The following is a 52,438-nucleotide window of genomic DNA, read 5'->3' as shown; positions in this document are numbered from 1 at the left end:
GCGGGCTACGACCTGTTCTGGTTCACGCTCCTGTCCTTTCTCACCCGGGGGGCGCGGTTCTACATCCTGGCCGGGCTGGTGAGCCGCTACGGGATCGGCATCCGCACGGTGCTCGACCGGCACCTGAACGCGGTGGCCGCCGCCGTCGTGGCGGTCGGCGTGGCCGGGTTCGTGGGCTTCCGCTACCTGTTCTGAGGGCGGTCATGACGGCGATCGCGTCCAGGCTCACGGCGCCCCGCCCGGCGGCGCTCGTCCTCCTCGTCGCTGCGGCGGCGACGGTCGGGGGCGCGCTGGTCTTCCAGCACGGCTTCGGCTACGTGCCCTGCAAGCTCTGTCTCACCGAGCGCCAGCCCTACTATCTCGCGCTTCCCCTCGCGGCGGCGGCGGCGCTGCTGCCGGCGCGCTTCGCGCGCTGGGTTCTGGCGGGGCTCGCCCTCCTGTTCCTGGCGAGCGCCGGGCTCGGCGCCTACCATGCCGGGGCGGAATGGGGCTTCTGGCCCGGTCCGAGCGATTGCGGCGGCGGGGCCGGCCCGGCCCCCTCCGACGTCAAGGACTTCCTCAAGAGCCTCGACACGATCCGGGTGGTGAGCTGCACCGATGCCGCGTGGCGCTTCCTCGGCCTGTCGCTCGCCGGCTGGAACGCGCTGATCTCGCTCGCGCTCGCCGGCCTCGCGGGGGCCGCAGCCTTCCGCGCCGGCCGGGCCTGACCCTTCTCATGCCAACGGCCCAGGCTTTCTGACGCAGCAGGTGCTGTTGGTATCAGTTCCGGTCGTCCGGCAGCGGCGGCAGGGGCTGGATCGCGATCCCCTCGTCCAGGAGAGCATGGGCTTCCGCCACGCTCGCCTCACCGTGGATCGCGCGCTGCTCGATCTCGCCGTAATGCATTCGGCGGGCCTCCTCCGCGAAGCGGGGGCCGACATGGTCCGAGGTGCGAGCGACATGCTCGTGCAGCGCCTTGATCATGGCGCGCAGCTCGCGCTCGGGCTCGGACGTCAGCCGGACCGGCTCCGGCCCGGAGGCGGGGGGCTCCGCAGGGGCCGGGGGGGCGGAGCGGTTGCTGCGCCGGCCGAGGGCAGGCGCCATGAGCTGCTTGGCGACCTTCGGGCTCGCGCAGACCGGACAGGCGACGAGGCCGCGCGCGACCTGATCGTCGAACGATTCGCTCGACGGGAACCAGCTCTCGAATGCGTGGCCGGCCTCGCAGGTGAGGGCGTAGCGGATCATGACCGGAATATCGGGATGGCGGGCCGCGCCTGCGAGGGGGCGATCCCCGAAAACGCAGGCTTCCGGGTGCCTCTTAGCCGAAACTCCGCCGGGTCAGGCGCGGCGCGCCGTCGCGGTCTCCACCGTGAAGGGCTTGGCGTGGCGCAGGGCCGGAATGCGGGCGCGCGCGTCGGCCACGAGCCCGAGGTCGATCTCGGCGAGGATCACGCCCGGCTCGGCGCCGTCCGCTTCCGCCAGGATCCGCCCCCAGGGATCGACGATGAGCGAGTGGCCGTAGGTCTCGCGGCCGTCCTCATGGCGCCCGCCCTGCGCCGCCGAGATCATGAACGAGCCGGTCTCGATCGCGCGGGCGCGCTGGAGCACGTGCCAATGCGCCTCGCCGGTCTGGCGCGTGAAGGCGGCCGGGGCGGTGAGAATCTCGGCCCCGGCCTCGGCGAGCGCCCGGTAGAGAGCCGGGAAGCGCAGATCGTAGCAGATGGCGATGCCGAGCCGCGCCCAGGGCAGATCGGCGACGACCGCGCAGGCCCCGCCCGTATAGGTCGCCGATTCGCGCCAGCTCTCGCCGTTCGGCAGGTCGACGTCGTAGAGATGAAGCTTGTCGTAGGCGGCGAGGATCTCGCCCTCCGGCCCGATCAGGAAGGCGCGGTTCGCCACCTTGTCCCCGTGGCGGACGGCGAGCGAGCCGACATGGACCACGATGCCGTGCGCGCGGGCGGCCTCGCGCAGGGCGGCGAGCGTGATGTCCTCCTCCGGCACCGTGATCTTGGCGAACAGGCTCTCGCGGCTGCGCTCGAGGAGCGAGGTCATCTCCGGGGTCTGGACGTAGTGCGCGCCCCGCGCCGCCGCCTCGCGCAGGCCGGCCACGGCCGCGTCGCGGTTCTGCGCCGGGTCGCGGCCCGAGCGCATCTGGACGCAGGCGGCGACGAAGCGGGGTGCGGTCATGGGCGGCTCTCTCGTGCGGCACTTTCAGAGCCGGGCGGCTCTCGCGCGGGGCGGCAGCCTAGAGGATGTCCGATGGGAGTGGAAATCGGTCCGGCACGGCGGAGGGCGCTTCGGCCGGCCGTTCCGCTCCGGATCCCGGATCCTCGCGGGGTCCCCGGACCCTCGCGTCAGCCCGCCAGCAGCGGATCGAGCCTGCCCGCGCGGTCGAGGGCGTAGAGGTCGTCGCACCCGCCCACATGGGTGCTGCCGATGAAGATCTGCGGCACGCTGGTGCGCCCGCCCGCCTTCCCGATCATCTCGCGCCGCGCGCCGGCCTTCACCTCAATGTCGATTTCCGTGAAGGCGGCGCCCTTCTCGCGCAGAAGGGACTTCGCCGCCGTGCAATAGGGGCACCAGCTCGTGGTGTAGATCGTGACGGGCTGCATCCGGCGGCTCTCGCGGGGGTCTCGCACCGGCCGGATATAGAGAACTCGCCCCGAAACGATAAGCCGGCCCGATCAGGCCGCCATCAGTTTCTCGACCTCGTTGACGAGTTCGCGCAGATGGAAGGGCTTCGAGAGGACCTTGGCGTCCTTCGGGGCCTTGGAATCGGGGTTCAGCGCCACGGCCGCAAAGCCGGTGATGAACATGACCTTGATGTCCGGGTCGAGTTCGGTGGCGCGGCGGGCGAGTTCGATGCCGTCCATCTCGGGCATCACGATGTCGGTGAGCAGGAGCTCGAACGGCTCCTCCCGCAGCCGGTTGTAGGCCGAGAGTCCGTTGTCGAACGAGGCCACGTCGTAGCCCGCATTCTGCAGGGCCTTGGCGAGGAAGCGACGCATGTCGTTGTCGTCTTCCGCGAGGAGGATCTTCATCGAGCGGTGTCCCGGCTGTCGATTCGACGCGTTCTTTCCATAAAGCGAGGGCTTGGTAAACAAGGGGTTGATGCGCCGGCCGGGCTGCCGCCGGCGACGGCCAGGACTACGAACCGGACGGCCCCGTGGACGAGATGAAGACCGTGCTGGCGGGGATCGTGGTGTTCCACCCCGACCAGGGCCACCTGCTGCGCCTCGTCGGCGCCGTCGCGCCGGACGTGCGGGCGTTGGCCGTCGTGGCCAATTCGCCGCTTCCGGAGGAGGCCGAGGCGGCTTTGCGCCGCGCGGCGGGCGCGACCCCGCTCACCATCCTGCGGCCCGCCGTGAACGAGGGGGTGGGCGCGGCCTACAACCGCCTGCTCGCCGCGGCCGAGGCCGGCGGCGACGGCTTCCTGTTCCTGCTCGACCAGGACAGCCTGCCAGAGCCCGGGGCCGTCCGCGCCCTCGCGGCCCGGCATGCGCGGCTCGCCGCGGCGGGCGAGAGCCCCGCCATCGTGGCGGCCGAGCCGGTCGGGCCGGAGGGCCGCCCCCTCGGCGCCAGACCCGATCCCGATCCGCGCTGGCCGGACGCGCCGGTCCGGCGCGTCGGTTTCGCCTTCTCGTCGGGCTCGCTCGTCGCCTGCGCGGCCGCGCGGGCGATCGGCCCCTTCCGGGCCGACTTCTTCATCGACGCGATCGACGTCGAGTGGGGCATGCGCGCGGCGTATCGCGGCTACGCGATCTTCGTGGCGCCCGACATCCGCATGGCGCACGCGCTCGGCCGCGGCGTCATCCGGCTGCCCTTCGGCCTCGCCCTCACGGACCAGCCGCCGCGGCGCCTCTACACCTTCATCCGCAACCAGCTCGCCATGCTGCGCCTCGCCCATGTGCCGCGGGCGCACAAGGCCAGGACCGTGCTGCTGCTGCCGGCCCGGATCGGGATCTATCTCGCCCGCAACCGCTTCTCCCCGGAGGTGCGCCGCGCGATCGGATGCGGTCTCCTCGACGGCGCAAGGGCGCGGCTCGGCCCGCCGGAGCGCGTTTTCCGGCCCCGCGCATCGTGACGCCCTTCCGTTATGCGCACCAGTGGACAGGCCGGGACCTGAGCGTCACATTGGCCCGATGAGGTTGTGTCCCCCTTCCCTCCCCGTCGCGCAAGCCCGGGCGGCCGGATGAGCGGCCCGGGTCCCGAGAGCCTCTTCACGCCGCCCTTCGTCGTCGACGAGCCGGAGCGGCAGAGCCTGCCCTACGTGTTCAACACCGGGCATTCGGGAGCGGTCTATCCGGCGTCCTTCCTGGCGGCCTCGCGGCTCGACGCGGTGTCCCTGCGCCGCTCCGAGGATGCCTTTGTGGACCGCCTGTTCGCGCCGGTGGTCGGGCTCGGCGCGCCGCTGATGCGGGCCTGCTTCCCGCGGGCCTATCTCGACGTGAACCGCGAGCCCTACGAGCTCGACCCGCGCATGTTCGACGGGCGCCTGCCGCCCTTCGCCAACATCCGCTCGATGCGCGTCGCGGGCGGCCTCGGCACGGTGCCGCGCGTGGTGGCGGACGGCCAGGAGATCTATCGCGGCCGCCTGCCGGTGGAGGAGGCGACGGCGCGGATCGAGGGGCTCTACAAGCCCTATCACCGCACCCTGCAGGCGCTGCTCGCGCGCACCGTCACCGTCTTCGGATACGTCGTCCTGATCGACTGCCACTCGATGCCCTCGACGAGCCTCGGGCGGGAGGAGGCGCCGCGGGTCGACATGGTGCTGGGCGACCGCTTCGGCACCGCCTGCGCGCATGACCTCACCGCCTGCGTCGAGGCCGCCCTGCGCGAGGAAGGCTTCCGGGTGGTGCGCAACAAGCCCTATGCGGGTGGCTTCATCACCGAGCATTACGGCGAGCCCTCCTTCGGCCGCCACGCCCTCCAGATCGAGATCAACCGCGGCCTCTACATGGACGAGCGCACGCTGACGCCGATGCCCGGCTTCGAGGCCCTGGTGGCGAGCCTCGCCACGGTCTTCGGCGCCGTCGCGTCCCTGCCCCTCGATCTCGCGCCCCCTCGGATCGCCGCCGAGTGACCGGCCCGCAGCCGGGCGTGTGCGGCGCACAATTTTTCGGCTAGAGCATTGTCCGATGAACCGGCATCCGCCTCGCCGCAAGATGCTTGAGAGGAAACGACGCCATGACCGATCTCCGCCTGCGCCGCAGTGTGCTCTACATGCCGGGCTCCAACCAACGTGCCCTGGAGAAGGCGAAGACCCTGCCGGCGGACGCGCTGATCCTTGATCTCGAGGACGCGGTGGGGCCGGATTCGAAGGAACTCGCCCGCGAGCAGGTCTGCGCCGCCGTGCGCAGCCGCGCCTATGGCGACCGCGAGCTGATCATCCGGGTCAACGCCCCGCAGACCCCCTGGGGCGAGGCGGATCTCAAGGCCGCGATCGAGGCCGGGCCCGACGCGATCCTGATGCCCAAGGTCTCCTCCTCCGCCGTCCTGGAGAACATCGCCGATCGCCTGGAGGCCCTGGACGCCCCGGCGCATATCCGGGTCTGGGCGATGATCGAGACGCCCGCCGCCATCCTCAACATCCAGGCCATCGCGGCGGCGCGGCGCAATCCGGGGACGCGGCTCGCCTGCTTCGTGCTCGGCACCAACGATCTCGCCAAGGATACCTGGACGCAGATCGTCCCGGGCCGCGCCCCGATGATGCCCTGGCTGATGATGGCGCTCGCCGCCGCTCGCGCCGAGGGACTGACGATCCTGGATGGCGTGTTCAACGATTTCGCGGATGTCGAGGGCTTGCGCGAGGAATGCCATCAGGCCCGCATCCTCGGCTTCGACGGCAAGACGCTGATCCACCCGAATCAGGTCGAGCCCGCCAACGCCGCCTTCGCGCCGACGGAGGCCGAGGTCGAGATCGCCCGCAACGTGATCGCGGCCTTCGAGCGCCCCGAGAATGCCAAACGCGGCGCCATCCAGATCAGCGGCCGGATGTATGAGCGCCAGCACATCGGGATGGCCCGCCGGGCCGTCGCCTGGGCCGAGGCCATCGCGGCCAGGGGCCGCTGACGCCGCTGCTGGGCATGGGCCGCGATGCGGCTGCATCGCGGCCCATGCCGTGCGGGTCCCCGGCCTCACTTGCCCGTGCTGCGCATCGGCCGGAAAGTGTCGGGGCTCAGAGCCTGTTTGAGCAGTTTATTCCACCCTCGCCCTCATCTTGAGGTGCTTGCGAAGCAAGCCTCGAAGGAGGGTTCCAGTTTTCTCATCGGGTTCTGGAGTTCTCCTTCGAGGCTGCCGCAAGCGGCAGCACCTCAGGACGAGGGCGAGGGAGAACAAGCTATATGAAATATAAAGCCATCATAAGCTTGCCCTCGGCACCCAAACAGGCCCTCAATCGAACCTGCCTGCGTGGCAGCTTCCACGACCGTCTTCCGAACAGGAAAGGGCGGCCTCGTCTCCTGCTGGACATCCTCTAACGGGCGGGCTTCTTGGCCGGCTCGGGCGTCGGGATGCTGCCCGTCTGCGCGACCTTGTCGCGTGCCTGATCCAGGCGCTTGGTGATCGCGGCGAGTTCGCGCTGGGTCGCGGCGAGCTGGGCCTTGGCCTTCTCGCGGGTCGCCGTCACCTGGGCGATCTCGTCGCGCGTGGCGCCGATCTTGCCCTGCATCTCGCGCAGCTCGGCTTCCACGTCGCGGAACTGCTTCTGCCAAGCCTGGAGCGCGTCGCGCTCCCCCTCGGCCTGAGCCAGACGGGCTTCGAGGCTGTGCTGGCCCGCCGCGGTGACGCCGAAGGCGCTCCACCCGAACAGGGCGAAGCCTCCGAGGGCCATGACGACCAGGCTGGCGGGGGATGGGCGGAAACGCAGAACGGACATCGGATCCTCACCAGGCGTGAGGCTCGGACCGAGAGGCCGGAGCCCGGGACGTCCCGATCGGCAGGTCGGAGACATCATCAGGAATGACTAGGTTTCCTTAACAGGCTCTTGCGGGTGGCCAGTTCAGCGCATGATCCGCTCATCATGAACGCGGCCGGATGAACTGTCCGATTCGTTCTCCGGAACGACCGCCACTCACGCTCGGGGGGGCGGCTTCGACGCAATCAATACGGCGTGCCGTGGCTCCGCCGCGCCCTCAGGGCCTCGGCGTACCATGTGAGCTCGTCGAAGAAGCGGCCGGCGGAGGTGTCCAGCCAGGGCTGGAGCGGCGCCCCGTCCGGATCGAGGGCCTTGTGCACCTCCGGGATCGGGAGGAGCGAGGGGATGCTCGGCATGCCGAGTTCGCCGAGCATGGCCCGCAGCTGCATCGCCGCCCGCACGCCGCCATAGCGCCCGGCCGAGTAGCAGACGATTCCCGAGGGCCGCCAGAAATACTCCTCCAGGAAATGGTCGAGCGTGTTGGAGAGCGCCGGCGGGATGCTGTGATTGTACTCCGCCGAGACGATCACGAAGGCGTCGGCGCGCCGATAGGTGGCGGCGAGCGATTCCAGGACCTCGGGCGCCTCGCCGGCCGGATATTCCTTGTACATCCGGTCGAGGAGCGGCAGGGCGAGGGCGGCCGGGTCGACGAGCGGCGCCTCGTGGCCGCGGGCTTCGAGGGCCTTCACCACGTAGCGGGCGGCCCGCGCGCCGTTCCGCTCGTGGCGGACGGAGCCGAGGATGACGGGGACGACGAGGGCCATGGCGTGCTCCTGGGAAGGCGATCTCGCCCCGGAAAGCTAGAGCGCACCCCGCCGAAGTGTCCCACGGTTCTGCGAATGATGCGGAATCAAGGAGCCTCACATCATCCCGAGGAGGCGCGGCAGCCAGAGCGACAGGGCCGGCACGTAGGTCACGATCACCAGGAAGACCAGCATGGTGAGGAGCCAGGGCCAGACCGCGATGGTGAGTTCCGTGATGCCCATCTTGGTGATGCCCGACGCCACGTAGAGGTTGAGCCCCACCGGCGGGTGGCACATGCCGACCTCCATGTTGACCACGATCAGGATGCCGAAATGCACCGGGTCGATGCCGAGCTTGGCGGCGATCGGGAACAGGATCGGCGCCATGATCAGCACGATGGAGGACGGCTCCATCACGTTGCCGGCAACAAGCAGCAGCACGTTGACGATGAGCAGGAAGACGACCCAGCCGAGACCCGCCTGCGTGATCCAGCTCGCCATCGCCTGCGGGATCTGCTCGCTCGTCATCAGGAACGAGAACAGCACCGCGTTGGTGATGATGTAGAGCAGCATCGCGCTCATGTTGGCGGAATCGAGCAGCACCCGCGGCACGTCGCGCCAGGTTAGGTCACGGTAGACGAAGACCGCGATCACGAAGGCGTAGACGGCGCTCACCGCCGCCGCCTCGGTGGGCGTGAAGGCGCCGGTGTAGATGCCGCCGAGCACGAGCACGATCAGCAGCAGCCCCCACATGGACTTGCGGAATGCCACCCAGCGCTGGCGCCAGGAGGCGCGCGGCATGCGCGGGTAATCGTATTTGCGGGCGCGGTACCAGGTGGTGAAGCCGAGCAGCGAGGCCAGCATCAGCCCCGGCACCACGCCGGCCACGAACAGGGTCGAGATCGAGGCCGAGGACACCCGGTTGCCGTCGGGCCCGAACACGACGGCGCCGCTCGTCGCCACCGCGTACATCACCATCACGATCGAGGGTGGGATCAGGATGCCGAGCGCCCCCGAGGTGGTGATCACGCCCGCCCCGAACCGCTTCGGGAAGCCCTGCGCCACCATGGCGGGCAGGATGATCGAGCCGATCGCCACCACGGTGGCGGGGCTCGACCCGGAGATCGCCGCGAAGAGCGCGCAGGCCATCACGCCGGCAAGGCCGAGGCCCCCGTGCCAGTGACCGACCATCGAGGTCGCGAAGGCAATCATCCGCCGGGCGACGCCGCCATGGGTGAGGAAATTGCCCGACAGGATGAAGAACGGGATCGCCATGATCTCGAAGTTCTCGATCCCGGTGAACAGCTTCAGCGCCACCGCCTCGATCGGGACGCTCGTCATCACGAACAGGAAGGTGAGCACCGACAGGCCGAGCGCGATCGAGATCGGCATGCCGGTGAGCATCAGGGCGATGAGCAGCCCGAAGATGACGGCGCCGTTCATCGCGCGCGCTCCTCGGCCGCGAGGTCGCGGGCGGCCTGCGGGCTCTCGACCACGCCCTCCACGTGGCCGGGATCGTGGTGGGGCAGTTCGCCCGTGTGCGCGAAGCTCCAGGCGACCTGGAGGAAGCGGAAGCACATCAGGTAGGAGCCGAGCGGGATGGCGAGGTAGACGATCCAGCTCGGGATCTCGAGGTCCGGCGAAGTCTGGTCGGTGTCGACGAGGCCGAGCACGAACTTCGCGCCCATCGTGCCGATGATCGCCGTGAACAGCGCCCCGCAGAGCAGGCCGAACAGGATGACCTTGTTGCGGATCGCCGGGTCGAGCCGGTTGACCAGCACATCGACCCCGACATGGATGCCGGTGCGCACGCCATAGGCCGCCCCGAACTTCGCCATCCACACGAACATGTAGATGCAGAGCTCCTGCGCCCAGGACAGGTGGATCGCCGAGGTGATGGGGAAGAGGAGATCGATCCCCGAGGCGTAGCGGTGGACGACGGCGACGAAGATCAGGAGCGTTGCCGCGGCCATCAGGCTCGCGATCAGGACCTCCTCCAGGCGGTCGAGGACGCGCAGCAGGATCATGGGACGTGACGACCTCGCGGAGAGCCGGGTTCTAAGTCGCGGGATCCCCCTCTCCCGGACGGGAGAGGGAGGGTCTTCTTCCGGTGATCCGGGGCTTGAGGCCCGGGCCGCCTACTGCGTGCGTGCCTCGCGCTGGAACTCGTCGATCACGTCCTTGCCGACCCGCTTCGACATCTCGACGGTGACCGGCTCCAGGGCCTTGTGCCACGCCGCCTTCTCGTCGGGGGTGAGTTCGATGAAGGTGATCTTGCCCGATTTCTTCATCTCCTCGAGGGCATCGGCGTTGTCCTTGCCCGCCATCTCGTTGGCGTAGGTCGTCGCCTCGGCCATCGCCTTCTCGAGCTGGCCGCGCACTTCCGCGGGCAGGCCGTTCCAGAATTTCTTGTTCGTGATTACCGCATAGCCGATGTAGCCGTGGTCGGAGAGGGTCGCGAACTTCTGCACCTCGTGGTGCTTCTGGGTGAACATGTTCGAGGGGGTGTTCTCGGAGCCGTCGACGACGCCCGTCTGCATGCCCTGGTAGACTTCCGAGAAGGCCATCACCTGCGGGATCGCGCCGAGCGCCCGGAACTGGGCCTCCAGCACCTTCGAGGACTGGATGCGCATCTTGAGGCCGCGGAAATCCGCCGGCTGGCGCAGCGGCCTGTTGGCGCTCATGATCTTGAAGCCGTTGTCCCAGTAGGCGAGGCCGGTGATGCCCTTGGATTCGAGCTTCTCGAACAGGCGTTTGCCGAGCGGCCCCTCGGTGACGCGGCGCAGCGCGGCCTTGTCGGGCAGGATATAGGGCAGGTCGAAGACCTCGAACTCCTTCGCGCCGAGCGGCCCGAACTTCGCCAGCGAGGGCGCCAGCATCTGCACGGCGCCGAGCTGCAGCGCCTCGACCTCTTCCTTGTCCTTGAAGAGCTGCGAATTGGGATAGACTTCGACCTTGACCTTCCCGGCCGTGTACTTCTCGGCGAGCTCCTTGAACTTGTCCGCGCCGCGGCCCTTGGGCGTGTCCGGCGCGGTGACGTGGCTGAACTTGATGACGATGGGGCTCTGCGCAAGCGCGGGGCCACCGAGGAGGAGAAGTGTGGCGGCGGCGCAAAGGGCGCGGCGGGAGAGCGGCCCGGGACGGCCGGCGGAACGGGACATGGCGCTTCCTCGCGGTTCGGCCAGGTTCGGCCTGGTTCTGGCGGCCGACCCTGGCAGGCGGGCCGGCGGGGCGCAATGCGACGATCGCTTAATACCAACGGCCCAAGATGCTGCCGCGCATGCTCACGCATCGGACCGTTGAGCCGTCTCGAATTTTCGACATCAAACCAGAGGCTTGGCGACAATTCGAGAGCGGAACCAACGGTCACATGAAAATGACCGTTGGTAATAAGGCGGCATCAGCCGGACGCCTCCATGCAGAGATCGCCGCCCGCCGCCGCGGTGAAGCCGGAAAAGCCCTCCTGGTCGCGGCGGCCCGCGATCGTGAAGGTTTGGCCCGCAATCAGCGGCGACAGGCCCCGATAGCGGAAGCGGGCCGGCACGCGCCCCAGGAGCCGGGCCGCGAGATTGAGGAGCAGGCTCGCCTGCAGGGGCCCGTGCACGACAAGGCCCGCATAGCCCTCGACCTGCGTCGCGTAGGGAAAATCGTAGTGGAAGCGGTGGCCGTTGAAGGTCATGGCCGAGTAGCGGAAGAGCAGCACCGGCGTGGCCTCGATCCGCCAGGCGAGGTCGGGGGCCGGATCCTCCGGTGCGCGGGGCACCGCTGCGCTGGGGGCGCCGGGCCGGCTCGCCTCGCGGTAGACGATGTCCTGCCGCTCGCGGATCGCGATGCCGCGCGGCGTCTCGTAATCGTGCCGCACCGTGACGAAGCAAAGGGCGCCGGTGCGGCCCTCCTTGACGGCGACATCCGAGACGGTCTCGCGGCGCACCACGCGGTCGCCGAGGCGCAGCGGTTGCAGGGTCTCGATCTCGCCCCCCGCCCACATCCGGCGCGGCAGCGGCACCGGGGGCAGGAAGCCGCCCTTCGCCGCGTGCCCGTCCGGCCCGAGCGAACCGGCGGCCGGCGTCTCGGGGGCGAGGCACCAGTGCAGCGCGAGCGGCGCCTCCCCGTCCCCCACTTCCGCGAGGTGGGGCGCGAAGGTCGCCCGGTACTCCGCCACGAGGCGGGGCGTGACGAGATCCTCCACCTCGCGCGTGCGGCCGATCCAGCCGCGCAGGTGGTCGATGTCGAGTCCGGGCATCAGTGGGACCTCGGCCAAGCCGAGCACGTGCTCGGCGGGGAAGGACAGGATTGGGTTCGCGGAGATCGGCGCCACTTGGCAGAGCCGCGTCTCCCGGAACTTTCGCCCGACGTCGTATTCCCCGGCGAAGCCGACGCCGCCATGGGTCTGGATGCAGGCATTGGCGGCTTCGAACGACGCGTCGGCCGCCAGCTTCGTGGCCATGTTCGCCTCCGGGCCCGGATTGGCACCGGTCTCATAGAGCCGCAGGGCCTCCCGTACCATGAGTCCCGCGGCGCGCATATGCGCGTAGGCGGTGGCGTCGCCGACGCACTCGGCCGCGATCAGGATGCGCTCGGCATTCATGCCCGAGAGAATGTCGCGGAAGCCCCATCCCTCCTCGCCGAGTCAGCGGAATGCGACCCGGGAAAGGGTGAGCGGGTGACGGGAGGACGGGCGAGACGATCCTCGATCATCTCCGGCCGCGTCAGGCGGACATCCTCGTCTGGGTTGCCGCGGTCTCACTCGACATCTGCTTGCTGGCTTCGCCATGCGGATCTCGGCTTCGCTCAAGCCGGTGCGGAGCAGAGCTCCGCGCCGCGCGGGCCAGCACGCTCTCGGCCGGGCCAGGAGATCATGTGCCTTCATCTCCGTGTGGGCGTGGCCGCTGCCGTAGCCGGTGATGTCGAGGGTGATCGGCCGCGGATGGCGGGCGCGCAGCTCCTCCCCGCGCGGGCGCCGCCTCACTCGCAGAAGGCGAGATCCCCCGTCGGCAACGCGGCGCAGCCCGCGCCCGCCCCGGAAGCCGGGCGCGCGCTCATCGGCGCGACGCGGGTGGCGCCCGGCATCGTGGGGCGCCCCACGGCGGTGGAGAAGCCGATCGCCAGGGCGATCAGGGCCACGCTCGCGAGCCAGCCCAGGCGGAAGACGAGCATCATGTGCGACATCGCTGCACCTCGGCCGCGGGCGGGAGCGCCCGGGCGCCCCGCCGCATCGTCATCCTGTCGATCGCCATCGGATCGTCCTTTCCTTTGGGCCGGTGCTGCCAGCGGTCCACCCCGACGCAATGGACCGGCCTCGGCGGCCGGGCCCAGGCTCCGGACCGCCGAAAGCGCGAAGCTCCGGTGTTCGCGCCCCCATCAAATGAGAAGAGCGCCGTTTGATCTTCCGGGCGATGTATTTCCGGGGCGCGGCAGCGCCCCGATCCGGTATTCGGAGGCATTGTTATGCAAAATGATCTGATTCGACATCCTCCGAATGGAGGAGAGGCGTGACCGAAGGGTGGGCCGGCGAGAGCATGCCGGGTCGCTCGCATCCGCTCGGCCGGTAAGATCCGCCTGGACCCGCGCCCGGCCCGGTGCTTAACTCGCGCGCAAGTGCCCGTTCAAAGGGCCGTACAGGCCGGAGGAGGCGTCACGTGGCTGGGCAGACCCGGTGCATCGCGATCGTCGGACCGTTCCAGAGCGGCAAGACCGCCCTGCTCGAAGCCATCCTGCACCGAACGGGCGCGATCGACCGCCCGGGCCGCGCAGCGTCCGGCAACCGTGTCGGTGATACCTCGGCGGAGGCGCGGGCTCACGGCATGAGCGTGGAGCCGGCCGTCGCGAGCGTGAGCTTCCTCGGCGACACCTTCACCTTCATCGACTGCCCCGGCTCGGTCGAGTTCGCGCACGACATGCGGGCGGTGCTGCCGGTCTGCGATGCGGCAATCGTCGTCTGCGAGGCGGACGAGCGCAAGCGGCCGGCCCTCGAACTCGTGCTGCGCGACCTCGAGGCGGCCGGCATTCCGCGGCTCCTCTTCATCAACAAGGCGGATGCCGCACCGGGCTCGCTGCGGGAGGCGCTCGCCCTGCTCCAGCCCGCCTCCAGCGTGCCGCTCCTGCTGCGTCAGATCCCGCTCTGGCAGGGCGAGACCGCGGTCGGCTTCATCGATCTCGCCCTGGAGCGGGCCTTCATCTATCGCGAACAGGCGCCGAGCGAGGTGATCGCCCTGCCGGAGGGCGAGTGGCCCCGCGAGAAGGCCGAGCGCTTCACCATGCTAGAGCGCCTCGCCGACCACGATGATGCGCTGATGGAGGACCTGATCTCCGAGGTGGAGCCCGCGCGCGACCGCGTCTTTGCCGATCTCACCCGGGAGCTGCGCGAGGGGCAGGTGGTCTCGGTGCTGTTCGGCGCGGCGGAGCACGGCAACGGCGTGACGCGGCTCCTCAAGGCGCTGCGGCACGAGGCGCCGGGGCTCGCCGAGACGCGGGCCCGGCTCGGCGTCGATGCGGAGGGCTCAGGCCTGGCGCAGGTGGTCAAGACCCTGCACGCGGGATTCGGCGGCAAGCTCTCGGTCGCCCGGGTGCTGCGCGGGGTGCTGCGCGAGGGCGACGGCGTGACGGGCAGCAGCGGAAATTCGGCGCGCATCGCCGGCCTGACCGCGCTCACCGGCGCCTCCGGCACCCGGGTGCCAGAGGCGCGCGAGGGCGAGGTGGCGGGGCTCGCCAAGCTCGACCCGATCGCGACCGCCGAGACGCTGCAGGTGGGGAGCGAGGCACCGCCCGCCCTGGTAACGCTCGCCCGGCCCGAGCCGGTCCATGCCGTGTCCCTGCGCATCCGCGACCGCAAGGATGACGTGCGGCTCGCGGGCGCCCTCGCCAAGGTGCTGGAGGAGGATCCGGCGCTCGCCCTCGAACAGCATGCCGATCTCGGCGAGATGCGGCTCGCCGGCCAGGGGGAGATGCACCTGCGGGTGGCGGTGGAGCGGCTCACCTCCCGGTTCGGCATCGGGGTCGATCTCGACCGCGCGAAGGTCGGCTATCGCGAGACCATCCGGGGCTCCGCCACGGCACGGGGACGCCACAAGAAGCAGACGGGCGGGCACGGCCAGTTCGCCGATGTGGCGATCGCGGTCCGGCCGCTGCCCCGCGGCGAGGGGTTCCTGTTCGAGGACGAGGTGGTGGGCGGGGCGGTGCCGCGCCAGTTCATCGGCTCGGTCGAGGCCGGCGCCCGGGCCTACCTGGCTCGCGGGCCCCTCGGTTTCCCGGTAGTCGACATCGCCGTGACCCTGAAGGACGGGGCCGCCCATGCGGTGGATTCCTCCGACGCCGCCTTCCAGGCCGCGACGCGGATCGTGATGGACGAGGCCCTGCCCAAGGCCGGGCCGGTGCTGCTGGAGCCGATCCTCGCCGTCACCCTGGCGGTGCCGAGCACGGCGACCGCACGGGCGACCGGCCTCGTCACGGCGCGGCGCGGCCAGATCCTCGGCTTCGACGCCCGGCCGGGCTGGCCGGGCTGGGATCAGGTCGAGGCGCTGATCCCGGAGGCGGAGATGAACGGCCTGATCGTCGAGCTGCGCTCGGCCACGGCCGGGGTCGGCAGCTACACGGCGCGCTTCGACCACATGGCCGAGCTGACCGGACGGCCCGCCGATGCGGTCCTCGCAGCCCAGCCGGTGCGCAAGGCCGGCTGACCGGGCCCCCTGCGATCCACAGGCGTCCACCGCGATCGCGCGATTGCGGTGGATCGGGACGACCGGGCGTTAAGGCCCCCTCCTCCACTCTCCGGCTCCGGACGAGGAGGAGATCATGCGGACCGGTCTTCTGATGCTGGGAGCGGTGGCGGCCACCTGCCTGCTCGCCGTGCCGGAGGCGCAGGCCAGGGGGCGGCGCATCGGGCTCGGCATCTTTTACTCGAGCGCGCATCCGCGCTCCGCCCCCGAGGCCAAGCCCGTTCCTGCCTCGCCTCCCCCGCTCCGCACGGCCTCGGCCGAGGATGGACCGGTGCCGGCGACGACCGGCACGACGGCGCCGCCCCCGGCGCCCGCCAAGCCGGTCCGGCCGTGGTGCGCGGGCGGGCGCGTGTTCGGGAGCGGCAGCGGCTTTTGCGAGATCAACTGATACGGTTTCCGGTTGATCTGTTCGGAAACGAGAGGACGCGCAGGGATCCTCTCTCCCGCACGGGAGAGAGGATCCCTGCGCGTCCTCGTCTCGGAAGGAATCAACCGGAAACCGTATCAGTTCACGACCGGCCCGGCTGACCTTGACGGATGAACCCGGCCGCAAGGGCGCCCCGTCCGATGGCAGCCACCCCGCTCCTCATGCTGAGGTGCTCCGAAAGAGCCTCGAAGCACCCCGGACCGGTGCTCCCATCCACCAGAGCCTCGGACCACCGTTCCGGCGTGCTTCGAGGCCCGCTGACGCGGCCACCTCAGCATGAGGAGCGGGGCGGCTTCCACGCAGGTCAGGTTCTATTTAGAAGGCGCGGCGTCGCAGGGCGAGGCGGGCGAGATCGCTCCAGCAGGCCAGCGCTGCCGCGAGGCTGCGGCGGACCTCCGCAACCTGTAGTCGCGCCACATCGGCTGGGGTCCGGGCCTCGCACAGGGCGCTCCAGAAGGACAGGGCCGCCTCCGTCTCGTCGCGCATGAAGGCGAGGACGCGCGTGTTCATCTCGGCGAGGCCGGCCAGACCCGGCTCCGTCTCGTCCGGTGCCGGTGCCGGCTCCCTCGCCTGATCCGATGCCTGATCCGATTGCGGCTGCGCCTCGGGGGCTGCTGCGGCAGGCGCTGCTTCGGGGATCATGTCCTGGGGCATGGCCGCCGGAATCCGGGTCTCATCCGTCGCAGGCGCGGATGCGGCGTCGAGCCGTGCCGCCGCGGCGTCCGGCGCCGGGACGGCCGAGTCGGCCAGAACCGCAGGCGCTTCCGCCGGCGAGACCATCACGGCCTCCGGCTCTCCGTCAGCGGCGGGCACAGCAGGCGCGGTCTCGTCTTCGAGGCGTGCCATCGGGGCGGCCGTGCCGGGGAGGGGCGAAGGCCCCTCCTGCGCCGGGGTGGAGCGCGCGGCCTCGGAGCCCTGCCCGCTCCGGCTGGATCGGGCACGGCTCTTGGGCTCTTGCCGTGTCGCGCTCTCCGGCGCCGAACCGGCATCCGCTTCGGCGGAGAGCGTCCTCGTGCGCGTCCGGCTGGACGGCTTCTTCGCGGATCGTCTCCTTCGTTCGGTCGTCATGGCTGACCTCACGCCCGCGCAGCGTCTCATCGTCGGCGGCAGGCCGGACGCGTCGGGGCGGCACTACGGCGCCGCCCGGCGGAGCCGCAGCCTCGTCCGTTACGCCTTGTCGGAGCCGGCCTTGTCGGGGCCGGCCTTGGCGGCGTCCTCGGTCAGGGTGGTGAACTCCTTCGCCTGCGTCTGGAGCGCGGCGATCTGATTGCGCATGTACTCGCCCTGGAGGTCCATCGCCTCCTTGAGGTTGCGCGACTTCACGAGCTTCTCGGCCAAGTCGAAGGTCGCCGCGAGGTGCTGCTCCGTGTAGTCGAAGCCCTTCGTCACGGCGGTGCCGGCCTTGGTCTGGGCCGTTTCCGTGGAGGACTGGACCGTTTCGGCGAGTTTGCGGGCGGTGCCGAGCAGATTGCCGAGGGCCGTCTTGGCCTGCTGGAGGCCCTTCTCGGCGGTCTCCCGCATCTCGTTCGGGATCTCGAAGCCCTTGTTGGTCATGGTCGTTTCCCCGAGAGGTCCTGTCCGCGCCGTCCGGCAAGTTGTGCGACGCAGCAGAATTATGTTGCAGTGCAGCGCGGGTGTCAACCGGCCGGCGCCGGAAGCCGGGCTGGTCGCGCTGCGGACGAGGCCCGCCGGGAGCCGTCCGGTTGGCGACGCTAGAGCATTTTCCGGCGAAGGGGAAACCGGTCCCGCGACGGCAACGAGCCGGGACCGGAGATCCGGATCAGTCTCCGCGTCGGTCGGACCGGATGCCGATCTCGTGGTCGTGCAATCCGTGATCGCTCTGCGAGGCCTGAGCTACGCGCCCCGGCCGCGCCCCTGGCGGGGAGATGGTCCCGTCGGCCGGCAGGATGGCCCCCGCCTTGGTGATCTCTTGCATCTGGCTTTGCGGCGTGAGCATCGCGTAGGCGGTCAACCCCACGTCGATGGCGAGCAGCAGGACGATTGCTGCGAGCAGACCGGCGATGACCGCCTGTCCGCGGGTATCGAAGAGCGGCGCTGCCGGGCGCGCCGGCGGCGCGATCTCCGGCGGGTGCGGGAGCGGGAAGACCGGCGGATCCGGCGGGGGTGCGTCGTTGCGGAATTCGAAGACCGGCCGGTAACCCCCGACCGGAACGTGGATGCGGACCGGCCAGGCGACGCCATCCTGGCCCTGGGCCTCCTCGAGGGCCCGACGCAGGCGGCCGGCCTCCACCCGCACGCTCGGATCGTTGGTCGGGTCGAAGCTCGTCGAGCGGCTGAGCGCCCGCGTGGCGATCGTATAGGCCTTGATCGCCTCGCCACGCCCGGCCAGCTCCTCCTCGACGACGAAGGTCAGGAAGGCGGCGAGCTTGGGAGAGCGCCGGAACGTTTGGGTCTGAAGGCAGCGCGCCAGAGCACGGCGGATCGCCGCCTCGCTCGCGCTGACCGTGCTGACCGTGTTCACCGCCTCGGCATTGATCATTCCGCTTCACCGGTTCGGTGCACCCCTCGAGCGGCGTAATTATTTATTCGATGATGCGGCGCGTCTAGACCTAACGTCGGAGCCAGGGGGCCTGCGCACGCCTTTCGTCTTAAGACTCTGCTAACCCTATCGGCTGAAGCTGGAGGTCCCGAACCCCTGGAGGTGGCCCATGGCTCAGAATCAGGTCCGGCCTATGCCCAAGGCCTTCGCGCATTATCCGATTCCGATCGAACTGCTGGCGGCGTTGCACCGCGCGAGCGAGTCGGATGTCGATGCGCTGGTCGCTCGGGTTCCGGAGACCGGTCGGGCGCGGCTCGCCGCCTACTGCACCGACAAGGATCACCTCCACCAGCTCGGCCTGCGCATTGCCGGGACTTGCGACGAAGCGGCGCTCGTGCGGGTGGTGGGCCCGGATGCGGGGGCAAGCCTCTACGCCCAGTCGCGGCCCCAGCAGGCCCTGCCGGCCTGACGAGGGATGATTCGCCGCGTCCGGCTTCCGCGCGGCCCCGATTTTCCCGATGTCAAGTCCTCGGCGGGTTCCCCCATGGAGCCTGCCGGCGCCTGGGCCGTTGTTCCGGTTCGAGAGGCCGGAGTGCGGTGCTCCGGCCGAGCCAAGGGTGACCCATGTCGGCCCGAACCCCCGAAGAAGCCCGTGCCCAGATCAGCTTTGCCCTGACGGCGAAGCGCGAATCGTTGCGCGCCGCCCTGCATGCGGCCGAATCCGCCCCCGACGATGCGGCGGCGCGGCGGGAGATGGATCGCCTGCGGGACGATATCGAGCGGCTGGAAATGCAGCTGCGCGGCGTCGGGCCCTGACGCAACACGCGGCGCAATCCTCCCGAAACAGCCGGGCTCTACACGGGCAGCGACGCGACGGAGGGGTCGATGCGCTACCTGTTCGAGGATCTCGCCTTCCTGCTGAAGCTCACGCTGGTCGCGAGCTGCGGCCTGTGGCTCGTCGGCGCCCGGGCGGCCGATGCCCCGTCGGTGCGGGGGAGCGCGCCTGCCGTCACGGCGTCGAGCCCCGCTCCAGCCCGCTGAGGGCCGCGAGCGCCCTGTCGCATGCCGCCTCCGGCAACTGCGAGGCGAGGGCCACCGCGTCGTTGAAGGCGGGCAGGAAGCGGTCCTGCCACTGGGCTTGCCCGACCGCGCGGCGCATGCGCTCGGACGCCGCCTGAGCGGCGCGCCGGGTGTCCGCCTCCGGGGCGCCGCAGGCCATCGCCCGCCCGACGATGCCGCCCTGCCGTTCGCCCTCGACATGCGGCAGGACCAGGGCCCGCTCCTCGCCCGCAGCCGATCCCGCCACGACGAGGACCCCGAAGAGCGCGCTCGCGGTCCTCACGGGCGCGGCCATCCCTTCAGATAGCCCTTCAGTCGCAAGTACTCGGCGAGGATGGTGCAGATCGCCTGACCGCGGCTCAGCTGCTCCACGGCCGCGAACTCGGTCAGCGCAGCCGCGACCTCGTCCGGGATATGGAACGCCTCTTCCTGGGTCATCTCGTCGGTCTGTTCAGGATCGGCCATCGCGTGTCTCCGCCTCAGCCTGCCGAACCGCGGCGCAGCCGACGTCGTTCCCGCGGATTCGCGCCGTGCTCCGGATGAGGTCGGGATGGTCGCGTCGGAGATCGCCTCGATGGGGCACTGGGCCGATGGCGCCGCCACCCCGGCTCAAGCGGGGCACCTTTTGATCGACGATTTCCAGCAGGATGGCAAGGTCCCGGGAATCGTCCGCGTCTTCGATTGACCCAGGGGGCAGTCGCGGAGCGCTGCGTCCGTGCGAAGGGTCTTTCCGCACGGCCATGACGGGCGTGGTGGCATCGTCGCCAAGGCGGTCACCTTGCTCGCACTCCGTCATGCCGACGGCCCGAGTTGCGGACGCATCGGGCCGTTGGTCTGAGTTCACCACCGGCTTTGTCGACCCTGACGGCTGAATGAGCGCTCCCGTCTGTGGCAGCCAACCCAGCCCTCATGCTGAGGGGCTCCTGATGATCGAAGATCGCCGGCGCCTCGGCATGAGGAGCGAGCGGCTTCCACGCACCTCAGTTTCTGTTTGTCGCGCCACACCTTCGCGGTGGGTCGGGCGCGATGCGCATCGGCATGGCCGCGCCCCTGCCGGTGCGCGCCCGTCTGCATCCATTATTTTTTGCTTGATCTCCAGGGTAAAGGAACTGTTTTGAGTACAGGATGGGATTCCGCTGAAGCGGCGCCGCACGGGGATTGCGCGCCCGGCATGCTTTCGGGAAGAGTGCCAACCCCCGTTCGGGCCGCTCTCGCGCGGCTCCGGCCGGCTCCGCCGTCCCCTCCTCGTCAGGTCCGCGCGATGTGCGAATTGCTCGGCATGAGCGCGAATGTGCCCACCGATATCCGCTTCAGCTTCGCCGGGCTTGCCCGCCGCGGCGGCGAGACCGGGCCGCACGGGGACGGCTGGGGCATCGCCTTCTACGAGGGGCGGGGCTGCCGCAGCTTCCACGACCCGCAGGCGAGTGCCCGCTCCGAGATTGCGCGGCTGATCCGCCAGTACCCGATCAAGAGCCGCATCGTGGTGGCGCATGTGCGCCGGGCGAATCGGGGCCGGGTCTCCCTGGAGAACACGCACCCGTTCAGCCGCGAGCTGTGGGGCCGCACCTTCACCTTCGCCCATAACGGCCAGCTCAAGGGCGTGAAGCGCCTCCCCCTCGGGCGCTTCAAGCCGGTCGGCACCACGGACAGCGAGCATGCCTTCTGCTGGATGCTCGGGCGGCTCGAGGCGCGCTGGAAGACGCTGCCGCGCCCGACCGTGCTCGACGGGGCGGTGCGGGCGCTGTCGGCCGAACTGCACGCGCTCGGCGTGTTCAACATGCTGCTCACCGACAGCCGCACGCTCTACGCGCATTGCGGCAAGCGGCTCTGCTATCTCACGCGCCGGGCGCCGTTCGGCACCGCCACGCTGATCGACGAGGATTGGTGCGTGAACTTCTCCGAGGAGACCACGCCCGACGACATCGTCACGGTGGTGGCGACGCAGCCGCTCACCCGGGACGAGCGCTGGATCGACCTGACGCCCGGCACGGTGCTCGCCTTCCGCCTCGGGGTGCCGGACGGCGACGAGACGGGCGCGGCCGTCGGAGGCTGAGGGTGCGGTCGGGCTTTCCACGGCCGCGGCGCGACCCATCTCTTCGAGAGAAGTCCTCAGGATCTGTGCCATGATTCCGGTCCGGGAGGACATGCGGGAGCCCCCCGCCCCGTCGGCGAGCCAGATGCGGAAACCCATGACGCAGCAGGACCGAGCTCACGACCAGCCGACCGATCCTCGCCCCGGCCTGTCGGCCAGCATCCGCAGCCATCTCGGCAGCCAGTTGCGCGCCGCCTACGAGGCGCTCGGCGCCGAGGATCCGAGCGGCCGCTTCGCCGAGCTGATCGCGCGGCTCGAAGCGGCGCTGGCGGCGCAAGGAGAGGTGGTGCGGCCCGAGTTCCGCGACGGCTTGCTGCAGGCGGTGCCTTCCTTACGCGCCTTCGCCCTCTCGCTCACCAGCAACACCGCCCGGGCCGACGACCTCGTGCAGGACACCTTGCTCAAGGGCTGGCAGCACCGGGCGCGGTTCCAGCCCGGCACCAACCTGAATGCGTGGCTGTTCACCATCCTGCGCAACATCTTCTACTCGGATCACCGCAAGCGGGTGCGCGAGGTCGAGGACCAGGACGGCTCCTATGCGGCCCGCCTCGCCACCGCCCCGCACCAGGGCGACCGGCTCGACGTGGAGGATCTCCAGAGCGCCCTCGCCAAGCTGCCGCCGGACCAGCGCGAGGCGCTGGTGCTGGTGGGGGCCGAGGGCGTCTCCTACGAGGAGGCGGCGACGATCATGAACTGCAAGGTCGGCACGGTGAAGAGCCGCGTCAGCCGCGCCCGCAACCGCCTGGCCGAGCTCCTGGGCTACGACGAGGAGGATCTCGGCACCGACCGGCTGATCCAGTCGGCCATGCCGAAGGACGGCTGAGGGTTTTTCGAACCCTCCAGGGGTTTTTCGAACCATCCAGAGCCTTCGGATCGAAGAGGAAATCTCCCTCGATCGAGCCGATTCCGTGATCCGGGCCGGATCACGGCTGAACCGTTTCGCGCGTCGCGGCGTTACCCCCGCCGAAACCCGCTCCGCTCGACCGGGGTGGACCGAACCGAAACGGAGAGTGTTTCCATGAAGACCAAGACGCTTCTGGCTGCGGCTGCCCTCGCCTTCACCCTGCCGATGACCGCCCAGGCCCAGGGCCTCGTCCGGGGCGCCGAGCGCGGTGCGCAGGAAGGTGCGGATGCGGCCGGCCCGATCGGCGGCATCGTCGGCGGCGCCGTGGGCGCGGCGACGGGCGCGGTCGGCGGCCTCCTTGGCGTCGATGATCGTCCGCGCTTCCGCGAATACGTCACCAGCCGCCGCGTGCGCTCCTACGACTATGACGGCGACGTCCGCGTCGGTGCCGTGCTGCCCTCCTCGGGCGTGACCTACTACGAGGTGCCCTCCGAATACGGGGTGCGCGGTCGCCGCTACACGATCGTCAACGACCGCGTCGTGCTGGTCGATCCGGGCAGCCACCGCATCGTGCAGGTGATCGAGTAAGGTGTCTTCTCGGGCGCCGCGCGACGGCGCCCCCACGGCAGCCCCGGCCCGTCACCCGATGGCCGGGGCTTCCCGTGTCCTCTTGCAATCATGCCACCGGGATCCGGGCCAGAGATGAACGACGAATCCGACCAGCCCGCGCTGCCGCCGCGCGTGCGCGAGCATCTCGCCCGGCAATTGCGCGCCACCTACAACCGGCGAGCCGAAAAGCCGGACTATCTCGGCGACCCGGGCCTGCCGCCGGATTTCGATCCGCAGCTGCGCCGCCTCGAGCGGCGCCTGAAGGCGCAGGAGGCCGGCACCGAGGCGGTCGAGGCGGCTTTGCGCGAGATCGGGCGGGGCGGCCCGGCGGAGCCGGAGGCGCGCTGAGAGGGCGGCTTTCCGCGGGTCCGCTCTCCGGCTGGAGCCGCGCCCGACCCCGTTGGGTCGGTCACGCCTCTCGGCCCTTGGTCTGACGCGCTTCTTTACGCCGAACCGGCATCCACTTCGGCGAAGAGTGCTCTAAGGTTCTGTCGGAACAGGGGAAGCCCGGAGCGCGCCATGGCGGATTGGGATGCCGCGCAGTACCTCAAATTCGCCGACGAGCGGACGCGGCCGGCCGCCGACCTGCTTGCCCGGGTGCCGCTCGCGGCGCCCGCCCGCGTCGTCGACCTCGGTTGCGGCCCCGGCAACAGCACGGAGCTTCTCGTCGCGCGCTATCCGGAAGCGGCGATCCTGGGCCTCGACACCTCGCCGGGGATGCTGGCGGAGGCGCGCAGGCGCCTGCCCGGCGTCGCCTTCGAGCAGGCGGACGTGGCGAGCCTCAATCCCGAGCCGCCGCCGGACCTCCTCTTCGCCAACGCGGTGCTGCAGTGGCTGCCCCACCATGCGAGCCTCCTGCCGCGCCTCGCGCGCAGCCTTGCGCCCGGCGGCTGCCTCGCGGTGCAGATGCCGGACAACCTGGAGGAGCCGTCGCATCGGCTGATGCGCCGCGTCGCGGGCGAGCCGCCCTTCGCGGCGCGGCTTGCCGCCGCCGCGGCCTCCCGCACCCGGATCGCCAGCTTCTCCGAATACGATGCGTGGCTCACGGCGGCGGGCTGCACCGTCGACATCTGGCGCACCACCTACGTCCATGCCCTGGCCGGCCACCGCGGCATCGTCGAATGGGTGCGGGGCACGGGCCTGCGCCCCTTCCTCGATCCGCTCGATGCCGAGGCGCAGGCGGAGTTCCTCGCCCGCTACGAGGCGGCTCTGGCGGAGGCCTATCCGCCGCAAGCAGACGGCCGCGTGCTCCTGCCCTTCCCACGCCTGTTCCTGGTGGCGCGGCGGACCCGGTAGGCTTGCGGGATCATACCAACGGGCATTTCCATGTGACCGTTGGTTCCGCTCTCGCATTGTCGCCAAGCCTGTGGCTTGGTGTCGACCATTCGAGATGGGTCGACGGCCCGCTGCGTGAGCATGCGCGGCAGCACCTGCTGCCTCGGCAGCCTGGGCCGTTGGGATCAGACTGTCAGTTGGCCTGCGCCCGCGGCTTGGGCGCGGGCTTCCCGGCCTGTGCGGGCGGCTGCGGGCAGCCGGCCTGCTTGCCCTGCTTCGCCTCGTCCTTGCCGCCCGGCACGAACATCGCCGAGACGCGCCCGCCCGCGGTCGGGTCCATGTTCGCCCGGCCGGTATTCATGTCGTAGACGAGGCGGTTGCCGCGGGTGACGTTCTGGCACTGGCTGAGCACCACGTTGCCCGTGAGGATCACCCGGTTCGCAGCCTTGTCGAACACGGCGTTGTCGCCGGTCGCCACCTGGTCCTTGTTCACCACCGTGACCGGGCCGGCGCAGACCACCTGCTTGATCGCGCCGCTGTCGGTCGGGTCGGCCGGCTTCGCATCCGACGTCTTGGCGTCCGGCGCCTTCCCGTCCGCCGGCTTGTCCGCCGACTTGGCCCCGTCCTTCGCGTCCTTGTCGCGGTTGCGCTGGTAGTGGACGGTCATGCTGGAGCAGCGGATGGTGCTCTCGCCCTGCACGGCCACGACGTTGCCGGCGAAGATCGCCTTGTTCTCGTGGTCGAACACGTCGAGGCGGTCCGCGTCGATCTTGATCGGCTCCTTGCCCGAGCTGCCGAAGGCGCCGAAGCCGGAATTGCGCTCCTTCTTGGGCGGCGCCGTCTCGCCGTGGAGGGCGGCCGGGGCGGCGAGGAGCAGGGCGGCGGCGAGCGCCGCGGTGAGGCGGGTGGTCACGGCTGATTGTCCTTCACCTCGGCCGAGGAGGTGCGCACCGGCGCCGCATCCGCCCCCGTCACGCCGCCATCGAACACCGTCTTGACGTTGCCGATGAACGAGATCGTCCGGCCGTTATCGACCACCTCGAGCCCGTCGGACCGGATGGTCCCGTTCGGCAGCGTCACGGTCACCGGCTCGCGGGAGTTCATGGTTCCGGCCTTGAAGTTCACCTGGGCGGAGCTGAGCCGCGCCTCCTGGCCCTTGTCGGTCCACAGCCGGATGCTGCGGCTCAGCTCCAGCGATTCCTTCTGCGTGTCGAACACGCCCGAGAGGGCCTCGAGATGGGACAGCGCCCCGGTCTCGTCGGCCTGCATGTGGCCCTTCATGTTCTGGAGTTCGATCACCGTGGGGCGGCGCACGTCCTGCAGCGCAGCCTTCGCGGTCACCTCGTAGGGCCGGCCGTCCTTGCCGCGATAGCCGGTGAGGCGGGGGCTCTCCATCGTCACCTTCGAGCCCGAGACGCTGACCTCGCCGAGGCTCACCGTCACGCCGAGGGCGCCGAACGGGTCGAGCCAGGTCACGGCGGCGACGGCGAGCACCGCCGCGGCGGAGCCGAGGGGAATCGCGAGGCGCAGGAAGCGCACCTGGGCGCTGTGGCGCTGCGCCCGCCGGTGCGCGCGCAGGCGCCGGGCATCGAGCGGCGTGACGCCGTGGCCCAGGGTCTCGACGGCTTCCATCACGGGGCTGGCCACCTGCAATCGCGCGCTCGGGCTTGAGATCCTGTCGGGAAAGGCGGGCCCGGACCCGCCCCATGCACCGCTCCGGTGTCGAAGTTGTGGCCGCCGTTGCGGCCTCAGCTATGGGCCAGGATGTCGACCTCGTCCCAGCCGAGGAGGTCGAGCCGCGCCCGCGTCGGCAGGAAGGCGAAGCAGGCCTCGGCCATGTCGGTGCGCTCCTCGCGGGCCAGCATGGCGTCGAGTTTGGCGCGCAGGGCGTGCAGGTGCAGCACGTCCGAGGCCGCGTAGTCGATCTGGGCCGGGGTCAGCGTGTCCGCGCCCCAGTCGGAGGATTGCTGCTGCTTCGAGAGCTCGACACCGAGCAGCTCGCGCACGAGGTCCTTGAGGCCGTGCCGGTCCGTGTAGGTGCGCGCGAGCCGCGAGGCGACCTTGGTGCAGTAGACCGGCCCGGGCATCACGCCGAGCCGGTGGTAGAGCACCGCGAGGTCGAAGCGCGCGTAGTGGAAGATCTTGGTGACCGCCGGATCCGTCAGCACCCGCTTGAGCACCACGGGCTCGGGGCCGATCTTCGGGATCTGCACCACGTCGGCCTCACCGTCGCCGTGGGAGATCTGCACCACGCAGAGGCGGTCGCGGTGAGGTTCGAGGCCGAGCGTCTCGGTATCGACCGCGATGGCCGGGCCCGGAACGTAATCGTCGGGCAGGTCACCGCAATGCAGGCGATGGGGCATGGGGGTTATCCGGACCTGGCGCCGCCTCGCGACCGGCGGCTCCCTGCGCGCCTAACACCCCCTCCCCCGACCGGCAAGGCGCCGGGGCGGCTCAGGTCTTCTGGCGGGCGACGATCCTGTCCTTGATGCCCTCGTAGACGTTCGACGGGATGATCTTCTTCGATACCAGCTCGTCCTTGCCGCGGTAGGGGCGGCCCTTGATGATCGCCTCGGCGCGGGCGGCGCCGATGCCCGGCAGGGCGTCCAGCTCTTCCTTGGTGGCGCTGTTGAGGTCGATGAGGGCGGGCTTGGCGGCCGGCGCCGTGCTCGGAGCGGCGGCCGGGGCCGGGGCGGGCTTGGTGGCCGGTGCCGGACTGGTCGGGGCCGGCTTGGTGGCCGGGGCGGGCGCGGGGGCCTGGGCCAGCGCGGGAGCTGCCGCGCCGAGGAGCGCCGCCACCGCGAGGGCGCGGCCGAGGCGGAAGAACGGACGGGTCTGAGTCATGGGACGGACCTCCGAGGGGTCGCTTGCGCCGGATTCTGGCCGGCCCGCGCATCAGGCGCCCTGCCGCTTGAACTGCGGCTTAACGGTACGGGCGGGCGGGCGAGAAATCCCGGCGACGGACTAGCCAGGGCCGTCCGGCCTCTGTATAAGCCGCGCTCCGATCAGATCTCAGGGTGCGCGGCGGCTCCGCCCGGGGCAGCCCTGCGCCCGTTTTGTTGCAAGAGATACCTGTCATGGCCGTTCCGAAGCGAAAGACCTCCCCGTCGCGGCGCGGCATGCGCCGCTCCGCCGATGCCCTCAAGGCCCCGACCTATGTCGAGGACAAGGATTCGGGCGAGCTGCGTCGTCCGCACCACATCGACCTGAAGACCGGCATGTATCGCGGCCGGCAGGTGCTGAAGGTCAAGACCGAGGCGTGAGCCGTAATACCAACGGTCATTTTCTTGTGACCGTTGGTTCCGCTCTCGAATTGCCGCCAAGCCTCTGACGAAGCCTGTGGCTTGGCGTCGACAAGTCGAGATGGGTCGACGGCCCGCTGCGTGAGCATGCGCGGCAGCACCCGCTGCGGCAGCAGCCTGAGCCGTTGGTATAAGGGGGCGGGCATCGCCCCTTTTTTTCAGCCCGTCCGCTTCGCCTCGGCTGCGTAGCGCTCGGAGGCTTCGCGGCTACGCCGCTGCCGGGACGGCCGCAGGTGGCCTGCCGGGCCGTCGATCAGCTGAACCAGGAAGGTCGCGAGCGGCCGGGCGGGCGCGGGCCGTGCGCGCCCGGGGGGTTCCGCTGCGGTGAGCGCCCGCGACGGCTCTGCCGGCGTCTCTGCCTCGGATCGGGACATCCCTCGGCCCTCCGCGTCGTCCGGCCCGTCAACCCGCAAGGCATGGGGCCGGTGCCGCAGCGGCCCTCACTTCTTGGCGAGAGCGTCGAGCCGGCTCTGCATCTCCAGCATCTGCCGGCGCAGGTCATCGAGTTCGCCCCGCGGGGTGGTCGGCGGGCTCGCCGGGGGCGGCGCCTCGGCCGGCGGCTTCTCCGCCGGCTGGCTGCCCGGCGGCGTGAAGGGCGTGAACATCTTCATGGCCTCGCTGAAGAAGGCCATGTTGGCGCGAACCTGCTCCTCCATGGCATGCTGGAAGGCGCTCGCCCCGAAGGTCTGGGACATCTTCTCGCGCAGGCCATTCTGCTCCTTGGCCAGATGGTCCATGGAGAATTCGAGATAGCTCGGCACCATCGCGCGCATGCTGTCGCCGTAGAAGCGGATCAGCTGGCGGAGGAACGCAACGGGGAGCAGATTTTCGGCGCCCGCCTTGTTCTCCTGCTCGAAGATAATCTGCGTCAGCACCGAGCGGGTGATGTCCTCGCCGGACTTGGCGTCGTAAACCACAAAATCCTCGCCAGCCTGCACCATCGCAGCAAGGTCTTCGAGGGTCACGTAGGTTGACGTGCCCGTATGGTAGAGACGCCGGTTGGCGTACTTCTTGATGACGGTGGGTGCTGACTTGCCGCTGTCCGCCATCTCGACGGGCTCTCCTCTGGGTCAACCTGCGGCCGGGGTGGGCCGCCGGTCCGGGTCCGCTGTTCCGCGAGTTTCCACTCCGAGACCTTAAGGCGTTCCTGTGCTGGCGAAAATAGCAATCTGCACGGCATCCACGCAAACCGTGCCTCGACACCACCGAGAGCCAGCTTGACTTCGCCCTGTCCAGGGCGTTCATCGACGTCAAACGCGCCGCGAGGCGCGGACGATCAACCGGTGGAGGTGCGCATGGCAGAGAAGCAGGACATCGTCATCGTGGGTGCGGCGCGGACGCCGGTCGGCTCGTTCAACGGCGCCTTTGCGACCCTGCCGGCCCACGAGCTCGGGGCGGTGGCGATCCGGGCGGCGCTGGAGCGGGCCAAGGTGGCGCCGGCGGAGGTGGACGAGGTGATCTTCGGCCAGGTGCTGACCGCCGGGGCGGGCCAGAACCCGGCCCGCCAGGCGGCGATAGCGGCCGGGATCCCGCAGGAGGCGACCGCCTGGGGCCTCAACCAGCTCTGCGGCTCGGGCCTGCGCACGGTGGCGATCGGCATGCAGCAGATCGCCAACGGCGACGCCAAGATCATCGTGGCGGGCGGCCAGGAATCGATGTCGATGGCGCCGCATGCCCAGCATCTGCGCGGCGGCCAGAAGATGGGCGACCTGGCCCTGATCGACACGATGCTGAAGGACGGCCTGATGGACGCCTTCAACGGCTACCACATGGGCAACACGGCCGAGAACATCGCCCAGAAGTGGCAGCTCACGCGCGAGGAGCAGGACGCGTTTGCGACCCGCTCGCAGAACAAGGCCGAGGCGGCCCGCAAGGCGGGCCGGTTCAAGGCCGAGATCGTGCCGGTCCCGGTCAAGACCCGCAAGGGCGAGGTGGTGGTCGAGGCCGACGAGTACATCCGGGAGGGGGCGACCGTGGAGGCGATGGCCAAGCTGCGGCCGGCCTTCGCGAAGGAGGGCACGGTCACGGCCGGCAACGCCTCGGGGATCAACGACGGGGCGGCCGCGCTGGTGCTGATGGCGGCGGCGGAGGCCGAGCGGCGCGGCCTGACCCCGCTGGCGCGGATCGTCTCCTGGGCGACCGCGGGGGTGGACCCGAAGATCATGGGCACCGGCCCGATCCCGGCCTCGCGCAAGGCGCTGGAGAAGGCCGGCTGGAGCGCGGCGGAGATCGACCTGATCGAGGCCAACGAGGCCTTTGCGGCTCAGGCGCTGGCGGTGAACAAGGAGCTGGGCTTCGACGACGCCAAGGTCAACGTGAACGGCGGCGCCATTGCGATCGGGCATCCGATCGGCGCCTCGGGCGCCCGGGTGCTGGTGACGCTGCTGCACGAGATGCAGCGCCGCGACGCCAAGAAGGGGCTGGCCACCCTCTGCATCGGCGGCGGCATGGGCGTCGCCATGTGCGTGGAACGCTGACCGGACCCGCCGCATGGGCAGCGGGGGCGGCGCGCCCTCCGGGAGGGCGTTTGCCCTCCGCAGGACGGGCGCGCCGGCGCGCCCGGATGCCCGGACGGGGTCCGACCGGCCTCCTCCCGGGCAGACGAAAAACCAAGCACGACGAGACGGCCGGGCCCTTCTCGAAGCGCCCGCGGGTCTCTAGGGAAGGAAACGCATCCGCAAGGAGAGGGGACATGGCAGAACGCGTTGCTCTGGTGACGGGCGGCACGCGCGGCATCGGCGCCGCCATCGCGAAGGGCCTGAAGGCGGCCGGCTACACGGTCGGGGCCAATTACGGCGGCAACGACGAGGCCGCCAACGCCTTCAAGGCCGAGACCGGGATCCCGGTGTTCAAGTTCGACGTGGGCGATGCGGCCGCCTGCGAGGCGGGCATCCGGGCGGCGGAGGCCGAGCTCGGGCCGATCGACATCCTGGTCAACAATGCGGGCATCACCCGGGACGGCATGTTCCACCGGATGAGCTTCGAGCAGTGGCAGGCGGTGATCCGCACCAACCTCGACTCGATGTTCACCTGCACCCGGCCGGTGATCGACGGCATGCGGGCGCGGGGCTTTGGCCGCATCATCCTGATCTCGTCGATCAACGGCCAGAAGGGGCAGATGGGCCAGACCAACTACTCGGCGGCCAAGGCCGGGGTGATCGGCTTTGCCAAGGCGCTGGCGCAGGAGAATGCCAATAAGGGCATCACCGTGAACGTGATCGCGCCCGGCTACATCGCCACCGAGATGGTCAAGGCGGTGCCCGAGGAGGTGCTCAAGAGCAAGATCCTGCCGCAGATCCCGGTCGGCCGGCTCGGCGAGGCCGAGGAGATCGCCCGCGCGGTCGAGTTCCTGGCCGGCGAGCAGGCGGGCTTCATCACCGGCTCCACCCTCACCATCAACGGCGGGCAGTACTTCCACTAAAAGCAGCGAGGCGGCGCCCCGGGCCCCTCCCCGCATGGCCGGGGCGGGGCGTCTCCGGTGCTCCGCCGCACCCGGGCGGAACGATTCCAGCAAGCAACCCTTTGCCGCACCGGTCTGACCGCCGTGCAGACCCGGTGCGTTGTCAGGCACCTTGACGGGTCTGCCGCCGGTGCGAGATGACCGGCGCCAAACGGTTGACCACCCAGGAATCGGCCCGATGAGCAACTTCAACGAGGAGCGTGTTCTGTCCGTGCATCACTGGACGGACACGCTCTTCAGCTTCCGCACGACCCGCGACCCGTCGTTCCGTTTCCGCAACGGCGAGTTCACGATGATCGGGCTGAAGAGCGACGGCAAGCCGCTGCTGCGCGCCTACAGCGTGGTCTCGGCCAATTACGAGGACGAGCTGGAGTTCTTCTCCATCAAGGTGCCCAACGGCCCGCTCACCTCGAAGCTGCAGCATCTCAAGGTCGGCGATCCGATCATCGTCAGCCGCAAGGCCACCGGCACGCTGGTCCTCGATAACCTGTTGCCGGGCAGGCACCTGTACCTGCTCGGCACCGGCACCGGGCTGGCGCCCTTCCTGTCGATCATCAAGGACCCGGAGACCTACGAGCGCTTCGAGAAGGTGGTGCTCGTGCATGGCTGCCGGCAGGTCCAGGAACTCGCCTATGGCGAGACGATCACGCAGGATCTGCCGAACCACGAGCTGATTGGCGAGATGGTGCGCACGCAGCTGATCTACTACCCGACGGTGACCCGCGAGCCGTTCCGCAACCGCGGCCGGATCACCGACCTGATCACCTCGGGCAAGCTGTTCGAGGATGTCGGCCTGCCGCCGATGACGATCGAGGCCGACCGCTTCATGCTGTGCGGCAGCCCGGACATGATCCGCGACACCCGCGAGCTCCTGAGCAGCCGCGGCTATATCGAGGGCAACCACGGCGAGGCCGGCCACTACGTCATCGAGAAGGCCTTCGTCGAGAAGTAGCCGCGGCCGGCCCGTGCGCCTCCTGCTCATCAACCCCAACACCTCTGTGACGGTGACCGATCTTGCCGCCGTGGCGGTGCGGCGGGTCCTGCCGGCGGTGGAGGTCCGCGCCGTGACGGGCCGGTTCGGCGGGCGCTACGTGGCGAGCCGGGCGACCTACGCCATCGCGGCCCATGCGGCCCTCGATGTGCTGGCCGAGCACGTGGCGGGCTGCGAGGCGGTCTACCTCGCCTGTTTCGGCGATCCCGGGCTCCTCGCCCTCAAGGAGGTCTCGCCGGTTCCGGTCGTCGGCATGGCGGAAGGCTCGCTTCACCTCGCCGGCACGCGGGGCCGGCGCATCGGCGTCGTCACGGGCGGCGCCGCCTGGAAGCCGATGCTCGAGGAATTCGCCGCGACCCTCGGTCTTGCCGGCCGCATCGCCGGCATCCGCACGATCGCGCCGACCGGGGCCGAGATCGCCCGCGATCCCGATGCGGCCCTCGCCCGCCTCGCCGCGGCCTGCCGGGCCTGCGCCGAGGAGGATGCTGCCGACGTGGTGGTGCTCGGCGGCGCGGCCCTGGCCGGCCTCGCGGCCCGGATCGCGCCGGAGGTGCCGGTGCCGGTCCTCTGCTCGGTCGAGGCCGGCGCCCGGATGGCGTTCGCCGCCGCGCAGCTGCAGGCCGGGCGTCCCCCGCCCCCCGCCATGGAGAGCGTCGGACTGGGGCCCGCGCTCGCGGATCTGCTGGCGAAGCCGGCCTGACCGGCTGACCGGCTGACCGGCTACTGCACGATCTTCGGGGCGGAGCCTTCGGGGGCGGGTGGCGCGCCGCCCGCGGGCGCCTGCGCGGCCGCCGGCAGCAGGATGCCCTTGGCGACGGTGCCCTCCGGCCCGTATTCGGTGGCGACGATGCGGCAGGCCGCGTCGCGGTTCGCCATCATCTGATTGGACATCAGCGTGAACATCGTCTGGACCTTGGCGCCGAACGGGCCGCGGGGCGGGCGCACGTCCTCGACCGCCACGTCGTAGCGCCCGAGCAGGGTTTCGAACGGGGCGACGCCGATCTGGTAGCCGCAGACATTCGCCGCCGCGAAGATGTAGGCGGCGGTCTCCAGCGCCCGGGGCGGCGGCGCGTTGCGGATCTGCTGGGCGGCGGCGCCGCTGGCGCCGAACAGGACGAGGCCGGCGAGCGCCGGGGCGAGACGGGATGGCATCGGGATTCCTCCGCGGGCGATGGCGGGCGCTGCTCTAAATAGAAACTGAGGTGCGTGGAAGCTGCCAAGCCCCTCATGCTGAGGTGCTCCGAAACGGCCCGGGCTGCTGCCGCAGCGGGTGCTGCCGCGCATGCTCACGCATCGGGCCGTCGACCCATCTCGAATTTCCGATGCCGAGCCAAAGGCTTTGTGGAGAGGCTTGGCGAAAATCCGAGAACGGAACCACCGGTCCTGTTCAAGGCCCGTTGGTATGAGGCCCCGCTCCGGTCCGCTGCAACAGGGCTGGGCCGCCCGTCCCGAGAAGCCCATGCGGCATCGCGGACCAGCGCGGGGGCGCCTATTCCACGATCAGCTTGTAGGGCTGCCCCGGCCGCAGGGTCGCGCCGCGGTCCAGGCCGTTCAGCACGAGGAAATAGTCGAGGCCGCGATCGCCCACCGCCATGCGGCGCCCCATCGCCTCGGCGCTCTCGCCCGGCCCGGCCGTCACGATCTGGATCCGCGCGGGCCTGAGGCGCCGCGCCTCCTCCGGCCCGACCGCCGCAAGGCTCGACAGCCAGCGGCCGAAGGCGGGCTCCGGATCCGTCGCGCCCCTGGCGGCCATGATCATCCGGAAGGTGTTGGTCCCGACGCGGACCGCAGCGAGACGGAAGAACCACTCCTTGCCCTTCGACACCGCCGTGACGGCCGGGAGGCCCTGGATCATGCGGTTCTCGAAGCTGCCGGTCTCGATCGCGTCGTTCCAGGTCGCCCGCAGCACGTCCTCCAGGCTCTGGCCCGCATGGGTCTCGACGGCGTCGAACAGGAGCCGGCGGCCTCCCTCCGGGGTGGTGCCGAGCACCGCCCGGGCGGTGTTCTCCAGGGCGAAGTTGTCCGGTGCCTCGAACGTGACGCCCAGGCGCGGATGGATGAAGCGGCGCCCGCGGACCAGCCCGTCGGCGGGATTGTCGCCGTAGGCGATGCCGTCGATGGCCGCCAGATATTGGGCGCGGTCGTCGGCTCCGAGGCCCGGCGCCCCGATGCGGCGCGCCGCCTGGGTCACCTGGGTGATGCGCTCGGGCGTGCTCGGATGCGTGGCGAGGAGATCCGGCTCGGTCGGGATGCCGCTGCCGGCTCGCAGCGCGGTGGCCCGGTTGAGGCTGTTGAGGAAGCGCGCGGCGCCGAACGGATCGTAGCCGGCCCGCGACAGGGTGCGCACGCCCGTCTGGTCCGCCTCGAATTCCTGCGAGCGCGAGAACTTGGCCAGCACGAAGCGCGACTGGTCCTGCAGCAGCGCGCCGGTCGCCGGGTCCTTGAGCACGTCGGCGACGACCTTGCTGACGAGTTCCGAGCGCAGCGCCATCTCGGTGCGGGCATTGGCGTGCCGCAGCGTGACATGGGCGATCTCATGCGCCAGCACTGCGGCGAGTTCCGAGGAGTCGTTGGCGAGAGCGAGGAGCCCGCGCGTCACGTAGAGCCGGCCGTTCGGCAGCGCGAAGGCGTTGACGGCGGGCGAATCGAGCAGCGTGACCGCGTAGGTCTCGTCGGGCCGCTCCGTCGCCTTCACGAGGCGGTCGGTGACGTCGCTGACGAGCCTCAGCGCGGCCGGCGCCCGATACTCGCCGCCGAAGGAGGCGACCAGCTTCGCGTGGTCGGCATCCGAGCCGCCGCGCTCGCGCCCGCCGGTGGTGCGCGGCGCCTCCGGGGGCACCGTCACGGCGACCGGGGTGAGCGCGCCGGTCTGTTCGCCCGCGCAGCCCGCCGCGACGAGGATGAGGACGAGGGCGGCGACGCGGCGCGTCGCGGCGGCCCCCGGCCATATACGCGTGAAGAGCCCGTTCATCGCGATCAACGGCGCTGCGCCCGCTCCTCGTCCAGCATCTCGATCGTCTCGGCTGCGCCCACGTCGAGGGTCGGTCCGCGCCAGAGCTCGACGAAGCCGCGAGCCCGCACGCGCCGTCCCCGAAGCGCAGCCGCCGTCAAACCACGTTCGAGCAGGATCCGCCAAGTGCGTTTCGACACCGTGACCGTCAGACCTTCCTCTCCGAAAGGGGCGAAGTTGAGGTAGGTCCGGCTGCGCCGCTCGCCCACGCTGCGCACCCGTCCCTCCGCCACCACGAATCGTCCCGCGCGCGCCGCGAGGCCGGCCGCATCCTCGGCGGGAAGCGGCGATTCGCTCGCCCACAGCCCGCGCCGCTCCCGCCGGGCCGCCGCCTCGACGGAGAGCAGCGCCGGCCGGCAGAGCCTATCTGATTCGCCCGCATCGACCAGGGCGAGCCCCGCGGTGAGGAGCCCGCCCGCGAGGTCGACCGGCTCCCCCTCCGTCGTCGCCGCGTCGAGGATCACCCGCTCCCAGCGATCGGGGGCGGGCTCCTCCCGGGTGGCGAGGCGGCGGCCCGTCAGCCCCGCGAGCCAGGCGCGCGCCGCCGCGGCGAGGGCCGGGTCCTCGGGCCAGCGCACCCCGTCGAGCCGCGCCCGGCGGCCCGAGGCGAGCACGAGGTCGCCCGAGGCCGCCACCGCCTCCAGCCGGTCCTCGCCCGCGACGCGGTGGCGGCAGCCCTCGCCGGCCGCAGGCCCCGCCAGGACGTCAGAATTCCCCGCCAGGACGCCAGAATTCCCCGCCAGGACGTCAGAATTCCCCGCCAGGACACCAGTTTGCCCCGCCAGGACCGCGCAGAGGCCCGCCAGGACGCCGGGAATGGCCCGCGCCCGTCCCTTCGCGCGGTCCGCCTGTTGGCTGCGCAGATCCGAGATGCTATGCAAGGCGCGTGGGTCTCCGTAGCTCAGCTGGACAGAGCACAGGTTTCCTGAACCGAATTGGGCGCCGCGCCGGGAAACTGCGCGGCGGATCCGCTCAAAGTCGGGGAAAGCGTCGATCTCGCGTCACGCCGATCCCGAGCCAAGCCCGGCCCTGCCGGGAAGGTGTAGAGACTAGACGGGCGGCACCTAAGGGCCTCGTGCCTACGGTGAAGGGATAGTCCAGACCACGAACGCCGGATGGCGGCGGCGAAAGCCGAAGTGGGATGAAACCTGGGGTCGCAGGTTCGAGCCCTGCCGGGGACGCCACGCCCTCATGCCGAATCGGACCGGACGGGTGACGCGGCTGGCCTTACGCCGAGCGACACCGGTGCGGCTTCGAATCGGCGCGGCGGCTGCTCCTGCCAGCGCCAGCTTCGCCCATAGGCGCTGATCGGCGCCTCGATGGTGCGCGTCAGCAACCAGCCGATTCCCACGCAGACCGGGAGCGCCGCGAGCGTCACGCCCCATTGCGCCGGCGTGGCGATATCGGGTTTGGCGTCCAGGATGAGCCCGTGCATCAGGCCGAGGATCGGCATGTGGGTGAGGTAGACGGCATAGGAGGTCGTGCCGAAGAAGCGGAGGACCGGCGCGTGCAGGCGGATCGCCTCGGGCGCGCCGCGCACCAGGGCGAGCAGGAAGTGTGCGCAGGCGAGCGACACGACGGCATGCCCCAGCGCGGCGAACAGCAGGCCGTCCTCGCCGCCGATGATCCGCAGCAGGGCGGTGGCCGCCAGCAGGAGCGGGACCGCGCCGCGCAGGAGGCCGTCGCGGCCGTCGAGGCGCGGCCTTCCCCCCGTGACCACGAGCGCAGCGAGCACGCCGCAGGCGAGGCCGTCCGCCCGGGTCGGCAGGAGCATGAGGGCGGCGAGGGTCCAGTCCGGCGCGAGACCGAGGATCGCCGCCCGGCTGCCGGCCGCGAGGAGCGCGACCGCGACGAGGGCGGCCGCGAGCTTCGGCCGCGGCACCAGCGCGAAGACGAGCGGGAGCAGCAGGTAGAAGTGCTCCTCGACGCCGAGCGTCCAGGTCGGTGCGAGCCATTCGGCGCCGACCCGGCCCGTCGCGACCATCAGGGCATTCTGGCTGAAGGTCAGGTAGGACCACAGCGGGAAGTGCTCCTCGTCCCGGGTCCAGGGGCGATCGAGCACCGCGAGGAGGCCGAACACGGCGACGACGCAGACCATGTAGATCGGCAGCGTCCGGCAGGCCCGGCGCACGAAGAACACCGTGAGGAAGTTCGCGTGGTGCCCCTTCTCCACGATGAGCTTGCCGACGAGGTAGCCGCTCAGGACGAAGAACATGTCGACGGCGATCCAGCCGAGCATCGCGATCCTGAAACCGTGCGGGACCTCGCCGAAGTAATGCGAGAGCACGACGAAGATCGTCATTACGCCGCGCAGGCCATCGAGGGCGAGCACGCGCCCGTCCTGGACGGGCCCCGGCTTCGGTTCAGCCGCATCGGCGGGTGAGGGCATCGGGCGAACCTCACGGAAGAGAGCGGCCGAGTGTCACTGAGGGCCGGTTGGCGGGCTGTTAACGTAGGTCCGCACCCGTCCGGGATCGGCTCGGCGAACGCTCCGTTCGGCCGAACGCCGGGCTTTTACCGGCCGTCAACCTTCGGGGAGCAACAATCCCGGCGTTTCCTCCGACGGCGCCGACCGCGCCCCTCTTCGGCGAGCCACCATGGCCGGCAAACCCGCGGACGCGCGTGACGTCCATATCGGCCAGCGCATCGAGCGGCTCCGCAAGCAGGCGAAGCTCTCCCGCGAGGCGCTGGCCCAACGCCTGGGCATCTCGGACTCGCAGTTCGGAAAATATGAGAAGGGGCTCAACCGCATGAGCGCAGCCGATCTCGACTTCGTCGGCCGGCTGTTCGACGTGCCGATCGGGTACTTCTTCGAGGGACTGCCCCGGGGCGAGGCAGCCGGGCCGGGCTTGGCCGAGCGGCCTCAGGCGGTGCTACTGGGCGAGGCGCCCTGGACGGATTTTGCGGGCGCGGTGGCGCGCGCCGCCGATGCGCACCTGGGAACCGAGGATCGCCAGCGGCTCGCCGCGGTGGTCAAGGCCCTCGACCGTGCCCTCCAGGACACGCCCCCGTTCGATAAAGAGAACACCTTCGGTCCTTCAGGTTGACCGCGGCTTTATCGGCTGCCACAACCCCATCGCGTCGAAACCCGGGCAGAGGATCGGACGGACACGCCCGGCCGGTCAGGGGATACAGAACCTATGGCACGTTCCGATTACCTGTTCACGAGCGAGTCCGTTTCGGAGGGTCACCCGGACAAGGTCTGCGACCGCATCTCCGACACGGTCGTGGATGCCTATCTGGCCGAGATGCCGGAGGCTCGCCTCGGTGTGGAGACGCTCGCCACCACCAACCGCATCGTCATCGCGGGCGAGGTGCGCGGCCCCGATTCCGTGACCTTCCAGCGGCTCGAGGAGCTGACCCGCGCCGCCATCCGGGACATTGGCTACGAGCAGGACGGCTTCCACTGGAAGCATGCGGACGTCGCCATCTACCTGCACGCCCAGTCCGCCGACATCGCCCAGGGCGTGGATGCGTCGGGCAACAAGGACGAGGGCGCGGGCGACCAGGGCATCATGTTCGGCTACGCGACCGACGAGACGCCCGCCCTGATGCCGGCGCCGATCTACTACGCCCACAAGATCCTCAAGGATCTCGCGGATGCCCGCAAGGCCCGGATCGGCGATGCCGCCAAGCTCGGTCCCGACGCCAAGAGCCAGGTCACGGTGCGCTACGAGGGCGGCCGGCCGGTGGAGGCGACCCAGATCGTGCTCTCGACCCAGCACCTCGACCCGAGCCTCGACTCGGCCGGCGTGCGCGCGATCGTCGAGCCCTATATCCGCGCGGCGCTGCCTAAGTCCTGGGTCAACGACCGGACCGTCTGGCACGTGAACCCGACCGGCAAGTTCGTGATCGGCGGGCCGGACGGCGATTGCGGGCTGACCGGCCGCAAGATCATCGTCGATACCTATGGCGGCGCGGCGCCGCATGGCGGCGGCGCCTTCTCGGGCAAGGACCCGACCAAGGTCGACCGCTCGGCGGCCTATGCGGCCCGCTATCTCGCCAAGAACGTGGTGGCGGCGGGCCTCTCCCGGCGGGCCACGATCCAGCTCGCCTACGCCATCGGCGTCTCGAGGCCGCTGTCGATCTATGTCGACCTGCATGGCACCGGCGAGGTGGACGAGGGCCGGCTGGAAAAGGTGCTGGGCGAGATCCTCGACCTCTCGCCCCGCGGCATCCGCACGCATCTCGGCCTCAACAAGCCGATCTATGCCCGCACCTCGGCCTATGGCCATTTCGGCCGCGAGCCCGATGCGGATGGCGGCTTCTCCTGGGAGAAGACCGACCTCGTCGCCAAGCTGAAGTCGGCCCTGGCCTGATCCGCTGCTCCGGTGCTACGGGGCGCGTCCGCAGTAGCACTGGACCATCATGACCGATGACGACACGGACGCGGCCCCCGAGCGGGGTCGCGCCTTCTACGGCCGCCGCAAGGGCAAGCGCCTTCGGGCCGGGCAGGAGGAGCGCATCGCCGCGCTCCTGCCGCGGCTGCGCGTACCGGCGGAGGGGCCGCTCGATCCCGCCGCCCTGTTCCCCCATCCCGTCTCGGCCCTGTGGCTCGAGATCGGCTTCGGCGGCGGCGAGCACCTGGCCGCCCAGGCCCGCGCCCATCCGGAGATCGGCTTCATCGGCTGCGAGCCCTTCGTGAACGGCGTCGCCAAGCTCCTGCGCCGCGTCGACGACGACGGCCTCGCCAATGTGAGGCTCTGGGATCGGGACGCGATGGAATTGCTGCCGCGGCTGCCGGATGCGAGCGTGGAGCGGGTTTTCCTGCTCTATCCCGACCCCTGGCCCAAGCGCCGCCAGCGCAAGCGGCGGTTCGTCTCCAACGAGAGCCTCGCGGAGATCGCCCGCGTGCTCGCACCCGGCGGCAGCTTCCGCTTCGCCAGCGACATCGACGATTATGCGGGCTGGACGCTGGTGCGGGCCGCCCGTGCGCCGCATCTGCGCTGGACGGCCGAGCGGGCCACCGACTGGACGACGCCCTGGGCCGACTGGCCGGGCACCCGCTACGAGGCGAAGGCGATCGCCCAGGGTCGGCGGCCGAGCTATCTCACCTTCGCGCGCGTCTAAATCGAAACTGACGTGAGTGGAATCCGCCCCCCTCCTCCTGCTGAGGTGCTGGCGATCGCAGATCGCGCAGGCTGCCTCGAAGCACGCCGGACCGGTGCTCCCATCCGCCAGAGCCTTGGACCAGCGGTCAGGCGTGCTTCGAGGCAGCCTGCGCGATCTGCGATCGCCAGCACCTCAGCATGAGCGCCGTTGAGGCTGCCATCAAAGGGCGCACGTGCGGCCGGTTTCATCCGCCGGGGTCGGCAAAGCTGGTGGCAACTGATACGGCGTCCGGTTGATCTGTTCCGAGACGAGGACGCGCGACACCTTCTGTCCGCTGTCCAGTTGATGATAGGCTGCGAACGCAAAGACCGAGAGAGCCTTGTCGCTGAGCGCCATGACGGTCATCATCCTCGGACGGCCAAGCCCTTCGGGCCTGGGCGGGGACATCAAGGGCGGAGAGAGACGGGGGCCGGCCCGCGCGGGAGCCGGCCGGATGCGGTTTCCCAGCGCGTGAGCCGCCTTTCCGTTCGCGGCCGGCGCCGCCGGCCTTGAGACCAGTGGGGCGCGTCTTGGACCACAGGCCTGACCAGCAGCCCGCCCGGCAGGGAGACGCGCCGGAGCCGGGCTACCCCGATGACGCCATCGCACGCCTCGCCTTCGAGGCGGCGCCGGTCGGGCTCGCTTGCCTGGCCGGGCCGGACGACCGGCTCGTCGCCGTCAATCCGCGGCTCTGCGCGCTCCTCGCGGCCGCGCCGGCCGAGCTCCTGGGCCGGCGGCTCGCCGACCTCATGGATCCCGAAACCGCGGCGGTCGAGCCCGGATCCGGGGAGCCCGTCGAGCAGTGCTGGCGGCGCCCCGATCGCGGCGCCGCCTGGGTCATGGTCCGAGCCGGGCCGCGGCGCGACGGGCAGCGGGTTCTGGTGGTCGAGGCAGCGGAGGACCACGGTGCCGCTGCCCGTGCCGAGCAGACCCGCCTCGCGCTCGCCTCCGCCGGGCTCGGCGACTGGAGCTGGAGCCCGGCGAGCGGAGAGATCACCCTGTCGGAGCGCGCCGCCGAGATCCTGGGCCTGCCGCCGGGCCCCTCGGTCACCTGGGAGGATCTGCAGCTCCGCTTCCACCGCGACGACCTGGAGCGGGCCCGCGCCCTTATTCAGGAGGCCCTGCCGGAGGGGCGGGCCTACGCCGTCGACGCGCGCTACCGCCGCCCGCCCGACGATCAGGAAGTGTGGATCTCGGCCCGCGGCCGGGCCCAGTTCGGGCCGGACGGGGCGGTCGCCGGCATGATCGGCGTCGTCCAGGACGTCACCGCCCGCGAGGAGGCGCGGCGCGCCCTCCATGACCGCGAGCAGCGGCTGCGCGTCGCCACCTCGGTGGCGGCGCTCGGCATCTTCGAGTGGCATCTCCTCGACGATCAGGCGCTCTGGGAGAACGAGCGCATGTGGGAGATCTTCGGCCGCCGCCCGCAGGACGGCACGATCAGCATGACCGAGTTCTTCCGCGACGTGATGCATCCGGAGGACAAGGGCCCGTTCCGTGCCGCCATCGCGGCCGCCCTGCAGGGCGAGGGCGTCCTCCACGCCGCAGGGCGCATCCGCCGCGCGAGCGACGGGGCGTGGCGGACGATCGAGATGGCCGGGCGCTTCGAGCGCGACACGCCGGGGGGCCTTCCGCGCCGCCTCATCGGCGTCGTGGCCGACATCACCGACCGGCGCCTCGCCGAGGAGCGCCAGACGCTGCTGATCCGCGAGCTGCACCATCGGGTGAAGAACACGCTCGCCACCGTGCAGGCCATCGTCGGCTCCACCGCCCGCACCGCATCGAGCATCGAGAGCTTCTACGAGGCCTTCGTCGGCCGGATCATGTCGCTCGCCCACACCCATTCGGTGCTGACCGAGGACGTGTGGCAGACGGCCTCCCTGCGCGGCCTCCTGGAGAACGAGCTCACGCCCTATGCGGACGGCCCGATGACCCCGGAGGCCGACGGGCGCATCACCCTCGAAGGGCCGGCCGTCGACCTCGCCTCCGAGATCGCGGTGCCGATCGGCATGGCGATCCACGAACTCACCACCAACGCGGCGAAATACGGCGCCCTGTCGGGCCGCGGCGGGCGCGTGCGGGTGCGCTGGAATCTGGAGCCCGAGGGCGACCGGGTCGTGCTGCGCTTCGAATGGCGCGAATCCGGCGGGCCGCCGGTGATGCCGCCCAGTCGCCAGGGCTTCGGCTCGCGGCTGCTGCAGCGGGTGCTCTCGACCCAGGTCCAGGCCAATGTCGCGATCGATTACGCCCCCGACGGTCTGCGCCTGACGATGCTGGCCCCGATGCCGAAGCGCAACATCGCCCTCAACCCGCTGGCGAAGCTCTAAATAATAGAAACTGAGGTGCGTGGAAGCCGCCCCGCTCCTCATGCTGAGGCGCAGGCTATCGCAGATCGCGCAGGCTGCCTCGAAGCACGCCTGAACGCTCGTCCAATCTCCGGGTAGCCGGGAGCACCGGTCCGGGGTGCTTCGAGGCTGCGCGATCTTCGATCGCGCAGCACCTCAGCATGAGGGCCGTTGAGGCTGCCATCAAAGGGCGCACGTGCGGCCGGTTTCATCCGCCAGGGTCAGCAGCGCCGGTGGCAACTCATACCAACGGCCCAGGCTGCTGACGCAGCGAGTGCTGGCGCAGCGGGCCGTTGGTACGGACGGAGAAAAGGTGCCGGAGAAAAGCTGTCAACGTCTCCTGGATGGACTCCGGATGCGTCGATCGGAATCTGACGGCCGGCTCGGGACCGGCGGTCAGGCCGCCCCCGAGCGCAGCTCGTCGCCCGCCTCCCCGCCCTCGGCGATGAAGGTCTTGAGCTCGTCGAGCGAGGTGAAGCGGTACTTGCCGCTCGGCGTCTGCGCGTCGATCGTCCCGTCCGAATACATCACGTAGGTGTTGCCGCCGGACGCGTAGGTGCCGACGATGGTCGGCTCCTCGGGCTCCTCCGGAGCCGGCTCCGCGGGGGCTGGCTCCTTCGGAGCGGGCTCTTCGGCAGGCCCGGGCGGCTCCTCGGGCGCGGCGCTGTCGGCCCGGGGCTCCGCGGGAGGCGGCTCGGGCGCCTGAAGCTCCGGTGCCGGAGGCTCCTGCGGCCGGGCCTCCTCCTCGGGCGGCGGCGAGGCGGCGGGTTCCTGAGCACCAGGTGTCTGGGCAAGCGGAGCGTCGGGCGCGGGGGATGGCGGGCCGAATGCCTCGTCGGGCTCGGCCCGGGTGAGGCGCAGTTCGGGGGCGACCAGAGCGGCGGCGCCCGCCACGCCGGCCCCGCTCAGCGCCGCGGCGACCGGCGAGGGGGACGGCTCCGGCGCGGGAGCCTGCGGTTCGGCGGCCGGTGCTTCGGGTCGGGGCGGCGTCGGCATCGTGGGGAGCGGCGGCAGCGTCGCGCGGGAAGGCTCGGCCGGAAAGTCCGGCTGCGCGCGCGTGGCGAGAAGGCGCTCGATGCGCACGAGCCGGGTCGTCGCCGCCGCGATGCCGAGCAGCACCGCCCCGCCGCTCGCCCCGACCGTGCCGGCGATGACCATGGTCCAGCCGACCTCCAGCCGCACGAAGGGGATCCCCTGCACCATGGCGGCGAGGCCGCCGACGATCATCAGCAGGGCGAGCGCGAACAACGCACCAATCATCACGACTCTCGTAACAGGCGCGGGCGGGCCGCTTAAAGCCGAGATTTAAGGCCCTGCCGCGCTTTTGCAAAATCGGGGAGACAACGCCTTCCCGCCCGTGCGGCACGTTGCCGGAGGGCGCGGACCGACTTACCTAACGCCCGGATCCCGCGCCGCAGCGAGGCTGCCGGCGGCAGGTCCGTCGCTCTAGCGATCCGGAGACACCCGATGGCCTTCACGCTGCCCGAACTGCCCTACGCCTATGACGCGTTGCAGCCCTACATGTCGAAGGAAACCCTCGAGTTTCACCACGACAAGCACCACAAGGCCTATGTCGACACCGGCAACAAACTCCTCGAAGGCTCGGAACTCGCGGGTAAGAGCGTCGAGGAGGTGGTGAAGGCCTCCTACGGCCAGAACCAGGCCCTCTTCAACAATGCGGGCCAGCATTACAACCACATCCACTTCTGGCAGTGGATGAAGCCGAACGGCGGCGGCGCCATCCCGGGCGCCCTGGAGAAGAAGATCGCCCAGGATCTCGGCGGCACCGACAAGTTCAAGGCCGACTTCATCCAGGCCGGCGTGTCGCAGTTCGGCTCCGGCTGGGCCTGGCTCGCCGTGAAGAACGGCAAGCTCGAGATCATGAAGACCCCCAACGGGGAGAACCCGCTGGTGCATGGCGCCAAGCCGATCCTCGGCGTCGATGTCTGGGAGCATTCCTACTACATCGATTATCGCAACCGTCGCCCCGACTACCTCAAGGCGTTCATCGAGAACCTCGTGAACTGGGAGCACGTGGAGAAGATGTACGCCGAGGCGACCGCCTGAGGCCGGCCTCTTGCGCGCCCCGCTCTTCCGCCGAAGAGGGGCGCGCGCAAGTCAGGCTCCCCGCCCCGGCGGGGAGCCGTGGGGTCGTGCGGGCCCGCATTCAGGGCGGATCGCACTCCGCATCCCGCGCTGTGGCGGAGGCTTCCGCTGACGGCGCCACGACGGTCGGGCGCCGGCCAGGGCTCCAGCATCCGGCTGCTTGCGTCGCCATGCGGATGTCGGATCACGCCGTCCGGAACGGGACCGTCGGCGGACGGCACGCGAGGACGAGCCCCGCCTTCTCCAGGAATGCCACGAAGCGCTCCGAGGCCAGATAGGCGAGTTCCGCCGGCCGGCTCTCCACGACGGGATCGAGGGCGCGCAGGCCCTCGTCCACCTCGCCCGGATGACACATCACAAGCGGGGCCGGCCCGAGCGCCGCGAAGGCCCGCTCGAAGGCCGGCGCGACGCCATCGCCGCTCGCGAAGTCCGAGAAGCCGGAGAAGCCGCGGTTCGTCGGGAAGCCCGCGCGCCCCGCCGCCTCCCTGAAACCGAGGCTCAGGGCCCGCACCAGGGCGGCCTTCGGGGCGGAGGGCCGCGCCAGGATCGCGGCGAGCCGGTCGGCCGGATCGCGCAGCCACAGCCGGCCGGCAAGGCCCCGCGTCTTCAGAGTCAGCAGGAGGGCGCCGCGCACCCCGGGCAGCACATGGACATGCTGGTGCCCGTCCACGAAATCCGGCGGACGCCCGATGGCCCGCTCGAAGGCATCGAGCTGGCGCGCGATCTCGGCGGCGATCTCCGCGGCATCGAGCCCGCCCGCGAAGGCCATCCGCATCAGCCGCCCGAGAGCGGGCAGGCGCCCGGAGGGAGCCAGGCGCGGCATCGCCCCGAGGGGAGTTCCCGCGGTCAGCGTCAGGTGCAGGCCGAGCCCGATGCGCCCGTCGAACTCGCGCAGGGCCGGGGCCTCGCGCCCGAAGGAAGGCAGGTTCGTCATCGCGCCGGTGGCCGAGAGGCGCCCCGCCCGTGCGAGCGCCAGGATGCCGCGGCTCACCCCGGGGCTCAGGCCGTAATCGTCGGCGCACAGCACGATCGGTCGCCGTTCAGGTGGCATTCGCTACAGCAATCCCTTAAGCCGGTCCGCAAAGCCGGCTTTTGATGCCCACACAGCCGGCCCGCCGGCACCAGACAAGGAACGGCACCGTGGAGCTGTTCAGGCCCTGCGACCCGATCGACCTCAGCGTCGTCATACCGGTCTACAACGAGAGCGCCAATGTCGGACCGCTCCTGGCCCGCCTGCTGCCGGTCCTGGAGCGCATCACCCCGGCCTTCGAGGTGGTGTTCGTCAACGACGGCAGCCACGACGCCACCGCCGCCGTCATCGCGGAGCACAATGCCCGCGAGCCGCGCATCGGCGCCGTCTGCTTCAGCCGCAACTTCGGCAAGGAGGTCGCGATTGCGGCCGGTCTCGACCATGCCCGCGGGCGCGCCGTGGTGCTGATGGATGCCGATCTCCAGCACCCGCCCGAGCTGATCGAGACCTTCGTCGCCCGCTGGCGGGAGGGCAACGTCATGGTCTACGCCCAGCGCCTCGATCGGAGTGGCGAGAGCGCCCTGCGCCGCAGCTTCGCGCAACTGTTCTACCGGCTGTTCGCCCAGTTTGGGGAGATGCCGCTGCCCGAGGGGGCGGGCGATTTCCGCCTCATCGACCGCAAGGGCGTCGAGGTGCTGCGCGCCCTGCCGGAGCGCGCGCGCTTCTCCAAGGGCCTCTATTCCTGGATCGGCTTCCGGTCGGTCGGTGTGCCCTATGCGGTCGAGGCGCGCCATCAGGGCGAGACGAAGTGGAGCTTCCGCAAGCTGTTCCGCTTCGCCTTCGACGGCATCACCTCGTTCTCGACCGTGCCGCTGCGGGTCTGGACCTATCTGGGCGGCACCATCGCGACGCTCGCGCTCCTCGCCGCCCTCTACTTCGTCGGCGAGTACCTGTTCCGGGGGCCGAACGTGCCGGGCTACGCGTCGCTGATCGTGTCAGTGATGTTCTTCTCCGGCGTGCAGCTGATGTCGCTCGGCATCATCGGCGAGTATATCGGGCGCATCTTCGCCGAGGTGAAGCGGCGCCCGCTCTACGTGGTGGCCGAGCGGATCGGGCCGGCTGCGGCGGGGCAGAGCGGCGGCGTCCCGGACGACCGCCGCAACCGCGCCACCTTCACCGGCGCAGTGTGACCGGGCGGGCGCGGTCGCGCCCGCAAGAGCGGAGGTCGGCTCGACCGAACCCCGCTCCCGGTCTTTGATTTTCCGCATTTTCTGCGGCGAACCGGCATCCCCTTCGCCGAAAAAATGCGCTGGACGAGAGATCCGTTTCGATGATCCGCAGCATCCTCTCGGTCGGCGGCTGGACCCTGGTGTCTCGGGTCACGGGCTTCCTGCGGGACGTGGTGATGGCCGCCGTGATGGGCGCCGGCCCGGTGGCCGATGCCTTCGTGGTCGCCTTCCGCCTGCCCAACCACTTCCGGGCGATCTTCGGCGAGGGCGCCTTCAACGTCGCCTTCGTGCCGACCTATGCGGGGCTCGACGGGGCGGGCGAGACCAGGGCCGCGCGCCTCTTCGCCGACCGCATCTTCACCCTGATGCTGCTGGTGCAGGTGGCGCTGCTCGCGCTGGCCCTGCCGCTGATGCCGTGGATCGTGCGCGCGCTGGCGCCGGGCTTCTCGGATGACCCGGGCAAGTTCGCGCTCGCGGTGGCGCTCACCCGCATCACCTTCCCGTACCTGCTGTTCATCACCCTGGTGACCCTGCTCTCGGGGGTGCTGAACGCCCGCAAGCGCTTCGCGGCCGCCGCCGCCGCGCCGGTGCTCCTCAACCTCTCGCTGCTCGTGGCCCTCGCGGCCGCCTTCCTGTTCCCGAACGCCGCCTTTGCGGCGGCCTGGGGCGTGGCGGTGTCGGGCGTCCTGCAATTCCTCCTCGTCTGGGCCGATGCGGTCCGGGCCGGGGTCGCCCCCCGCCTCGCCCGCCCGACGCTCGCCGATACGGGGATGGTGCGCTTCTTCCGCATGCTGGGGCCGGCGGTGATCGGCTCGGCCGGGGTGCAGATTGCGATGTTCGCCGATACGATCATCGCCTCGTTCCTGCCGACCGGCGCCGTCTCGGCCCTCTACTATGCCGACCGCCTCTACCAGCTTCCCTTCGGGGTCATCGGCATCGCGGCCGGCACCGTGCTGCTGCCGGAGATGAGCCGCCAGCTCGCCGCCGGGGATGCGGCCGCCGCCCATGCGGCGCAGAACCGGGCCACCGGCTTCTCCCTCGCCCTCTCGGCCCCCTTCGCGGTCGCTTTCCTGCTGGTGCCGGACCTGATCATGACGGCGCTGTTCCAGCGGGGGGCCTTCGACGCGGAGGCCGCCGCGCGCTCCGGGGCCGTGCTCGCGGCCTACGGCCTCGCGCTGCCGGCCGCGGTGCTGATCCGCAGCATCGTGGCGAGCTTCTACGCGCGCCAGGATTCGCGCACACCGGTCGTCGCCTCCCTGACGGCCGTCGCCCTCAACGTCGTCCTGAAGGTCGTGCTCACGGGGCCCCTCGGGGTGACCGGCCTCGCGCTCGCCACCGCGGCCGGCGTCTGGGTGAACGTGCTGATGCTGTTCGTGATCGCTCGCAGGCGCGGCTGGACCGCGCCGAGCCGGGCGCTCGCCGTCACGGCCTGCGGCGTGCTCGCTGGCTGCGCGGTGCTCGCCGCCGGCACCCTCGGGGGCCTGCCGCTCCTGGAGCGCCTGATGCCCGCCCTGCCGCGCTTCCGCGAGCTCGCGATCCTCGCTGCCCTCGGCGCGATCGGCCTCGTCGCCTATGCGGCGACGCTGCTTGTGGCCCTGCGACTCTTCGGGGTGCGCCTCCGGCGGGTGTGATGCCAACGGTCGTTTTCTGATAATCCCGCATGAGCAATACGAGCGGTTGAATAAATCATTTGCTGACTACCGCCATCGGCGGCTGGTGCAGCGTCTTGGAGCAGACGGTTCCATCCAAGGCAGCATTACCTGGGCCTGACATGTGGAGGGCTGCCCGAGGGGAACCATGAGAGGTGATGTCACTATATCGCTTATGCCAGTTACTTCGGACGATCTACGTGAGGTGGACAACATATTCGATGAACTCACCACCTACTCTCAGCGTGTCGATGGTGTCTTGAGACGTGATAATGCGGCCTATGAATTCGCAACTGCTCTCCCGCCCGGGTATGAGCCGCGCCACAAATATGCGTTCTTGGCAAAGCGCGAGGATGTGGCTGTCGGGCTTCTGGATATCATCGACGGCTACCCCTCACCTGGGACGGCGTTCATTGGCCTTCTAGCAGTTCGGGAAAGCGCGCAAGAATCGGGCCTTGGTCGAGCGCTTTTTCGGGAAGGGGAACGGTTCGCTCTCAACACCCTCGAGGCAAGAAGGATGCGACTGGCTGTGGTAGAAACCAATCCGGTCATCGGTTTTTGGATGAAGATGGGATTCCACCCGACTGGAGAAATTAAACCCTTCGAGGGAGAGACAATCAAATCGCACACCGTTTTGATGGAGAAGGAACTTTAGTTAGGCGGTCCTACATCAGCACGGCCGATCTTCTCCACATCGCCGAGCGGATCAGGGAGGTCGGGGCGGGCCTGCGCTCCCAGGCCGAACCGTAGGCCGACACCGCTGAGCATGACCTTGACCGGCCGGGATCTTCAAGACGAGCTCGTGCCCCTGCGGGTGGTCGATCGGCTCGACGCCCTCGTCCAATTTGCTTGATCCGGGCTGATCCGCACCCGGGCGACGCCGCAAGATTCACACAATGCCGTGCGACGCCGCGCGGCCCGTCACGCGGCGGTGGTCCGGATTCCGAGGCGGCGGATGGCGGTTCGGTCGAAGATGGTCGCGCTCGTGGCGGCGGTCCTCGCCGCTTCGGCGGCGCTGCTGGCCGCGCCGGCGGCCCGGGCGGAGGCCGTGCCGAAGCATCTGCTCCCCCTTCCCGCCACGACCCTCGCCCTGATGACGGCGCGGAACACGACGCCCGGCGCCCCGATCCTGATGCGGGCCTACAAGAAGGAATCGGAGATCGAGGTCTGGAAGCGGGCGGCGGACGGGCGCTTCGTGCTGCTCAAGAGCTTTCCGATCTGCCGCTGGTCGGGCCAGCTCGGTCCCAAGCTCAAGGCCGGCGACCGGCAGGCTCCGGAGGGGTTCTACACGGTGCGTCCGCAGCAGATGAACCCGAATTCCCGCTACTATCTGTCCTTCGACGTCGGCTATCCGAATGCCTATGACCGGGCGCATGGCGGCACCGGCTCGGCCCTGATGGTGCATGGCACCTGCTCCTCGGCCGGGTGCTTCGCCATGACGGACAGGCAGGTGGGCGAGATCTTCGCGCTCGCCCGCGAGGCCTTCGCGGGCGGCCAGGCGGCGTTCCAGTTCCAGGCCTTCCCGTTCCGGATGAATGCGGAGAACCTCGCCCGCCACCGGCAGGATCCGAACATCGCCTTCTGGCGCCAGCTCAAGGAGGGCTCCGACCGTTTCGAGGCGACCGGGCGCGAGCCGCTCGTGAGCGTCGCGGCGGGCCGGTACGGCTTCGCGCCCTATCCCGACCCGGCCGTCGAGGCCCTGGCGCAGACGCGCCGCGCCGAGGAAGAGGCCCGGGTCGCCGCCCTCGTCGGCCAGGGCATCGAGGCGGTGCGGACCACCTATGCGGATGGCGGCCAGCATCCGATCTTCGCGGCGCTCCTGCGGCGCGGCGCGTCCCTCGGCGATGTCAGCCGGCCGGAGGCTCTGGCGCTGGCGGGCCGCGAGGTGACCACGATCCCGGCCCGGCGTGTTCGCCTCGCCGCGGCCCCGCCCGCGCCGGTCTTCATCCCCCTGCCGGTCATCGACACGGAGCCGTCGCTGTTCGCCCGGACACCCCTGGCGGAGGGCGCGACCCGGCTGTCGCTCGTCGCCGCGCAGCGGCCGGAGACACCGCTCTTCGTCACCGCGCCGCGCTTCGCCGCCCTGAATTGATGGCGCTCACGGCGGCGCTGCCTCGCGCGGACGCCAGATCACCAGGGGCTTTCCGAGCGGCACGCGCGCGCGGCCGCGGGCCAGAGGGTGGACCGGCGCGCCCTCCCCGGTCAGGCCGAAGGCGAAGAGGTCGTATCGTCCGTCGCAGGACAGGGCCGCGACGACGCGCTCGCGATGCGGGTCGGGCTCCACGAGGGTGCCCCAGGCTACGATCCTCAGCGGGGTGGCCTCCGAGAGGGCGCGGATGCGCGCGAGGTTCGCCCGGCGTGCCGCCTCCAGTTCGGCGGGTTCGGCCGTGGCGAGCCAGCGGCGCAGGTCGGCCGGGTCGGTGGCGATCCGATCCTCGACATTGACGAGGGTATAGCCGCCGAGGCCGGGCCGGGTCTGCAGCAGGGCGCGGAGGCGGCACACGGTCGGATCGTGACGAATTCCGTCCGCCCGGCTCGGATTCGCGGCGCAGACCAGCGCCCGGGGTGCGTCCGACCACCAGCGGTCGAGGCGATGGCGATGCTGTCCGCAGGCGCTGAAGGCGGCGGAGCCGCGAATGGCACTCAGCACGCACACCCTCCTCTGGATCCTGCCGGTGACCGGGCGCGCGGGGCCCGCGCGGTGGCACGCCCGGATCCCGTGACCGGCCAGCGTCCGGCGCTGTCGGATCGGGGGCTCAGGCACCGTCGTATCCGCGCGCAAGAGGTCATGCACCAGATCATGCACCGGCGTGACGCGCGCTGTACGGGTGATCCCGCCAGGGTCCGGCCGCTCGGAACCGCCTGTGCATGCCGGCCATTTCTTGCTCACGACGGAGGAGCATCGGTGATGAAGCTCATGAATCGACGAACCACCCTGGTGCTGAGCTTGCTCGGCGCCGCCGTCATGGTCCAGGCAACGGATACACCCCAGAAGAGCCGGGAGCAGGCCCCGAACATGCCGCCGCCGCACCAGACTCTGCCGGAGAAGGTCCGGCCGGGAGAGCCGGGCTCGACCGGCAGCACGGTGCCGCGGGCGCCCCAGGACGATCACCACGCTCCCAGCAACGCGGGCGCTCAGCGGACCTGAGGCGCCCTGCCGGGGCGTGGCCGTGCGCGTCGGATGCGGGCCCATGAGGCTTGCTTGCTACACGATCCGACTTTGGTGCGGTGCCTGCGGAAACATGCCATGGCGATTGCCGTGATGACTCCGTCCTGTCATGCAGGCAACGCAGGTTTCTCCAAGTGATTCGCGGCATTCTCGGCGGAGCAATCGCGATGAAGCGCGGGCCTCTCGATGCGCGTCTTCTTCTGTCGGATGTGGGAAGAATTTTAGTCGACTTTCCTCCTGGACTCGTCTCCTGCGTCCTGAGGGATGTATCGGCGCATGGTGCGCGTCTGATGGTGCCGGATGCGATCAGCTTTCCGGACCGGCTCCGGTTGCTCGTCGATGCCGAGGAGGCATCCGTTCCCTGTGCGGTGGTCTGGCGAAGGACGGGCGAGATGGGCGTGGTGTTCGTCTGAGAGACGTTGGACGGCCGGTGAACGGATGGGCCCCGGCGCGGAGCGACGACACATGCGACGCAATCGGCCCGAAATCCTGCGCCGATAGAGCCCTGCCCCATGACGGCCGATCCGCGGCCGCGCTTGGGGAAGGTGGGTCCATGACGGGTGACGGGAAGGGGCCGCGCATCGGTGGCGTGGTGCTGCGGGGCGTGCTCACGGCCGTGTTCGCGCTTGCGGCCGGGATGAAGCTCATGGCGGTCCCGTTCGAAGTGGCGAGCTTCACACGCTTCGGCTACCCGCTGTGGTTCATGACCGTGGTCGGGGTTGGGCAGTTGCTGGGCGTGGCCCTGCTGTGGGTGCGGGGCTGGACGGCCCACGGGGCGCTGCTGCTCGCGGCCATCATGGTCGGCGCCGTGGCGAGCCATCTGCGGGCCGGAGACCCCGTGCCGATGATGCTGCCGGCCGCTCTGCTCCTCTGCGTTCTGCTGGGGCTCGTCTATGTGCGGCGGGCCGAATGGCGGATGGCAGCCGATCGTCTGGCGCTTCGGAAGGCCTGAGGGCAAGG

Annotated in this window: 63 protein-coding genes and 1 pseudogene (1 of these 64 running past the window's edge); 33 read left to right on the top strand and 31 right to left on the bottom strand. The window is 70.5% G+C overall.

The genetic code is table 11. The features are described from left to right. Window positions 1–195: the 3' portion of a YqaA family protein gene (locus MNOD_RS28165; protein ID WP_015932378.1), read on the top strand. 387 nt of this gene lie to the left of the window's left edge; the window shows 195 of its 582 coding nt (coding positions 388–582); its start codon lies beyond the left edge, outside the window; the stop codon is at window positions 193–195. A gap of 8 nt (window positions 196–203) precedes the next feature. Then, complete coding sequence (locus tag MNOD_RS28160; RefSeq protein ID WP_015932377.1) at window positions 204–707, top strand: disulfide bond formation protein B; 504 nt, start codon at window positions 204–206, stop codon at window positions 705–707. Window positions 708–759: 52 nt separating this feature from the next. Here MNOD_RS28160 and MNOD_RS28155 read toward each other — a convergent pair whose 3' ends face one another. The 4 genes from MNOD_RS28155 to cpdR all read right to left on the bottom strand — a co-directional run bounded on the left by MNOD_RS28155 (window position 760) and on the right by cpdR (window position 3,020). Continuing rightward, entirely contained in the window at window positions 760–1,224 is a 465-nt protein-coding gene (locus MNOD_RS28155; RefSeq protein ID WP_015932376.1) for a DUF1178 family protein, read from the bottom strand. 93 nt (window positions 1,225–1,317) lie between these two features. Continuing rightward, the gene (locus tag MNOD_RS28150; protein ID WP_015932375.1) at window positions 1,318–2,166 is read right to left on the bottom strand and encodes a carbon-nitrogen hydrolase family protein; all 849 of its coding nucleotides are present in this window, start codon (window positions 2,164–2,166) and stop codon (window positions 1,318–1,320) included. Window positions 2,167–2,333: 167 nt separating this feature from the next. Further along, entirely contained in the window at window positions 2,334–2,591 is a 258-nt protein-coding gene (grxC, locus tag MNOD_RS28145) for a glutaredoxin 3 (RefSeq protein ID WP_015932374.1), read from the bottom strand. Window positions 2,592–2,663: 72 nt separating this feature from the next. Further along, window positions 2,664–3,020, bottom strand: coding sequence for a cell cycle two-component system response regulator CpdR (cpdR, locus tag MNOD_RS28140; RefSeq protein WP_012334928.1), 357 nt, complete (start codon window positions 3,018–3,020; stop codon window positions 2,664–2,666). Between the two features lie 134 nt (window positions 3,021–3,154). Here cpdR and MNOD_RS28135 point away from each other — a divergent pair, with 134 nt between their 5' ends. The 3 genes from MNOD_RS28135 (at window position 3,155) to MNOD_RS28125 (ending at window position 6,051) form a co-directional block, all read left to right on the top strand. Beyond that, a complete protein-coding gene (locus MNOD_RS28135) occupies window positions 3,155–4,063 on the top strand; it encodes a glycosyltransferase family protein (protein WP_015932373.1) in 909 nt (302 codons plus the stop codon). 108 nt (window positions 4,064–4,171) lie between these two features. Then, window positions 4,172–5,062, top strand: a complete 891-nt coding sequence (locus MNOD_RS28130; protein ID WP_015932372.1) for an N-formylglutamate amidohydrolase — start codon at window positions 4,172–4,174, stop codon at window positions 5,060–5,062. Between the two features lie 104 nt (window positions 5,063–5,166). Then, on the top strand, window positions 5,167–6,051 hold the full coding sequence (locus MNOD_RS28125) for an HpcH/HpaI aldolase/citrate lyase family protein (RefSeq protein ID WP_015932371.1): 885 nt from the start codon (window positions 5,167–5,169) through the stop codon (window positions 6,049–6,051). A 403-nt stretch (window positions 6,052–6,454) separates the two neighbouring features. On the opposite strand, the gene MNOD_RS28120 is transcribed toward MNOD_RS28125, so the two are convergent. The 8 genes and pseudogenes from MNOD_RS28120 to MNOD_RS28090 all read right to left on the bottom strand — a co-directional run bounded on the left by MNOD_RS28120 (window position 6,455) and on the right by MNOD_RS28090 (window position 12,798). After that, complete coding sequence (locus MNOD_RS28120) at window positions 6,455–6,856, bottom strand: hypothetical protein (protein ID WP_015932370.1); 402 nt, start codon at window positions 6,854–6,856, stop codon at window positions 6,455–6,457. A gap of 224 nt (window positions 6,857–7,080) precedes the next feature. Continuing rightward, complete coding sequence (locus MNOD_RS28115; protein ID WP_015932369.1) at window positions 7,081–7,659, bottom strand: NADPH-dependent FMN reductase; 579 nt, start codon at window positions 7,657–7,659, stop codon at window positions 7,081–7,083. Between the two features lie 96 nt (window positions 7,660–7,755). After that, on the bottom strand, window positions 7,756–9,081 hold the full coding sequence (locus MNOD_RS28110; RefSeq protein ID WP_015932368.1) for a TRAP transporter large permease: 1,326 nt from the start codon (window positions 9,079–9,081) through the stop codon (window positions 7,756–7,758). Next, on the bottom strand, window positions 9,078–9,665 hold the full coding sequence (locus MNOD_RS28105) for a TRAP transporter small permease (RefSeq protein ID WP_015932367.1): 588 nt from the start codon (window positions 9,663–9,665) through the stop codon (window positions 9,078–9,080). The genes MNOD_RS28110 and MNOD_RS28105 overlap by 4 nt, the downstream gene beginning before the upstream one ends. Before the next feature lie 111 nt (window positions 9,666–9,776). After that, on the bottom strand, window positions 9,777–10,799 hold the full coding sequence (locus tag MNOD_RS28100; RefSeq protein ID WP_015932366.1) for a TRAP transporter substrate-binding protein: 1,023 nt from the start codon (window positions 10,797–10,799) through the stop codon (window positions 9,777–9,779). A gap of 239 nt (window positions 10,800–11,038) precedes the next feature. After that, a complete protein-coding gene (locus tag MNOD_RS28095; protein ID WP_043752307.1) occupies window positions 11,039–11,881 on the bottom strand; it encodes an HTD2 family dehydratase in 843 nt (280 codons plus the stop codon). A gap of 15 nt (window positions 11,882–11,896) precedes the next feature. Beyond that, window positions 11,897–12,268 (bottom strand): annotated as a pseudogene (locus tag MNOD_RS48320) (acyl-CoA dehydrogenase family protein); the annotation flags it as partial. Between the two features lie 335 nt (window positions 12,269–12,603). Further along, complete coding sequence (locus MNOD_RS28090) at window positions 12,604–12,798, bottom strand: hypothetical protein (protein WP_198157681.1); 195 nt, start codon at window positions 12,796–12,798, stop codon at window positions 12,604–12,606. A gap of 479 nt (window positions 12,799–13,277) precedes the next feature. On the opposite strand from MNOD_RS28090, the gene MNOD_RS28085 reads away from it, so the two are divergent. Both MNOD_RS28085 and MNOD_RS28080 read left to right on the top strand, forming a co-directional pair. Then, window positions 13,278–15,314 (top strand): elongation factor G, encoded by a 2,037-nt coding sequence (locus tag MNOD_RS28085; protein ID WP_015932364.1) that lies wholly within the window; start codon window positions 13,278–13,280, stop codon window positions 15,312–15,314. 115 nt (window positions 15,315–15,429) lie between these two features. Next, window positions 15,430–15,741: a hypothetical protein gene (locus tag MNOD_RS28080; protein ID WP_015932363.1), complete on the top strand. Its 312-nt coding sequence runs from the start codon at window positions 15,430–15,432 to the stop codon at window positions 15,739–15,741. A gap of 354 nt (window positions 15,742–16,095) precedes the next feature. On the opposite strand, the gene MNOD_RS41790 is transcribed toward MNOD_RS28080, so the two are convergent. The 3 genes from MNOD_RS41790 to MNOD_RS28065 form a co-directional block, all read right to left on the bottom strand. Continuing rightward, the gene (locus MNOD_RS41790) at window positions 16,096–16,626 is read right to left on the bottom strand and encodes a phasin family protein (protein ID WP_050783415.1); all 531 of its coding nucleotides are present in this window, start codon (window positions 16,624–16,626) and stop codon (window positions 16,096–16,098) included. 321 nt (window positions 16,627–16,947) lie between these two features. Then, complete coding sequence (locus MNOD_RS28070; RefSeq protein ID WP_015932360.1) at window positions 16,948–17,334, bottom strand: phasin; 387 nt, start codon at window positions 17,332–17,334, stop codon at window positions 16,948–16,950. Between the two features lie 226 nt (window positions 17,335–17,560). Then, the gene (locus MNOD_RS28065) at window positions 17,561–18,280 is read right to left on the bottom strand and encodes a hypothetical protein (RefSeq protein ID WP_015932359.1); all 720 of its coding nucleotides are present in this window, start codon (window positions 18,278–18,280) and stop codon (window positions 17,561–17,563) included. Window positions 18,281–18,449: 169 nt separating this feature from the next. Between MNOD_RS28065 and MNOD_RS28060 the strand changes: the two genes are divergently transcribed. The 3 genes from MNOD_RS28060 to MNOD_RS47195 all read left to right on the top strand — a co-directional run bounded on the left by MNOD_RS28060 (window position 18,450) and on the right by MNOD_RS47195 (window position 19,321). Continuing rightward, window positions 18,450–18,749: a hypothetical protein gene (locus tag MNOD_RS28060; RefSeq protein ID WP_015932358.1), complete on the top strand. Its 300-nt coding sequence runs from the start codon at window positions 18,450–18,452 to the stop codon at window positions 18,747–18,749. Window positions 18,750–18,904: 155 nt separating this feature from the next. Continuing rightward, complete coding sequence (locus MNOD_RS28055; RefSeq protein ID WP_015932357.1) at window positions 18,905–19,096, top strand: DUF4349 domain-containing protein; 192 nt, start codon at window positions 18,905–18,907, stop codon at window positions 19,094–19,096. 69 nt (window positions 19,097–19,165) lie between these two features. Further along, window positions 19,166–19,321: a hypothetical protein gene (locus tag MNOD_RS47195; protein ID WP_015932356.1), complete on the top strand. Its 156-nt coding sequence runs from the start codon at window positions 19,166–19,168 to the stop codon at window positions 19,319–19,321. Here the strand turns inward: MNOD_RS47195 and MNOD_RS28050 are convergent. Both MNOD_RS28050 and MNOD_RS28045 read right to left on the bottom strand, forming a co-directional pair. Continuing rightward, complete coding sequence (locus tag MNOD_RS28050) at window positions 19,290–19,622, bottom strand: hypothetical protein (protein WP_015932355.1); 333 nt, start codon at window positions 19,620–19,622, stop codon at window positions 19,290–19,292. The two genes, MNOD_RS47195 and MNOD_RS28050, sit on opposite strands and share 32 nt — an antisense overlap. Next, a complete protein-coding gene (locus MNOD_RS28045) occupies window positions 19,619–19,804 on the bottom strand; it encodes a hypothetical protein (RefSeq protein ID WP_015932354.1) in 186 nt (61 codons plus the stop codon). The genes MNOD_RS28050 and MNOD_RS28045 overlap by 4 nt, the downstream gene beginning before the upstream one ends. An 85-nt stretch (window positions 19,805–19,889) precedes the next feature. Between MNOD_RS28045 and MNOD_RS50110 the strand changes: the two genes are divergently transcribed. From MNOD_RS50110 to tam, 6 genes are all read left to right on the top strand, one after another. Then, a complete protein-coding gene (locus MNOD_RS50110) occupies window positions 19,890–20,024 on the top strand; it encodes a hypothetical protein (RefSeq protein ID WP_015932353.1) in 135 nt (44 codons plus the stop codon). 576 nt (window positions 20,025–20,600) lie between these two features. Further along, a complete protein-coding gene (locus tag MNOD_RS28040) occupies window positions 20,601–21,392 on the top strand; it encodes a class II glutamine amidotransferase (RefSeq protein WP_015932352.1) in 792 nt (263 codons plus the stop codon). A 124-nt stretch (window positions 21,393–21,516) separates the two neighbouring features. Beyond that, complete coding sequence (locus MNOD_RS28035) at window positions 21,517–22,254, top strand: sigma-70 family RNA polymerase sigma factor (protein ID WP_425277519.1); 738 nt, start codon at window positions 21,517–21,519, stop codon at window positions 22,252–22,254. Window positions 22,255–22,449: 195 nt separating this feature from the next. Then, window positions 22,450–22,863, top strand: coding sequence for a DUF1236 domain-containing protein (locus MNOD_RS28030; RefSeq protein WP_015932350.1), 414 nt, complete (start codon window positions 22,450–22,452; stop codon window positions 22,861–22,863). 114 nt (window positions 22,864–22,977) lie between these two features. Then, entirely contained in the window at window positions 22,978–23,232 is a 255-nt protein-coding gene (locus MNOD_RS28025; RefSeq protein WP_015932349.1) for a hypothetical protein, read from the top strand. Between the two features lie 171 nt (window positions 23,233–23,403). Beyond that, entirely contained in the window at window positions 23,404–24,180 is a 777-nt protein-coding gene (gene tam / locus MNOD_RS28020; protein WP_015932348.1) for a trans-aconitate 2-methyltransferase, read from the top strand. A gap of 172 nt (window positions 24,181–24,352) precedes the next feature. Here the strand turns inward: tam and MNOD_RS28015 are convergent, their stop codons facing one another. From MNOD_RS28015 to MNOD_RS28000, 4 genes are all read right to left on the bottom strand, one after another. Beyond that, window positions 24,353–25,072 carry an LptA/OstA family protein gene (locus tag MNOD_RS28015; protein WP_015932347.1) on the bottom strand — a complete coding sequence of 240 codons (720 nt, stop codon included), beginning with the start codon at window positions 25,070–25,072 and terminating at the stop codon, window positions 24,353–24,355. Next, window positions 25,069–25,806 carry an LPS export ABC transporter periplasmic protein LptC gene (lptC, locus tag MNOD_RS28010; RefSeq protein ID WP_244424579.1) on the bottom strand — a complete coding sequence of 246 codons (738 nt, stop codon included), beginning with the start codon at window positions 25,804–25,806 and terminating at the stop codon, window positions 25,069–25,071. Before lptC ends, MNOD_RS28015 begins: the two co-directional genes overlap by 4 nt. Window positions 25,807–25,907: 101 nt before the next feature. Next, the gene (locus MNOD_RS28005) at window positions 25,908–26,522 is read right to left on the bottom strand and encodes a ribonuclease D (protein ID WP_015932345.1); all 615 of its coding nucleotides are present in this window, start codon (window positions 26,520–26,522) and stop codon (window positions 25,908–25,910) included. Between the two features lie 91 nt (window positions 26,523–26,613). After that, window positions 26,614–27,003, bottom strand: coding sequence for a ComEA family DNA-binding protein (locus MNOD_RS28000; protein WP_015932344.1), 390 nt, complete (start codon window positions 27,001–27,003; stop codon window positions 26,614–26,616). A 233-nt stretch (window positions 27,004–27,236) separates the two neighbouring features. Here MNOD_RS28000 and rpmF point away from each other — a divergent pair, with 233 nt between their 5' ends. Beyond that, window positions 27,237–27,422, top strand: a complete 186-nt coding sequence (gene rpmF / locus MNOD_RS27995) for a 50S ribosomal protein L32 (protein ID WP_012334986.1) — start codon at window positions 27,237–27,239, stop codon at window positions 27,420–27,422. Between the two features lie 197 nt (window positions 27,423–27,619). On the opposite strand, the gene MNOD_RS27990 is transcribed toward rpmF, so the two are convergent. Next, on the bottom strand, window positions 27,620–27,835 hold the full coding sequence (locus tag MNOD_RS27990) for a hypothetical protein (protein WP_015932343.1): 216 nt from the start codon (window positions 27,833–27,835) through the stop codon (window positions 27,620–27,622). A 66-nt stretch (window positions 27,836–27,901) separates the two neighbouring features. Beyond that, entirely contained in the window at window positions 27,902–28,510 is a 609-nt protein-coding gene (phaR, locus tag MNOD_RS27985) for a polyhydroxyalkanoate synthesis repressor PhaR (protein ID WP_015932342.1), read from the bottom strand. A gap of 246 nt (window positions 28,511–28,756) precedes the next feature. Between phaR and MNOD_RS27980 the strand changes: the two genes are divergently transcribed. The 4 genes from MNOD_RS27980 (at window position 28,757) to MNOD_RS27965 (ending at window position 32,612) form a co-directional block, all read left to right on the top strand. After that, a complete protein-coding gene (locus MNOD_RS27980) occupies window positions 28,757–29,938 on the top strand; it encodes an acetyl-CoA C-acetyltransferase (protein ID WP_015931278.1) in 1,182 nt (393 codons plus the stop codon). Window positions 29,939–30,153: 215 nt separating this feature from the next. Continuing rightward, a complete protein-coding gene (phbB, locus tag MNOD_RS27975) occupies window positions 30,154–30,882 on the top strand; it encodes an acetoacetyl-CoA reductase (RefSeq protein WP_015931277.1) in 729 nt (242 codons plus the stop codon). A gap of 217 nt (window positions 30,883–31,099) precedes the next feature. Continuing rightward, a complete protein-coding gene (locus tag MNOD_RS27970) occupies window positions 31,100–31,873 on the top strand; it encodes a ferredoxin--NADP reductase (protein WP_015932341.1) in 774 nt (257 codons plus the stop codon). A gap of 13 nt (window positions 31,874–31,886) precedes the next feature. Then, a complete protein-coding gene (locus MNOD_RS27965; RefSeq protein ID WP_015932340.1) occupies window positions 31,887–32,612 on the top strand; it encodes an aspartate/glutamate racemase family protein in 726 nt (241 codons plus the stop codon). A gap of 20 nt (window positions 32,613–32,632) precedes the next feature. Here the strand turns inward: MNOD_RS27965 and MNOD_RS27960 are convergent, their stop codons facing one another. The 4 genes from MNOD_RS27960 to MNOD_RS27945 form a co-directional block, all read right to left on the bottom strand. Beyond that, window positions 32,633–33,064, bottom strand: coding sequence for a hypothetical protein (locus tag MNOD_RS27960; RefSeq protein WP_015932339.1), 432 nt, complete (start codon window positions 33,062–33,064; stop codon window positions 32,633–32,635). Window positions 33,065–33,401: 337 nt separating this feature from the next. Then, window positions 33,402–34,883 carry a M48 family metalloprotease gene (locus MNOD_RS45815; RefSeq protein ID WP_015932338.1) on the bottom strand — a complete coding sequence of 494 codons (1,482 nt, stop codon included), beginning with the start codon at window positions 34,881–34,883 and terminating at the stop codon, window positions 33,402–33,404. Between the two features lie 5 nt (window positions 34,884–34,888). Beyond that, complete coding sequence (locus MNOD_RS45810; protein ID WP_015932337.1) at window positions 34,889–35,803, bottom strand: hypothetical protein; 915 nt, start codon at window positions 35,801–35,803, stop codon at window positions 34,889–34,891. A 308-nt stretch (window positions 35,804–36,111) separates the two neighbouring features. After that, window positions 36,112–37,311 (bottom strand): acyltransferase family protein, encoded by a 1,200-nt coding sequence (locus MNOD_RS27945; protein WP_015932336.1) that lies wholly within the window; start codon window positions 37,309–37,311, stop codon window positions 36,112–36,114. Window positions 37,312–37,519: 208 nt separating this feature from the next. Between MNOD_RS27945 and MNOD_RS27940 the strand changes: the two genes are divergently transcribed. From MNOD_RS27940 to trmB, 3 genes are all read left to right on the top strand, one after another. Further along, window positions 37,520–37,969 (top strand): helix-turn-helix domain-containing protein, encoded by a 450-nt coding sequence (locus MNOD_RS27940; RefSeq protein WP_015932335.1) that lies wholly within the window; start codon window positions 37,520–37,522, stop codon window positions 37,967–37,969. A 93-nt stretch (window positions 37,970–38,062) separates the two neighbouring features. Further along, window positions 38,063–39,241, top strand: a complete 1,179-nt coding sequence (metK, locus tag MNOD_RS27935) for a methionine adenosyltransferase (RefSeq protein WP_015932334.1) — start codon at window positions 38,063–38,065, stop codon at window positions 39,239–39,241. Between the two features lie 49 nt (window positions 39,242–39,290). Beyond that, window positions 39,291–39,992 (top strand): tRNA (guanosine(46)-N7)-methyltransferase TrmB, encoded by a 702-nt coding sequence (gene trmB, locus MNOD_RS27930; RefSeq protein WP_015932333.1) that lies wholly within the window; start codon window positions 39,291–39,293, stop codon window positions 39,990–39,992. 201 nt (window positions 39,993–40,193) lie between these two features. Here trmB and MNOD_RS27925 read toward each other — a convergent pair whose 3' ends face one another. After that, window positions 40,194–40,370, bottom strand: coding sequence for a hypothetical protein (locus MNOD_RS27925; protein ID WP_015932332.1), 177 nt, complete (start codon window positions 40,368–40,370; stop codon window positions 40,194–40,196). Window positions 40,371–40,543: 173 nt separating this feature from the next. Between MNOD_RS27925 and MNOD_RS27920 the strand changes: the two genes are divergently transcribed. Then, complete coding sequence (locus tag MNOD_RS27920; protein WP_157091574.1) at window positions 40,544–42,337, top strand: sensor histidine kinase; 1,794 nt, start codon at window positions 40,544–40,546, stop codon at window positions 42,335–42,337. Window positions 42,338–42,751: 414 nt separating this feature from the next. Here MNOD_RS27920 and MNOD_RS27915 read toward each other — a convergent pair whose 3' ends face one another. Further along, window positions 42,752–43,615, bottom strand: a complete 864-nt coding sequence (locus MNOD_RS27915; protein ID WP_015932330.1) for a hypothetical protein — start codon at window positions 43,613–43,615, stop codon at window positions 42,752–42,754. A 207-nt stretch (window positions 43,616–43,822) separates the two neighbouring features. On the opposite strand from MNOD_RS27915, the gene MNOD_RS27910 reads away from it, so the two are divergent. Then, entirely contained in the window at window positions 43,823–44,422 is a 600-nt protein-coding gene (locus tag MNOD_RS27910; protein ID WP_015932329.1) for a superoxide dismutase, read from the top strand. A gap of 223 nt (window positions 44,423–44,645) precedes the next feature. Here MNOD_RS27910 and MNOD_RS27905 read toward each other — a convergent pair whose 3' ends face one another. Further along, the gene (locus MNOD_RS27905) at window positions 44,646–45,512 is read right to left on the bottom strand and encodes a ChbG/HpnK family deacetylase (RefSeq protein ID WP_015932328.1); all 867 of its coding nucleotides are present in this window, start codon (window positions 45,510–45,512) and stop codon (window positions 44,646–44,648) included. A gap of 89 nt (window positions 45,513–45,601) precedes the next feature. Between MNOD_RS27905 and MNOD_RS27900 the strand changes: the two genes are divergently transcribed. From MNOD_RS27900 to MNOD_RS27890, 4 genes are all read left to right on the top strand, one after another. Continuing rightward, on the top strand, window positions 45,602–46,621 hold the full coding sequence (locus tag MNOD_RS27900) for a glycosyltransferase family 2 protein (RefSeq protein WP_015932327.1): 1,020 nt from the start codon (window positions 45,602–45,604) through the stop codon (window positions 46,619–46,621). 140 nt (window positions 46,622–46,761) lie between these two features. After that, window positions 46,762–48,291: a murein biosynthesis integral membrane protein MurJ gene (murJ, locus tag MNOD_RS27895; protein ID WP_015932326.1), complete on the top strand. Its 1,530-nt coding sequence runs from the start codon at window positions 46,762–46,764 to the stop codon at window positions 48,289–48,291. A gap of 166 nt (window positions 48,292–48,457) precedes the next feature. Further along, on the top strand, window positions 48,458–48,964 hold the full coding sequence (locus MNOD_RS44080; protein ID WP_015932325.1) for a GNAT family N-acetyltransferase: 507 nt from the start codon (window positions 48,458–48,460) through the stop codon (window positions 48,962–48,964). 300 nt (window positions 48,965–49,264) lie between these two features. Then, complete coding sequence (locus MNOD_RS27890) at window positions 49,265–50,401, top strand: L,D-transpeptidase family protein (RefSeq protein ID WP_015932324.1); 1,137 nt, start codon at window positions 49,265–49,267, stop codon at window positions 50,399–50,401. A 6-nt stretch (window positions 50,402–50,407) separates the two neighbouring features. Here the strand turns inward: MNOD_RS27890 and MNOD_RS27885 are convergent, their stop codons facing one another. Continuing rightward, window positions 50,408–50,959, bottom strand: coding sequence for a DUF1643 domain-containing protein (locus MNOD_RS27885; protein WP_015932323.1), 552 nt, complete (start codon window positions 50,957–50,959; stop codon window positions 50,408–50,410). A gap of 258 nt (window positions 50,960–51,217) precedes the next feature. Between MNOD_RS27885 and MNOD_RS27880 the strand changes: the two genes are divergently transcribed. From MNOD_RS27880 to MNOD_RS27875, 3 genes are all read left to right on the top strand, one after another. After that, entirely contained in the window at window positions 51,218–51,457 is a 240-nt protein-coding gene (locus MNOD_RS27880; protein WP_015932322.1) for a hypothetical protein, read from the top strand. 188 nt (window positions 51,458–51,645) lie between these two features. After that, window positions 51,646–51,891, top strand: a complete 246-nt coding sequence (locus MNOD_RS44075) for a PilZ domain-containing protein (protein WP_015932321.1) — start codon at window positions 51,646–51,648, stop codon at window positions 51,889–51,891. Window positions 51,892–52,031: 140 nt separating this feature from the next. Then, window positions 52,032–52,430 carry a DoxX family protein gene (locus MNOD_RS27875; protein ID WP_015932320.1) on the top strand — a complete coding sequence of 133 codons (399 nt, stop codon included), beginning with the start codon at window positions 52,032–52,034 and terminating at the stop codon, window positions 52,428–52,430. Window positions 52,431–52,438: the final 8 nt, after the last annotated feature.

Origin of the sequence: Methylobacterium nodulans ORS 2060 (assembly GCF_000022085.1) — a bacterium.
Taxonomy (GTDB): domain Bacteria; phylum Pseudomonadota; class Alphaproteobacteria; order Rhizobiales; family Beijerinckiaceae; genus Methylobacterium; species Methylobacterium nodulans.
This window is presented reverse-complemented; position numbering and strand designations above follow the sequence as displayed.

Excerpts from the sequence above, each read along its gene's own strand:
- MNOD_RS28160 (WP_015932377.1), top strand. The coding sequence starts at position 204 with ATGACGGCGATCGCGTCCAGGCTCACGGCGCCCCGCCCGGCGGCGCTC.
- MNOD_RS28155 (WP_015932376.1), bottom strand. The coding sequence starts at position 1,224 with ATGATCCGCTACGCCCTCACCTGCGAGGCCGGCCACGCATTCGAGAGC.
- MNOD_RS28150 (WP_015932375.1), bottom strand. The coding sequence starts at position 2,166 with ATGACCGCACCCCGCTTCGTCGCCGCCTGCGTCCAGATGCGCTCGGGC.
- grxC (WP_015932374.1), bottom strand. The coding sequence starts at position 2,591 with ATGCAGCCCGTCACGATCTACACCACGAGCTGGTGCCCCTATTGCACG.
- cpdR (WP_012334928.1), bottom strand. The coding sequence starts at position 3,020 with ATGAAGATCCTCCTCGCGGAAGACGACAACGACATGCGTCGCTTCCTC.
- MNOD_RS28135 (WP_015932373.1), top strand. The coding sequence starts at position 3,155 with ATGAAGACCGTGCTGGCGGGGATCGTGGTGTTCCACCCCGACCAGGGC.
- MNOD_RS28130 (WP_015932372.1), top strand. The coding sequence starts at position 4,172 with ATGAGCGGCCCGGGTCCCGAGAGCCTCTTCACGCCGCCCTTCGTCGTC.
- MNOD_RS28125 (WP_015932371.1), top strand. The coding sequence starts at position 5,167 with ATGACCGATCTCCGCCTGCGCCGCAGTGTGCTCTACATGCCGGGCTCC.
- MNOD_RS28120 (WP_015932370.1), bottom strand. The coding sequence starts at position 6,856 with ATGTCCGTTCTGCGTTTCCGCCCATCCCCCGCCAGCCTGGTCGTCATG.
- MNOD_RS28115 (WP_015932369.1), bottom strand. The coding sequence starts at position 7,659 with ATGGCCCTCGTCGTCCCCGTCATCCTCGGCTCCGTCCGCCACGAGCGG.
- MNOD_RS28110 (WP_015932368.1), bottom strand. The coding sequence starts at position 9,081 with ATGAACGGCGCCGTCATCTTCGGGCTGCTCATCGCCCTGATGCTCACC.
- MNOD_RS28105 (WP_015932367.1), bottom strand. The coding sequence starts at position 9,665 with ATGATCCTGCTGCGCGTCCTCGACCGCCTGGAGGAGGTCCTGATCGCG.
- MNOD_RS28100 (WP_015932366.1), bottom strand. The coding sequence starts at position 10,799 with ATGTCCCGTTCCGCCGGCCGTCCCGGGCCGCTCTCCCGCCGCGCCCTT.
- MNOD_RS28095 (WP_043752307.1), bottom strand. The coding sequence starts at position 11,881 with ATGCCCGGACTCGACATCGACCACCTGCGCGGCTGGATCGGCCGCACG.
- MNOD_RS28090 (WP_198157681.1), bottom strand. The coding sequence starts at position 12,798 with ATGATGCTCGTCTTCCGCCTGGGCTGGCTCGCGAGCGTGGCCCTGATC.
- MNOD_RS28080 (WP_015932363.1), top strand. The coding sequence starts at position 15,430 with ATGCGGACCGGTCTTCTGATGCTGGGAGCGGTGGCGGCCACCTGCCTG.
- MNOD_RS41790 (WP_050783415.1), bottom strand. The coding sequence starts at position 16,626 with ATGGCACGCCTCGAAGACGAGACCGCGCCTGCTGTGCCCGCCGCTGAC.
- MNOD_RS28070 (WP_015932360.1), bottom strand. The coding sequence starts at position 17,334 with ATGACCAACAAGGGCTTCGAGATCCCGAACGAGATGCGGGAGACCGCC.
- MNOD_RS28065 (WP_015932359.1), bottom strand. The coding sequence starts at position 18,280 with ATGATCAATGCCGAGGCGGTGAACACGGTCAGCACGGTCAGCGCGAGC.
- MNOD_RS28060 (WP_015932358.1), top strand. The coding sequence starts at position 18,450 with ATGGCTCAGAATCAGGTCCGGCCTATGCCCAAGGCCTTCGCGCATTAT.
- MNOD_RS28055 (WP_015932357.1), top strand. The coding sequence starts at position 18,905 with ATGTCGGCCCGAACCCCCGAAGAAGCCCGTGCCCAGATCAGCTTTGCC.
- MNOD_RS47195 (WP_015932356.1), top strand. The coding sequence starts at position 19,166 with ATGCGCTACCTGTTCGAGGATCTCGCCTTCCTGCTGAAGCTCACGCTG.
- MNOD_RS28045 (WP_015932354.1), bottom strand. The coding sequence starts at position 19,804 with ATGGCCGATCCTGAACAGACCGACGAGATGACCCAGGAAGAGGCGTTC.
- MNOD_RS50110 (WP_015932353.1), top strand. The coding sequence starts at position 19,890 with ATGGTCGCGTCGGAGATCGCCTCGATGGGGCACTGGGCCGATGGCGCC.
- MNOD_RS28040 (WP_015932352.1), top strand. The coding sequence starts at position 20,601 with ATGTGCGAATTGCTCGGCATGAGCGCGAATGTGCCCACCGATATCCGC.
- MNOD_RS28035 (WP_425277519.1), top strand. The coding sequence starts at position 21,517 with ATGCGGAAACCCATGACGCAGCAGGACCGAGCTCACGACCAGCCGACC.
- MNOD_RS28030 (WP_015932350.1), top strand. The coding sequence starts at position 22,450 with ATGAAGACCAAGACGCTTCTGGCTGCGGCTGCCCTCGCCTTCACCCTG.
- MNOD_RS28025 (WP_015932349.1), top strand. The coding sequence starts at position 22,978 with ATGAACGACGAATCCGACCAGCCCGCGCTGCCGCCGCGCGTGCGCGAG.
- tam (WP_015932348.1), top strand. The coding sequence starts at position 23,404 with ATGGCGGATTGGGATGCCGCGCAGTACCTCAAATTCGCCGACGAGCGG.
- MNOD_RS28005 (WP_015932345.1), bottom strand. The coding sequence starts at position 26,522 with ATGCCCCATCGCCTGCATTGCGGTGACCTGCCCGACGATTACGTTCCG.
- MNOD_RS28000 (WP_015932344.1), bottom strand. The coding sequence starts at position 27,003 with ATGACTCAGACCCGTCCGTTCTTCCGCCTCGGCCGCGCCCTCGCGGTG.
- rpmF (WP_012334986.1), top strand. The coding sequence starts at position 27,237 with ATGGCCGTTCCGAAGCGAAAGACCTCCCCGTCGCGGCGCGGCATGCGC.
- MNOD_RS27990 (WP_015932343.1), bottom strand. The coding sequence starts at position 27,835 with ATGTCCCGATCCGAGGCAGAGACGCCGGCAGAGCCGTCGCGGGCGCTC.
- phaR (WP_015932342.1), bottom strand. The coding sequence starts at position 28,510 with ATGGCGGACAGCGGCAAGTCAGCACCCACCGTCATCAAGAAGTACGCC.
- MNOD_RS27980 (WP_015931278.1), top strand. The coding sequence starts at position 28,757 with ATGGCAGAGAAGCAGGACATCGTCATCGTGGGTGCGGCGCGGACGCCG.
- phbB (WP_015931277.1), top strand. The coding sequence starts at position 30,154 with ATGGCAGAACGCGTTGCTCTGGTGACGGGCGGCACGCGCGGCATCGGC.
- MNOD_RS27970 (WP_015932341.1), top strand. The coding sequence starts at position 31,100 with ATGAGCAACTTCAACGAGGAGCGTGTTCTGTCCGTGCATCACTGGACG.
- MNOD_RS27960 (WP_015932339.1), bottom strand. The coding sequence starts at position 33,064 with ATGCCATCCCGTCTCGCCCCGGCGCTCGCCGGCCTCGTCCTGTTCGGC.
- MNOD_RS45815 (WP_015932338.1), bottom strand. The coding sequence starts at position 34,883 with ATGAACGGGCTCTTCACGCGTATATGGCCGGGGGCCGCCGCGACGCGC.
- MNOD_RS27945 (WP_015932336.1), bottom strand. The coding sequence starts at position 37,311 with ATGCCCTCACCCGCCGATGCGGCTGAACCGAAGCCGGGGCCCGTCCAG.
- MNOD_RS27940 (WP_015932335.1), top strand. The coding sequence starts at position 37,520 with ATGGCCGGCAAACCCGCGGACGCGCGTGACGTCCATATCGGCCAGCGC.
- metK (WP_015932334.1), top strand. The coding sequence starts at position 38,063 with ATGGCACGTTCCGATTACCTGTTCACGAGCGAGTCCGTTTCGGAGGGT.
- trmB (WP_015932333.1), top strand. The coding sequence starts at position 39,291 with ATGACCGATGACGACACGGACGCGGCCCCCGAGCGGGGTCGCGCCTTC.
- MNOD_RS27925 (WP_015932332.1), bottom strand. The coding sequence starts at position 40,370 with ATGGCGCTCAGCGACAAGGCTCTCTCGGTCTTTGCGTTCGCAGCCTAT.
- MNOD_RS27915 (WP_015932330.1), bottom strand. The coding sequence starts at position 43,615 with ATGATTGGTGCGTTGTTCGCGCTCGCCCTGCTGATGATCGTCGGCGGC.
- MNOD_RS27910 (WP_015932329.1), top strand. The coding sequence starts at position 43,823 with ATGGCCTTCACGCTGCCCGAACTGCCCTACGCCTATGACGCGTTGCAG.
- MNOD_RS27905 (WP_015932328.1), bottom strand. The coding sequence starts at position 45,512 with ATGCCACCTGAACGGCGACCGATCGTGCTGTGCGCCGACGATTACGGC.
- murJ (WP_015932326.1), top strand. The coding sequence starts at position 46,762 with ATGATCCGCAGCATCCTCTCGGTCGGCGGCTGGACCCTGGTGTCTCGG.
- MNOD_RS44080 (WP_015932325.1), top strand. The coding sequence starts at position 48,458 with ATGAGAGGTGATGTCACTATATCGCTTATGCCAGTTACTTCGGACGAT.
- MNOD_RS27890 (WP_015932324.1), top strand. The coding sequence starts at position 49,265 with ATGGCGGTTCGGTCGAAGATGGTCGCGCTCGTGGCGGCGGTCCTCGCC.
- MNOD_RS27880 (WP_015932322.1), top strand. The coding sequence starts at position 51,218 with ATGAAGCTCATGAATCGACGAACCACCCTGGTGCTGAGCTTGCTCGGC.
- MNOD_RS44075 (WP_015932321.1), top strand. The coding sequence starts at position 51,646 with ATGAAGCGCGGGCCTCTCGATGCGCGTCTTCTTCTGTCGGATGTGGGA.
- MNOD_RS27875 (WP_015932320.1), top strand. The coding sequence starts at position 52,032 with ATGACGGGTGACGGGAAGGGGCCGCGCATCGGTGGCGTGGTGCTGCGG.